Origin of the sequence: Stenotrophomonas sp. 2619 (assembly GCF_040548725.1) — a bacterium.
Taxonomy (GTDB): Bacteria; Pseudomonadota; Gammaproteobacteria; order Xanthomonadales; family Xanthomonadaceae; genus Stenotrophomonas; species Stenotrophomonas maltophilia_AP.
This window is the reverse complement of record NZ_JBEPSF010000002.1, coordinates 115343-172719: the sequence shown is the minus strand read 5'-3', so window position 1 is coordinate 172719 and position 57377 is coordinate 115343. Positions and strand designations below refer to the sequence as shown.

Annotated in this window: 48 protein-coding genes (2 of these 48 running past the window's edge); 12 read left to right on the top strand and 36 right to left on the bottom strand. The window is 66.8% G+C overall.

Annotation, left to right across the window (positions count from 1 at the left end; all coding sequences use genetic code 11):
* Together gltB and ABIA71_RS03415 are read left to right on the top strand one after the other, a co-directional pair.
* Positions 1-1493 carry the final stretch of a glutamate synthase large subunit gene (gene gltB / locus ABIA71_RS03420; protein ID WP_354283148.1) on the top strand. Its footprint begins 2962 nt before the window's first position, so 1493 of the gene's 4455 nt are visible here — the last part of the coding sequence; the start codon falls outside the window, past its left edge; it ends in the stop codon at positions 1491-1493.
* 116 nt (positions 1494-1609) lie between these two features.
* Entirely contained in the window at positions 1610-3055 is a 1446-nt protein-coding gene (locus ABIA71_RS03415; RefSeq protein ID WP_354283146.1) for a glutamate synthase small subunit GltD family protein, read from the top strand.
* A 62-nt stretch (positions 3056-3117) separates the two neighbouring features.
* On the opposite strand, the gene ABIA71_RS03410 is transcribed toward ABIA71_RS03415, so the two are convergent.
* Complete coding sequence (locus ABIA71_RS03410; protein WP_354283144.1) at positions 3118-3408, bottom strand: hypothetical protein; 291 nt, start codon at positions 3406-3408, stop codon at positions 3118-3120.
* A 188-nt stretch (positions 3409-3596) separates the two neighbouring features.
* On the opposite strand from ABIA71_RS03410, the gene ABIA71_RS03405 reads away from it, so the two are divergent.
* On the top strand, positions 3597-4469 hold the full coding sequence (locus tag ABIA71_RS03405) for a methylglyoxal synthase (RefSeq protein ID WP_354283142.1): 873 nt from the start codon (positions 3597-3599) through the stop codon (positions 4467-4469).
* Positions 4470-4639: 170 nt separating this feature from the next.
* Here the strand turns inward: ABIA71_RS03405 and ABIA71_RS03400 are convergent, their stop codons facing one another.
* From ABIA71_RS03400 to ttcA, 3 genes are all read right to left on the bottom strand, one after another.
* Entirely contained in the window at positions 4640-5428 is a 789-nt protein-coding gene (locus ABIA71_RS03400) for a M48 family metallopeptidase (RefSeq protein WP_354283140.1), read from the bottom strand.
* 348 nt (positions 5429-5776) lie between these two features.
* A complete protein-coding gene (locus ABIA71_RS03395; RefSeq protein WP_128097633.1) occupies positions 5777-6682 on the bottom strand; it encodes a recombination-associated protein RdgC in 906 nt (301 codons plus the stop codon).
* Positions 6683-6728: 46 nt separating this feature from the next.
* Positions 6729-7643 (bottom strand): tRNA 2-thiocytidine(32) synthetase TtcA, encoded by a 915-nt coding sequence (gene ttcA / locus ABIA71_RS03390; protein ID WP_354283138.1) that lies wholly within the window; start codon positions 7641-7643, stop codon positions 6729-6731.
* Positions 7644-7739: 96 nt separating this feature from the next.
* On the opposite strand from ttcA, the gene ABIA71_RS03385 reads away from it, so the two are divergent.
* The gene (locus ABIA71_RS03385; RefSeq protein ID WP_354283136.1) at positions 7740-7943 is read left to right on the top strand and encodes a YdcH family protein; all 204 of its coding nucleotides are present in this window, start codon (positions 7740-7742) and stop codon (positions 7941-7943) included.
* A 250-nt stretch (positions 7944-8193) separates the two neighbouring features.
* On the opposite strand, the gene plsB is transcribed toward ABIA71_RS03385, so the two are convergent.
* From plsB to ABIA71_RS03360, 5 genes are all read right to left on the bottom strand, one after another.
* Positions 8194-10896, bottom strand: coding sequence for a glycerol-3-phosphate 1-O-acyltransferase PlsB (plsB, locus tag ABIA71_RS03380; protein ID WP_354283134.1), 2703 nt, complete (start codon positions 10894-10896; stop codon positions 8194-8196).
* On the bottom strand, positions 10896-11873 hold the full coding sequence (locus tag ABIA71_RS03375) for a hypothetical protein (RefSeq protein ID WP_354283132.1): 978 nt from the start codon (positions 11871-11873) through the stop codon (positions 10896-10898). The genes plsB and ABIA71_RS03375 overlap by 1 nt, the downstream gene beginning before the upstream one ends.
* 241 nt (positions 11874-12114) lie before the next feature.
* Positions 12115-12942: a S1 family peptidase gene (locus ABIA71_RS03370; RefSeq protein WP_354283130.1), complete on the bottom strand. Its 828-nt coding sequence runs from the start codon at positions 12940-12942 to the stop codon at positions 12115-12117.
* Between the two features lie 213 nt (positions 12943-13155).
* Entirely contained in the window at positions 13156-13887 is a 732-nt protein-coding gene (gene pyrF, locus ABIA71_RS03365) for an orotidine-5'-phosphate decarboxylase (protein WP_354283128.1), read from the bottom strand.
* A complete protein-coding gene (locus ABIA71_RS03360) occupies positions 13884-14807 on the bottom strand; it encodes a 5'-nucleotidase, lipoprotein e(P4) family (protein ID WP_354283126.1) in 924 nt (307 codons plus the stop codon). Before ABIA71_RS03360 ends, pyrF begins: the two co-directional genes overlap by 4 nt.
* Before the next feature lie 111 nt (positions 14808-14918).
* Between ABIA71_RS03360 and ABIA71_RS03355 the strand changes: the two genes are divergently transcribed.
* Positions 14919-15587: a YceH family protein gene (locus ABIA71_RS03355; RefSeq protein ID WP_354283124.1), complete on the top strand. Its 669-nt coding sequence runs from the start codon at positions 14919-14921 to the stop codon at positions 15585-15587.
* A 72-nt stretch (positions 15588-15659) separates the two neighbouring features.
* Here ABIA71_RS03355 and ABIA71_RS03350 read toward each other — a convergent pair whose 3' ends face one another.
* The gene (locus ABIA71_RS03350; RefSeq protein ID WP_128097629.1) at positions 15660-16193 is read right to left on the bottom strand and encodes a GNAT family N-acetyltransferase; all 534 of its coding nucleotides are present in this window, start codon (positions 16191-16193) and stop codon (positions 15660-15662) included.
* A 90-nt stretch (positions 16194-16283) separates the two neighbouring features.
* Positions 16284-18260 (bottom strand): UvrD-helicase domain-containing protein, encoded by a 1977-nt coding sequence (locus ABIA71_RS03345; protein ID WP_354283122.1) that lies wholly within the window; start codon positions 18258-18260, stop codon positions 16284-16286.
* Between the two features lie 129 nt (positions 18261-18389).
* Here ABIA71_RS03345 and ABIA71_RS03340 point away from each other — a divergent pair, with 129 nt between their 5' ends.
* Entirely contained in the window at positions 18390-19001 is a 612-nt protein-coding gene (locus ABIA71_RS03340; RefSeq protein WP_354283120.1) for a thymidine kinase, read from the top strand.
* Between the two features lie 166 nt (positions 19002-19167).
* Here ABIA71_RS03340 and ABIA71_RS03335 read toward each other — a convergent pair whose 3' ends face one another.
* The 6 genes from ABIA71_RS03335 to ABIA71_RS03310 form a co-directional block, all read right to left on the bottom strand.
* Entirely contained in the window at positions 19168-20769 is a 1602-nt protein-coding gene (locus ABIA71_RS03335) for an OpgD/OpgG family glucan biosynthesis protein (protein WP_128096474.1), read from the bottom strand.
* Between the two features lie 91 nt (positions 20770-20860).
* The gene (locus ABIA71_RS03330) at positions 20861-23692 is read right to left on the bottom strand and encodes a protein kinase domain-containing protein (RefSeq protein ID WP_354283118.1); all 2832 of its coding nucleotides are present in this window, start codon (positions 23690-23692) and stop codon (positions 20861-20863) included.
* Positions 23693-23758: 66 nt separating this feature from the next.
* Positions 23759-24322 (bottom strand): ECF-type sigma factor, encoded by a 564-nt coding sequence (locus ABIA71_RS03325; protein ID WP_354283116.1) that lies wholly within the window; start codon positions 24320-24322, stop codon positions 23759-23761.
* A 65-nt stretch (positions 24323-24387) separates the two neighbouring features.
* Positions 24388-25200, bottom strand: coding sequence for a bifunctional DNA-formamidopyrimidine glycosylase/DNA-(apurinic or apyrimidinic site) lyase (mutM, locus tag ABIA71_RS03320; protein WP_354283114.1), 813 nt, complete (start codon positions 25198-25200; stop codon positions 24388-24390).
* A gap of 89 nt (positions 25201-25289) precedes the next feature.
* Positions 25290-25589, bottom strand: a complete 300-nt coding sequence (locus ABIA71_RS03315) for an EF-hand domain-containing protein (RefSeq protein WP_128096477.1) — start codon at positions 25587-25589, stop codon at positions 25290-25292.
* A gap of 72 nt (positions 25590-25661) precedes the next feature.
* Positions 25662-26864 (bottom strand): DesA family fatty acid desaturase, encoded by a 1203-nt coding sequence (locus tag ABIA71_RS03310; RefSeq protein ID WP_038691435.1) that lies wholly within the window; start codon positions 26862-26864, stop codon positions 25662-25664.
* Between the two features lie 148 nt (positions 26865-27012).
* Here ABIA71_RS03310 and ABIA71_RS03305 point away from each other — a divergent pair, with 148 nt between their 5' ends.
* Positions 27013-27843, top strand: a complete 831-nt coding sequence (locus ABIA71_RS03305) for an ABC transporter ATP-binding protein (RefSeq protein WP_354283111.1) — start codon at positions 27013-27015, stop codon at positions 27841-27843.
* A gap of 142 nt (positions 27844-27985) precedes the next feature.
* On the opposite strand, the gene ABIA71_RS03300 is transcribed toward ABIA71_RS03305, so the two are convergent.
* Both ABIA71_RS03300 and ABIA71_RS03295 read right to left on the bottom strand, forming a co-directional pair.
* Entirely contained in the window at positions 27986-29191 is a 1206-nt protein-coding gene (locus tag ABIA71_RS03300; protein ID WP_354283109.1) for a DUF4785 domain-containing protein, read from the bottom strand.
* Positions 29192-29201: 10 nt separating this feature from the next.
* Entirely contained in the window at positions 29202-30083 is an 882-nt protein-coding gene (locus ABIA71_RS03295; protein WP_354283107.1) for a lipase family protein, read from the bottom strand.
* A gap of 257 nt (positions 30084-30340) precedes the next feature.
* Here ABIA71_RS03295 and ABIA71_RS03290 point away from each other — a divergent pair, with 257 nt between their 5' ends.
* Positions 30341-31186 carry an acid phosphatase gene (locus ABIA71_RS03290; protein ID WP_354283105.1) on the top strand — a complete coding sequence of 282 codons (846 nt, stop codon included), beginning with the start codon at positions 30341-30343 and terminating at the stop codon, positions 31184-31186.
* 109 nt (positions 31187-31295) lie between these two features.
* On the opposite strand, the gene ABIA71_RS03285 is transcribed toward ABIA71_RS03290, so the two are convergent.
* Positions 31296-33563, bottom strand: a complete 2268-nt coding sequence (locus ABIA71_RS03285) for a TonB-dependent receptor (protein ID WP_354283103.1) — start codon at positions 33561-33563, stop codon at positions 31296-31298.
* A gap of 224 nt (positions 33564-33787) precedes the next feature.
* Between ABIA71_RS03285 and ABIA71_RS03280 the strand changes: the two genes are divergently transcribed.
* Together ABIA71_RS03280 and ABIA71_RS03275 are read left to right on the top strand one after the other, a co-directional pair.
* The gene (locus ABIA71_RS03280; RefSeq protein ID WP_354283101.1) at positions 33788-34813 is read left to right on the top strand and encodes a TIGR00266 family protein; all 1026 of its coding nucleotides are present in this window, start codon (positions 33788-33790) and stop codon (positions 34811-34813) included.
* Between the two features lie 117 nt (positions 34814-34930).
* Positions 34931-35923, top strand: coding sequence for a patatin-like phospholipase family protein (locus tag ABIA71_RS03275; RefSeq protein ID WP_038691445.1), 993 nt, complete (start codon positions 34931-34933; stop codon positions 35921-35923).
* Positions 35924-36017: 94 nt separating this feature from the next.
* Here the strand turns inward: ABIA71_RS03275 and ABIA71_RS03270 are convergent, their stop codons facing one another.
* The 9 genes from ABIA71_RS03270 to ABIA71_RS03230 all read right to left on the bottom strand — a co-directional run bounded on the left by ABIA71_RS03270 (position 36018) and on the right by ABIA71_RS03230 (position 48378).
* Complete coding sequence (locus tag ABIA71_RS03270) at positions 36018-36758, bottom strand: putative type VI secretion system effector (protein ID WP_354283099.1); 741 nt, start codon at positions 36756-36758, stop codon at positions 36018-36020.
* 63 nt (positions 36759-36821) lie between these two features.
* Positions 36822-37562 carry a putative type VI secretion system effector gene (locus tag ABIA71_RS03265; RefSeq protein WP_354283097.1) on the bottom strand — a complete coding sequence of 247 codons (741 nt, stop codon included), beginning with the start codon at positions 37560-37562 and terminating at the stop codon, positions 36822-36824.
* Between the two features lie 32 nt (positions 37563-37594).
* Positions 37595-38665: a DUF6708 domain-containing protein gene (locus ABIA71_RS03260; protein ID WP_354283096.1), complete on the bottom strand. Its 1071-nt coding sequence runs from the start codon at positions 38663-38665 to the stop codon at positions 37595-37597.
* Positions 38666-38674: 9 nt separating this feature from the next.
* On the bottom strand, positions 38675-39784 hold the full coding sequence (locus tag ABIA71_RS03255; protein ID WP_354283094.1) for a DUF6708 domain-containing protein: 1110 nt from the start codon (positions 39782-39784) through the stop codon (positions 38675-38677).
* A 225-nt stretch (positions 39785-40009) separates the two neighbouring features.
* Positions 40010-40759 (bottom strand): putative type VI secretion system effector, encoded by a 750-nt coding sequence (locus ABIA71_RS03250; RefSeq protein WP_354283092.1) that lies wholly within the window; start codon positions 40757-40759, stop codon positions 40010-40012.
* Positions 40749-43709: a T6SS effector BTH_I2691 family protein gene (locus ABIA71_RS03245; protein ID WP_354283090.1), complete on the bottom strand. Its 2961-nt coding sequence runs from the start codon at positions 43707-43709 to the stop codon at positions 40749-40751. Before ABIA71_RS03245 ends, ABIA71_RS03250 begins: the two co-directional genes overlap by 11 nt.
* Complete coding sequence (locus ABIA71_RS03240) at positions 43706-44635, bottom strand: DUF4123 domain-containing protein (RefSeq protein WP_354283088.1); 930 nt, start codon at positions 44633-44635, stop codon at positions 43706-43708. The genes ABIA71_RS03245 and ABIA71_RS03240 overlap by 4 nt, the downstream gene beginning before the upstream one ends.
* Positions 44625-47366: a type VI secretion system Vgr family protein gene (locus ABIA71_RS03235; RefSeq protein ID WP_354283086.1), complete on the bottom strand. Its 2742-nt coding sequence runs from the start codon at positions 47364-47366 to the stop codon at positions 44625-44627. The genes ABIA71_RS03240 and ABIA71_RS03235 overlap by 11 nt, the downstream gene beginning before the upstream one ends.
* 529 nt (positions 47367-47895) lie before the next feature.
* Positions 47896-48378 carry an Lrp/AsnC family transcriptional regulator gene (locus tag ABIA71_RS03230; RefSeq protein ID WP_038691453.1) on the bottom strand — a complete coding sequence of 161 codons (483 nt, stop codon included), beginning with the start codon at positions 48376-48378 and terminating at the stop codon, positions 47896-47898.
* A gap of 127 nt (positions 48379-48505) precedes the next feature.
* On the opposite strand from ABIA71_RS03230, the gene phhA reads away from it, so the two are divergent.
* Positions 48506-49402, top strand: coding sequence for a phenylalanine 4-monooxygenase (gene phhA, locus ABIA71_RS03225; RefSeq protein ID WP_354283427.1), 897 nt, complete (start codon positions 48506-48508; stop codon positions 49400-49402).
* Positions 49403-49547: 145 nt separating this feature from the next.
* Positions 49548-50225, top strand: coding sequence for a DMP19 family protein (locus ABIA71_RS03220; RefSeq protein ID WP_354283084.1), 678 nt, complete (start codon positions 49548-49550; stop codon positions 50223-50225).
* Between the two features lie 30 nt (positions 50226-50255).
* On the opposite strand, the gene ABIA71_RS03215 is transcribed toward ABIA71_RS03220, so the two are convergent.
* The 7 genes from ABIA71_RS03215 to ABIA71_RS03185 form a co-directional block, all read right to left on the bottom strand.
* Positions 50256-51359 carry a GDSL-type esterase/lipase family protein gene (locus ABIA71_RS03215; RefSeq protein WP_354283082.1) on the bottom strand — a complete coding sequence of 368 codons (1104 nt, stop codon included), beginning with the start codon at positions 51357-51359 and terminating at the stop codon, positions 50256-50258.
* Positions 51360-51535: 176 nt separating this feature from the next.
* Positions 51536-52291, bottom strand: coding sequence for a 2-dehydro-3-deoxy-D-gluconate 5-dehydrogenase KduD (kduD, locus tag ABIA71_RS03210; protein WP_128095343.1), 756 nt, complete (start codon positions 52289-52291; stop codon positions 51536-51538).
* Between the two features lie 66 nt (positions 52292-52357).
* Entirely contained in the window at positions 52358-53206 is an 849-nt protein-coding gene (kduI, locus tag ABIA71_RS03205) for a 5-dehydro-4-deoxy-D-glucuronate isomerase (RefSeq protein WP_354283080.1), read from the bottom strand.
* Positions 53207-53424: 218 nt separating this feature from the next.
* The gene (locus ABIA71_RS03200; protein WP_128095341.1) at positions 53425-54483 is read right to left on the bottom strand and encodes a LacI family DNA-binding transcriptional regulator; all 1059 of its coding nucleotides are present in this window, start codon (positions 54481-54483) and stop codon (positions 53425-53427) included.
* Positions 54484-54526: 43 nt separating this feature from the next.
* Positions 54527-56107, bottom strand: a complete 1581-nt coding sequence (locus tag ABIA71_RS03195) for a family 43 glycosylhydrolase (protein WP_354283078.1) — start codon at positions 56105-56107, stop codon at positions 54527-54529.
* Positions 56108-56145: 38 nt separating this feature from the next.
* A complete protein-coding gene (gene pelA, locus ABIA71_RS03190) occupies positions 56146-57303 on the bottom strand; it encodes a pectate lyase (protein ID WP_354283076.1) in 1158 nt (385 codons plus the stop codon).
* Positions 57276-57377: the 3' portion of a TRAP transporter large permease gene (locus tag ABIA71_RS03185; RefSeq protein WP_128095338.1), read on the bottom strand. 1182 nt of this gene lie beyond the right edge of the window; only the last 102 of its 1284 coding nucleotides appear in the window; its start codon lies off the right edge, out of view — the gene reads right to left on this strand; the stop codon is at positions 57276-57278. Before ABIA71_RS03185 ends, pelA begins: the two co-directional genes overlap by 28 nt.

The following is a 57377-nucleotide window of genomic DNA, read 5'->3' as shown; positions in this document are numbered from 1 at the left end:
CCCAGCTGATCTACGACCTCAAGCAGGTCAACCCGGACGCGCTGGTGTCGGTGAAGCTGGTCAGTCATGCGGGCGTGGGCACCATTGCCGCTGGCGTGGTCAAGGCCGGCGCCGACCTGATCACCGTGTCCGGCCACGACGGCGGCACCGGTGCCAGCCCGGTCAGTTCGATCCGCTATGCCGGCGTGCCGTGGGAACTGGGCGTGGCCGAGTCGCACCAGGCACTGGTGGCCAACGACCTGCGCGGGCGCACCCTGCTGCAGACCGATGGTGGCCTGAAGACCGGCCTGGACGTGATCAAGGCCGCGCTGCTGGGCGCGGACAGCTTCGGCTTCGGCACCGCGCCGATGATCGTGCTGGGCTGCAAGTACCTGCGCATCTGCCACCTCAACAACTGCGCCACCGGCGTGGCCACCCAGGACGAGCGCCTGCGCGCGCAGTACTTCACCGGCCTGCCCGAGCGCGTGGAGAACTTCTTCCGCCTGCTGGCCGAGGAAGTGCGTGGCTGGCTGTCCTACCTGGGCGTGCGCTCGCTGGACGAGATCGTGGGCCGCACCGACCTGCTGCAACAGCTGGAGGTTTCCCCGCGCCCCGGGGTCAAGGTCGACCTGTCGCGCCTGCTCAACCCGGCCACGTACGAAGGCAGCCACTGCGCCGCGCAGCGCCTGTACGAATCGCCGGACAGCCTGGCCACGCAGATGGACGGCCTGCTGGCCCCGGCCATTGCCGGCAAGCTCGGCGGCGAACACCGCTTCCTGATCCACAACACCGACCGCTCGATCGGCACCCGCCTGTCCGGTGCGATCGCCCGCGTGCACGGTAACCAGGGCATGAGCGATGCGCCGTTGACCCTGCGTTTCCGCGGCACCGCCGGGCAGAGCTTCGGGGCGTTCAACGTGGGCGGCCTGCAGCTGGAGGTTGAAGGCGAAGCCAACGACTACGTCGGCAAGGGCATGGCCGGTGGCCGGCTGGTGGTGCGCCCGCCGCGTGGCGCGCGCTTCGAGGCACGCAACACCGCGATCATCGGCAACACCTGCCTGTACGGCGCCACCGGCGGCGAGCTGTTCGCGGCCGGGCGGGCCGGCGAGCGCTTCGGCGTGCGCAACTCCGGCGCGCTGGCGGTGATCGAAGGGGCCGGTGACCACTGCTGCGAGTACATGACCGACGGCATCGTGCTGGTGCTGGGCAAGGTGGGCCTGAACTTCGGTGCCGGCTTCACCGGTGGCCTGGCCTACGTGCTGGATATCGACCGTGACTTCGTGGACCGCTACAACCACGAGCTGATCGACATCCACCGCATTTCCGCCGAAGGCTTCGAGAACCATCGCCAGCACCTGCACACGCTGATCAGCCGCCACCGCGAACTGACCGGCAGTATCTGGGCGCAGCAGATCCTCGACGAGTTCCGCGATTACGTGGGCAAGTTCTGGCTGGTCAAACCCAAGGCCGCCAGCATCGAATCGCTCACCGACTCGCTGCGCCGCGCCGCCTAAGCACGTAGTGCCGGGCTCTGCCCGGCAACCCCGAAATCGCACCACCGGGCTCTACCCGGCAACCCCCGAAATCGTAGTGCCGGCCGCTGGCCGGCAACCTCACCACAGAGCAAGCCATGAGCCGCAAGCAAGCCTTCCAGTTCCTCGACCTGCCCCGGACCATGCCGCAGCGCATTCCCGTCGAACTGCGCACGTCCGGCGACTGGGGCGAGCTGTACGGCAAGTTCGGCAAGGAAGACGCCCAGTTCCAGGCCGGCCGCTGCCTGGACTGCGGCAACCCGTACTGCAGCTGGAAGTGCCCGGTGCACAATGCCATCCCGCAGTGGCTGCAGCTGGTGCAGGAAAACCGCATCCACGAAGCAGCCACGCTCTGCCACTCCACCAACCCGCTGCCGGAAGTGTGCGGCCGGGTATGTCCGCAGGACCGCCTGTGCGAGGGCAGCTGCACGCTCGAAGAGTTCGGCGCGGTCACCATCGGCGCGGTCGAGAAGTACATCGTGGACACCGCGCTGGCCACCGGCTGGCGCCCGGACATGACCGCCGTGGAACCCACCGGCAAGCGCGTGGCGGTGATCGGTGCCGGCCCGGCCGGGCTGGCCTGTGCCGACAAGCTGGCGCATGCCGGCATCCAGGCGGTGGTGTACGACCGCTACGAACAGATCGGCGGGCTGCTGCAGTTCGGCATCCCCAGCTTCAAGCTCGACAAGGCGGTGATCAGCCGCCGCCGCAACGTGCTCGAAGGCATGGGCGTGCAGTTCCGGCTGGGCGTGGAGATCGGCCGCGACGTCAGCGTGGACCAGCTGCTGGCCGAGTACGACGCGGTGTTCGTGGGTACCGGTGCTTACCGCTACACCGACGGCGGCCTGCTCGGCCAGGACCTGAAGGGCGTGCTGCCGGCGCTGCCGTTCCTGGTGCAGAACAGCCGCATCGTCGGCGGCAGCGACGCGCATGGCCGGCCCATTGCCGGCTGGGAAGACCAGATCGCCCTGCCCGACCTGGAGGGCAAGCGCGTGGTGGTGCTGGGCGGTGGCGACACCGGCATGGACTGCGTGCGCAGCGCGGTGCGCCTGGGCGCGGCCAAGGTGACCTGCGCCTACCGCCGCGACGAAGCCAACATGCCCGGCTCGGCACGCGAAGTGGCCAACGCGCGCGAGGAAGGCGTGCGCTTCCTGTTCAACCGCCAGCCGCTGTCCATTGAAGCCGGCGCGGACGACGAGGTGATCGGGGTGATGGTAGTGGAGACCCGCCTGGACGAACCCGACGCCCAGGGCCGCCGCAACGCGGTGCCGATCGAAGGCAGCGAATCGCTGCTGGAAGCAGACGTGGTGATCATCGCCTTCGGCTTCTCGCCCAGCACCCCGGCGTGGCTGATCGAGCGCGGCGTGGAAGCCGGCCACAACGGCCGCATCATCGCAGGCGGCAAGGACCGCCTGCCGTTCCAAACCGCGCACCCGCGCCTGTTCGCCGGCGGTGACGCCGTGCGCGGTGCCGACCTGGTGGTCACCGCCGTGGCCGAAGGCCGCGATGCGGCGGCCAGCATCGCGCAGCTGCTGGCGGTGTAACGCCGCACGCTGCGCGCGTAGAGCCGGGCTCTGCCCGGCTGTCGGGCTCTGCCCGGCTGTCCCTACGCCGCGTTGGACAACGGCGCAGCCGCGCGCACCCCGGCCCGCTCGATCTCCAGGGCCAGCAACAGTTCAATCTCGTCCAGCTGGTCGCGGATGCGGCCATTGCTGACGTCATCGGCGTGATCGTTGTCGATGTGTGCGTCGAGCATGCGCGCCAGCCCGGCCAGCAGCACGTCGGCGTCGCCGCTGGCGGCATGCCGCAGCAGCCGGCCCAGCGCGCGGATACGGGCACTGCGATCGGCAGCAAGGGACTGGACCGACATGTCCTTGGGAACCGGGGAGAGAGCCATGGCGGGTTTTCCTGATTGACTGACGACCCCCACTGTCGGTTATGGCCCGCTGCCGGGCTATGCAACTAATACGAAAATGCGTGAAGACGCATGCCCGGGTTCGCAGTTCCGCAGCACGGGAAGCGACATAGAATGCCGATTGCCGCCCGCGCTCCCCGCGCCGGCCCCCTCCCTACCGGATGATCCCCATGCGCATCGGCCTGGCCGCCAACCGCCTGCACCACCACGACAAGCACGCCGCCCTGTTCCGCTGGCTGCGCGCCTGCGACGGCGGCCTGCGCGAGCTGGGCGTGGAGCTGCATGCGGTCGGGCGCACCTTCGATGCGATCCAGCGGCTGGGCTTCCTGCCCGATTTCGCCCCGCTCAAGCGCTATCCCAACGGGCGCGAAGGCGGCCTGATGAAGCTGGTGGCCGAAGTGGTCGGGATGGGCTCGCCCGAGCGCACCCTGGACGGGGCGATCTACCTGATGGACCCGGTCGACCCCTCGTCGATCTTCCCCGAGGCCACCGCGCTCAAGCGCCAGTGCGTGATCCACGGCAAGCCGTTCATCTCCACCGTGGCCACCGCGCGCGACTGGGTGGAAGTGGAGCGCGTGCACGCCGGGCTGGCCGCCGATCCGGGCGCCGACGACCTGCATGCGTTCGAACGGCAGACCCTGGCCCTGATTGCGCACGACGCCATGAAGCCGGCGATCCTGGCCTTTGCCGACGAGCACTTCGACCTGCTTTCACGCTTCGCCCACCGCGTGGGCACCGGCACCACCGGCCAGCGCCTCAACGAGCTGGCCTGGAGCCGCGGCTGGCCGCAGGACCAGGCGTGGGTGCAGCGCTACCAGAGCGGCCCGATGGGCGGTGACGCACAGATCGCCGACCGCGTGCTGGAAGGCGACTGCCAGCGCGCGATCTTCTTCGAAGACCCGCACGTGGCCCGCCAGCACGAGGCCGACATCCAGCTGCTGGAACGCGCCGTCACCACCGTGACCGACCAGGCCGTGTGCATCACCGCCCCCCGCGTGGCCGCCCGCTGGGCGCAGGCCGCCACCGCCCGCGCCACCCGGTAGGTACCGACCGTTGGTCGGTACGCCGGACATCGGTGAACCGATGGTCGGTCGATACGCCAGACACCGGCAGGTGCCGAGCGTTGGTCAGCACGAAAGATACCGGTAGTGCCGGCCGCTGGCCGGCAACGTCGCGGGCTTGGATGTCATGTGCAGCCGACCCACGGTCGGCTCTACGGGGTGGGGCCCAGCAGTTGCCGCAGCGTCGCCTTCAACCGCCGTCCTTCGGCCTGGAAGTAATCGCGCTCCTGCCGCCACGCCGGGAAACGCTGCTCCACCTCGGCCCAGAAGGCCGGCGAATGGTTGGCCTGGATCAAATGGCAGAGCTCGTGCACCAGCACGTACTCGAAGGCCGACGACCGGCCCAGCACCAGCGCCAGGTCCAGCGCCATGCTGCCGTCGGGCGCCAGCGAGCCCCATTGCGAGGACATCACCTTCAGGCGCAGCCGCGCCGGTGCACGCGGCAGGCCGGGCAGGTAGCGCGGCAGCCACTGGCCCACATCGGCGCGCGTCTGTGCTTCGTAGAATTCGCGCAGGGTGCGGCGCAGCGTGGCATCGGTACCGCGCGCCGGCCAGTGCAGGCAGGCGCCCTCGCCGTCCACGCGCATGTGCGCGAAGCGGCCGCTCTCCCAGCGCAACGGCAACAGCGCACCGCGCAACGGCAGCACGCCCGGCTCGCCGATCACCAGCGGTGGCGGCAGGTTCTGCGCCTGGTAGCTGCGCAGCTGCGTGGACAACCAGTCGCGGTGTAGCTCCAGGAAGCGTTCGCCCATCACCAGGCTGGCCCGCGGCGGCAGCGTCAGGCGCACGCCCCGCTCGTCGACACTGAGCTTGATCCGCCGCGCACGCGGATCGCGCACGCGCAGCACGTCGATCTCGGCATCTTCCAGCCGCAGTCGAACCGTGTCGCGCTGCAGGGTGGGGGCAGCCGGCGAAATAAGGCGGCGGAGGAATCCGGACATGGGTACAGCATAGCGCCGGCAGTGACCGGCGCATGACTGCGCGCTGTTCAGGCCAACGCGCAGAGCGGGGCTCTGCCCCGCTGCCTTCCCGGTCGGGCAACGTACACGTAGAGCGGGGCTCTGCCCCGCTGCCTACCCGGTCGGGCAACGTGCACGTAGAGCGGGGCTCTGCCCCGCTGCCTTCCGGGCGGGGCAACGTACACGTAGAGCGGGGCTCTGCCCCGCAGCCTTCCCGGTGCGATGCCACGTGCACGTAGAGCGGGGCTCTGCCCCGCTGCCTTCCCGGTGCGATGCCACGTGCGCGCAGCAGCGGGGCAGAGCCCCGCTCTACGCCCGGGCGCCGCTGGCTCAGTCAGCCTTGCTGAGCTTGAAGGCCTCTTCCAGCAGCAGGAACAGGCGCCGTACTTCGCCGCTCTGCAGGGCGAAACGGGCGTCCAGTTCGGCGCGGCGGCCGTCATCGTCGGCGTGTTCAAGCTGGTCCAGCGCGCCGTCCAGGAACTTCAGCTTGCGCACGATCAGGTCGTCGCCCAGCACGAAGGACAGGTTGTCCTCGAACACCAGCGCCAGCTTGGTCACCTGCTTGCCGGCATCCAGGTGCTTGTCGATCTCGTCGCAGCGCAGCTCCTGGTGCTGGCACTTGACCACCGCACCGCCCTCGGCCGGGTCCTTCATCTCGCATTCTTCGCCCAGGCTCAGCCCGGTGGGGAGTTCCTCGCCGGCAATCCAGCCGGTGAGAATCGAGCGCGGCGCCACTTCGGCGTTGAGCGGCATCGCCGGGAAGCTGCCGAGCAGGCCACGGATGTCGGACATCACGTTCTCGCCGGTCTTGCGGCTGGAACTGTCCACCGCCACGTAGCCGTGGGTCAGGTCGATCAGCGCATCGGTGCGCGAGCTCTTCACGAAGGCGCGCGGCATCAGTTCGTGCAGCAGGTCGTCCTTGAGGCGCTTGCGCTCGCGGCCGCCGGGCTTGCGCCCTTCCTTCTCCTCGATCTCCTCGAGCTTGCGCGCCAGCAGGTCGTTGACCACCGCGCCCGGCAGGATCTTGTCCTCGCCGCCCACGGTGAGCCACAGCGCATCGCCGATGCGGTGCGAGAACACGGCCTTTTCCTCGCGGCCGAACGGCGAGATGAAGCCACGCGAATTCATTTCAAGCGGACCCACCGGCTTGAGCAGCACCTGCGGCAGCAGGGTGTCTACTTCGGAAAAATCGGTGGCGGTCGGGAAGCGGAACAGCGTCAGGTTGCGAAAGAACATGGAAGTCCGAAGTAGGTCGTGAAGGGAAGGCGGGGCGTCGGGCGGCTCAGGCCGGCCCGGGCGCGCCGCCGATGTCGGGGGTGGCGTCGGCCCAGGCCGACGGCGGGGACGGCACGGCGCTGGCCGGGCGGCGGGCCAGCGCCATGAAATCAAACAGCGCCGGGTCGGCCAGCTGCGACGGCTCGACGGTGCCCAGCGCGCGGGCGATCTGGTCGATGCGGCCGGGGTGCTGCTGCTCCCACTGCTGCAGCATCTGGCCCACCTGGCGGCGTTGCAGGTTGTCCTGGCTGCCACACAGATTGCACGGAATGATCGGGAACGCGCGGGCCTGCGCATACGCGCGGATGTCGTCCTCGGCCACGTAGGCCAGCGGGCGGATCACCACGTGCTGGCCGTCGTCGCTGCGCAGCTTGGGCGGCATCGCCGACAGCTTGGCGTGGTGGAACAGGTTGAGGAAGAAGGTGGCCACGCTGTCGTCGCGATGGTGGCCCAGGGCGATCTTGCTGAAGCCGTGTTCCGCCGCGTGGCGGTACAGCGCGCCGCGCCGCAGCCGCGAGCACAGCGAACACATCGTGCGCCCTTCCGGAATGACCCGGCTGACCACCGAATAGGTGTCCTGCTCGATGATCTGGTACGCCACGCCGATCGATGCCAGGTACTGCGGCAGCACGTGCGCGGGGAAGCCCGGCTGCTTCTGGTCCAGGTTCACGGCCACCAGCTCGAAGCGCACCGGCGCCTTCTTCTGCAGCTGCAGCAGCACGTCCAGCAGGGTGTAACTGTCCTTGCCGCCGGACAGGCACACCATCACCTTGTCGCCGTCCTCGATCATGCCGAAGTCGGCAATGGCCTGGCCCACCTGGCGGCGCAGGCGCCGCGCCAGCTTGTCCTGCGCGGCGTCGGCCGCGCGCGCATCGCGGGCGCGCGGGACGGGATCGGGCAGGCAGATGACGGCGGAATTCATGGCGTCATTCTACCGGCTGGGGGGCACCCTCACAGGGACCCCGACGTGACTGCGTTCACTCCCGGGCGTCATCGCAGGTGTGTATGCTCGACAGCTGTGGATACCCTCACACCCGAGCAGATCAGCACCCGTCTTGCCGAACTCCGGCAGGAACACCGCGAGCTGGACGAACAGATCCAGCGCATGGCCGCCAACGGCGAAGACGAACTGGACGCCAAGCGCCTGAAGCGGCGCAAGCTGCAGTTGAAAGACTGCATCGCCAGGCTGGCCGACATGTTGATCCCCGACGAACCCGCGTAGAGCCGACCGTTGGTCGGCTGCGGTTGATCGGCTGCCGTGGGTTTCGGCGGCATGAACCTTGGCATGCGGCTTCGGACGGTGGTCAACGTCGGTCAACCGGTGCACGCCGTGTTGCCCTGTTCCCTACCGCTTGTGCCGCGCTTGCGCGCGGGTACCGACCAACGGTCGGTACCTACGCATTGCTGGCGAACGCCACAAGATCCGGATACGTTCGGATCTGTCCGGATGCGCCTCGGCGCATCCGCTTCCGTCAATCCGTGCTGACCGGCTCTTCCGGCTTGGCCGCTTCCGGGCTGACCCGTTCGATGGTGTGGCGCAGCTCGCGGCCCAGGATGAACTTGGCGTCCTTGGCCCATGCGTCCAGACGATCATCGAACAGCAGCTTGCTGTTCTCATCCGGCCACACCAGGCGCAGTTCGCGCAGCTTCTGGATGAAGCCGCGGAACAGGGTGCGGTCGAAGAACTCCGGCGCGGCCGGCGCATAGAGCAGGCTCAGGCGCTGGGCCGCCTGCTGGCACAGGCTTTCCAGCTCGGCCGCACCCAGCGTGCCCGGGCCGTTCTTCACCAGCACCGAGATGGCGATGTAATAACGCTCGAATGCCTGCTGCAACGAGTGGCCGATGGCACGCAGGCGGAACACCTCGTCGGTCTGCCCGGTGTTGCGCGCCAGGATGCCGCCGTCGTCGTCGTTGACGTTCTGCAGCAGCCCTTCGCGCACGAACACGTTGATGGTCTGCTCGATGCGCTGGGCGAATTCTTCCTCGGTCCACGGCAGGAACAGCTCGGCCTGCAGGAACGGGTACACCGTGCGGCCCAGCTGGACCAGGCCGGTGCGGCTCATGCGGCGGTTGTTCTGGAAGCAGCACGCCACCCACGACGACGCGGTGAACAGGTGGATGACGTTGTTGCGGAAGTAGCTGAGCAGCACCGCGGTGTCGCCGCTGACGCTGAGCACGTCGCCCAGCGGGTGCTTGATGCGGGTGAGGACGTTGATTTCCTCGGCGTGGGCGATGATCCGCTCCGGCGAGTGAGGGGTCACCGTCACCCGGTCCGAATACGGCATTTCGACCAGCAGGGTCTTGCACAGCTCGATCTGCGCGATCAGGTCGGCCTCGCCCATCGCATGCTTGGGCGTGGACAGCAGCGCCAGCGCCAGCAGGTTGATCGGGTTGACGTCGGCGGCACCGTTGATGTGCACCTGGATGCGTTCGGCCAGGTGGTCGACGGTGCCCGACAGCCACGACGGTTTCTCGTCTTCGCTGACCGGCTGCCCGTTCCAGTCCGGGGCCTGCTGGGCCAGCACGTCGTTGAGCGCGATCGGCTCGCCGAAATTGACCACCACCTGCCCGTAGTTCTGCTTGAGCACCTTGGGAATGGACCACAGCAGCTGCCAGATCGATTCCTTCTCCTTCGGCCGCCCGGACAGTTCGTCCAGATAGCTGCCGCCTTCCATCAGCTTTTCATAGCCGATGTAGACCGGCTGGAACAGCACCGGCTTGCGCGGCTGGCGCAGGAACGCGCGCAGCGTCATCGAGATCATGCCGCCCTTGGGCTGCAGCAGGCGCCCGGTGCGCGAGCGACCACCTTCGACGAAGTACTCGATCGAATAGCCACCGGCCACCAGCTGGGCCACGTATTCGCTGAGCACCGCCGAGTACAGCGCGTTGCCACGGATCGAGCGGCGGATGAAGAACGCGCCGCCTTTGCGCAGCAGCGTGCCGACCACCGGCAGGTTCAGGTTGATGCCGGCCACGATGTGCGGCGGCACGATGCCGCGGTCGTACAGCAGGTAGGACAGCAGCAGGTAGTCCATGTGGCTGCGGTGGCTGGGCACGTAGACCACTTCGTGCCCGGGCGCGGCGGCCTTGAACTTGTCCAGGTGATGGACCAGCACGCCGGCGTAGATGCGGTTCCAGACATGGCTGAGCATGAAGCTGGCCGAGCGCACCACCGGGCTGGAATAGTCCGCGGCGATTTCCCAGGCGTAGGCATGCGCCTTCTTCCAGGCATCGGCCGGCTTGGAGTTGTCACGCTTGGCCTGCGAGGCGATGGCCTCGCGCACGGTGTCCGCGTCCAGCACCTTGTCCACCAGCAGGCGGCGGGTGGACAGGTCCGGCCCGATCACCGACTCGCGGATGCGGCGGAAATGGGTGCGCAGCACGCGCTGCAGCTTGCGCACGGTGCGCTCGGGGTCCAGCCCCTCGTCGATCGTGCTGCGCAGCGAGATCGGCGGGGCGAACCGCACGATGGTGCTGCGGCCATTGAGCAGCACCGCCAGCAGGCGGCGGAAGCGGCCCACCAGCGCCCAGTTTTCCGAGAACAGCACCGCGAACCAGCCACTCTGCTTGTCCGGGGCACGGCCGACGAAGATGGACACCGGCACCAGGTGCACGTCCAGCTCATCGCGCGCGCGATGGGCCTGCAGCACCTTGGCCAGGGAATCGGAATGGGTCTTGGCGCCGCGCTGCTCGGGAATCAGCGAGTTGCTGCTGCTCCGCCGCGACAGCGCCACGTAGGCGCGCTTGCGCCCGGTGGGGTCGCCGGCGATGGGCACCAGCGGCGACGGCAGCCCGGCCTCGCGGCAGGCCTTGTCCAGGATCAGCGCGTTGGACAGGCCGTAGTCTTCCAGTACGTAGACCACCGGGCGGCCGTCGTTGTACTGGCCAGGGTGCTCAGGTTCGATCTTCAGCGACAGCCACGGCTCGACCAGGCGGCCCAGCAGGCGCGCCCACCACGGGCGGCGGCCAACCGGGGCGCGGGTGCCGGGCACGATCGCGGCCGGTACCACGCTGGCCGGGTCGACCTTGGCAGAGGAGGCAGCCGTCGCCTGGCCGGGATCGGCCGGGGCGCCGGTGGCGGCCACGCTGTCGGGCGACGCGGACGAAGCGTCCGGCGTCTTGGGCGGCTCTTCGCCGGGGAAAGGCAGGGGATTCTGGTTCGGCATCGGCTTCATTATGGCTTAGCCGGTGCAGAAGCACCGTCCTTGACCTGCGCGGCGGCCTCTGCTTTGGCCGCCTCGGCGGCGTCATGTTCAGCTTGCGCGGCCTGCGCGGCGTCGGCGGCCTGCAGCAGCGCATCGGCCTGTTCCAGCGTGCGGGCCACGTACCAGTGGCCCTCACGGCGGGTCATGCGCACCTGCGCCTCGATCTGTTCGCCTGCCAGCGGGTACTGCACCCGCACCACCGCGTCGTTGCCCAGTTCGGACACCAGCTCGCCGCGCAGACCGGTCAAGGCCGCGTCCAGCGCCAGGCCGTAGCTGGCCAACGCGGTCTTGAACGCCTTGAAGAACGGCGCCAGGCGGCGCAGCGATTCCTCCATGCCGGCCGCCTGCAGCTGCGCATCGGTGGACAGGCCGGCGGTGCGCGCGGTGGCGGTGAGCAGGGTGATGGTGGTGCGGGCGCGCTGCTTGTCGGTCAACGGCGCCGCCGCCGCCCATTTGCTCAGGGCATCCACCACCTGACTGTAGTGGGCGCGCTGCGCGTCGGTGTAGTCGCTCTGGTTGCGCAGGTACTGCACGCCGAACAGGCCCATCGAGTGCGCCGCCTGGCGCACGCCGGTGGCCTGGCCGGCAATCTGGGTGTCGAACGAGCGCTGCAGGCGCTGCGGTGCGTCCGGCCGCGACAGCGAGGCCAGCATCGGCAACAGCTGGCCGTCCAGCGGCAGCTCGGTGAGCGGCCAGCGGCTGTGTCCCTGGGCCCAGGCCGCCTGCAGGCGCGCGTACTGCGCCGGTGGTACCGAGGCGCGGGCGTAGCCGAGCAGGTCGTTGTCGGCCACATGCCGGGCCAGCTGCTGCAACGCGGCCACCGGTTCGGCGGCCGGCGCATCCGGATCGATCCGGTCCCGCTTGCAGGCACCCACCAACAGCGCCCCACACAGGACCAGGGCCATGGCCTGCCCCCGGTACTGCCACGACTTGGACGACATGGACATGAATTCGGACTCCCCGGACCGGATCGCATCTTGCGGCCTACGCCCCTGAGGCGGCAACCCACCCGCCGGCCGGACCGGGCCAACGCCCTGAAATGGAACCGAACGGGGTCCGATCCGTGGCCATCGGTGGCGATCAGGAGGCCTTCGTGCCGCAACACACGGGAGGGCGACGCGCCTGCGCCGCCCTCCCGCTGCCTCGGTACATCGGCCACAGTACCGCGCCGCGTATGTCCCGCCGGTGTCAGTCGCCCCGCCAGGTCGCGGCGATGAAGTCCTTGATGTAACCATCGGCCAGACGCGCGTAAACGCCCGGGTAGCCGGCCTGGGCGCAGCCCTGCCCCCAGCTGACCACGCCCAGCACCGTCCAGGCCCCGCGCCGCTGTACCAGCAACGGCCCGCCGGAGTCGCCCTGGCAGCTGTCGATGCCCTCTTCCCCGGCGCAGATGACCGTGCCCGCCTGCAGCCCGGAATAGGCCTGCTGGCAGGTGCGGAACGGCACGAACGGCGTTTTGACGGTCTGCAGCACGGTGGGGGAGGCGGCGTCGCCCTCCAGCCCGGTATCGCCCCAGCCGATCACATCGAACCGGCGCCCGGCCCGCAGGTACCCGGCATCACTGCCCTCCAGCATCTGCGCCGGGGTAACACCGGCCAGGGGTTCGCGCAGCTGGATCAGGGCAACATCGTTGACCAGGGTGCGGCTGTTGAACGCCGGATGCACATGGATGGCGCGGATGTTGGACGGCCGTTCGCGGGCCGTGGCATCCAGCGTCGTGGCGCCGCCCAGCACCGCATACCCGGCGGGCTGGGCACGCTCGACGCAATGGGCGGCGGTGAGCACCCAGGACGGGGAGATCAGCGTGCCGCCGCACCAGTGCCGGGTGTGGTCGGAGTCGCCGTAGTCCAGCCGCTGCAGGCTGACCATGAACGGGTACTGCCCGGGCAGTGCGTCCTCGCCGCCGATGATCAGCGGCCGCGCGGGCGCGCCACCGGGCAGCGCGGGTGCCGCGTGTGCGGCGAGGGACAGGCCAAGGAAACCGGCGGCCAGGGCCAGTCGGGGGAAAGCATGCATGCGGCACCTCCATTGCAGGGATGGGAACGGGCCGGGCGTAGGTGCACCGGCAGGATCGATTCCATCGCAGGGAGGGGACGCGGAACTGGTGTGCCCGGCTCAGTTCACCGGCGTTGCGGTGTTTCCTGATGCGGGGGCGCGGCGTCCGGGAAGGCCGGCGGTAGCCCACCCGCCGTGCGGGGTCGCGACGGCGGGTCAGGCAGTCCTGTGGGCTCAGGCGCTGCGGGCGCGCCAGGCTGAGGCGATTTCGCGCTGGATCGCCTCGGCGGCGGCACGCGGGTCGCCGGCCAGGCGGATCGGACGGCCCACCACGATGGCATCGGCGCCGTCGGCGAACGCCTGGGCCACGCCCACGGTGCGCTTCTGGTCGTCGCCCACCGGGCCGCCGGGGCGGATGCCCGGGCACACGATGGAGAAGCCGGCCCCGGTGGCGGCGCGGATCGGCCCGGCTTCCTGGCCGGAGGCGATTACGCCGTCGATGCCGGCGGCCTGGGCGGCCAGCGCGCGCTCGACCACCACGTCCACCGGTTCGCGGTCGATGCCCATGCCGCGCAGGTCTTCATGACCCATCGAGGTGAGCACGGTGACCGCGAGCAGGCGCATGTCGCTGCCATTGGCGGCCGCACAGGCTTCCATCATGGCCGGGTGCCAGCCGTGGATGGTGGCGTAGCTCACCGGCCACTGCGACAGGCGTTTGATCACCGCGGCGGCGGTGGCCGGAATGTCGAAGAACTTCAGGTCGACGAACACGCGCTTGTCGCGCGCGGCCAGCGCATCGAGCACCTCGAAGTAGTCGCCGGAGGCGAGCAGTTCCATGCCGATCTTGTAGAACGACACGCTGTCGCCCAGCCGGTCCACCCACGCCAGTGCTTCGTCGCGGCCCGGCACATCGAGCGCGAAGATCAGGCGCTCGTCGTCGCGCAGCGGCAGCGGGGCGCGGCTCACGGCGCGTAGTCCAGCGCGGCGCGCTTGGCGTCGTGGCGGGCCTGGCGCGATTGGCTGTAATCGTTGTTGAACTGCGCCGGCTCGAAGCCGCCGTAGGTCGGGTTGGGCAGCATCCACCAGCGCTCGCCGAACCAGTCGTGGTACTGCTGCAGCAGTGCGTCGCGACCGTCGTTGGTGTTGGCGGTAACTTCCACGAAGTCGCCCAGCTGGTCGCCGAACTGCATCAGCACGCGGTACTTCTGGCCAGCCAGGCGACGGCGGCAGTTCTTCTCGCTGCCGGCCTGCTCGCAGCCTTCCACCACGGTGCCCAGGCCCAGGAACACGCTGTCGTCGGCCACCGGCAGGCCTTCGGCGCGCAGGTTGGCCAAGGTGGCCTCCTTGAGGTGCACGGCGCGGTTGGAGATGTACAGCAGGGTCACGCCCTTGGCATTGGCGGCCTTGGCGAAATCGACCACGCCGGGAATCGCCTTGGCCTTCTTTTCGGCCACCCACTGGTCCCAGGTCATCTCGTCGTATTCCTTGCCGTCGCGCACCAGGCGCGCCTGGTAGGGCGAGTTGTCCAGCACGGTTTCATCCACGTCCAGCACCACGGCCGGCTTCAGGCCCTTGGCGGCGTTGCCGCGTTCCTCGGACACCAGGGCGTCCCAGTTGGGTTCCTTCAGCGCCTTGTCCAGGTGGTCGGCAGCGGCGCGGTAGGTCTGCTCGGTGATGGCCCGGTATTCCTGCGCGCGCTGCATCCACAGCACCGCGTTGAGATTGTCGTTGGCGGCCACGGCGGCATCGCCGGTGGCGGCCGGGGCGCTCGCGGCGGCAGCGGCGGCCGGCGGGGCGGCATCGGCCGGGGTTTCGGTGCGCTTGCAGGCACTCAGTGCCAGCACGGCACAGGCAAGCACGGACAGGGAAACAGCACTACGACGCATGGCATTCACCGGCAACAGATTCGCGCCAGTTTACCGGCTTGTCCGGCGGCATTCATGCGGCAGGCAGGGCTCGGCTATGCTGCACGCCCCTGAAACACCCCGGAGCGCGCCATGACCGACGACACCCAGACCCCCGCCCTGCCCGTGCTGAGCGCGGCCCAGGCCCGCGCGCTGGGCTGCCTGATCGAGAAGGAGGCGACCACCCCGGACGCCTACCCGCTGACCGTCAACGCCGCCCAGGTGGCCGCCAACCAGAAGACCGCGCGCGAGCCGGTGATGGCGCTGTCGGCCGGCGATGTGCACCACGCGCTGCGCCAGCTGGAAAGCATGGGCCTGGCCCGCCAGCAGTTCTCCTCGCGGGCCGAACGCTACGAGCACCGCGCCGGCAGCGCGCTGGACCTGACCCGGCAACAGCTGGCCATCGTGGGCCTGTTGCTGCTGCGCGGCCCGCAGACGGTGAACGAGCTGCTGACCCGCAGCGAGCGCCTGTTCCAGTTCCAGGACGCCGAGGAAGTGCGCCACCACATCGAGCGCATGATCCAGCGCGGGCTGGCGGTGCAGCTGCCGCGCGCCAGTGGCCAGCGCGAGGACCGCTACATGCACCTGCTGGGCGGCCCGGTGGACGTGCAGGCGTTGGCGGAGAGCTACAAGGGGTCTTCGTCGAGCGGTGGCGGTGGTGGCGGCAGCCCGGCGCTGGAAGCGCGCGTGCAGCAGCTGGAGGCCACCGTGGCCGAATTGCAGGAACAGTTGGCGACGTTGCGCGCGCAGTTGGGGGGCTGACGGGCAGCCGACCAACGGTCGGCTCTACCGGCGGCGTGTGCGTGGATCGAGCGCTGCGCCCGGTCGCCGGTGTCAGGGCGCCGGGGCGCCCGGGGTGGCGAACAGCAGCACTACGTCCCCACCATGCGGTGGGGGCAGCAGCAGGTCGCCGCGGTCTTCCATGCCCAGCTTGCGCAGCAGCGCGGCCGAACGCAGGTTGTCCGGCGAGACGATGCCGTACAGGTCGGTGTACCCCAGCACGTCGCGCGCGTAGTGCATCACCCCGCGCGCGGCCTCGAACGCGTACCCGTTGCCCTCGTACTGGGCCAGCAACGCGTAGCCGATGTCCGGCGCCGGCAATCCATCGCGGCGCACCAGCCCGGCGTTGCCCAGCCACGCCCCGTCGCTGCGGCGGATGATCGCGTACATGCCAAAGCCATTGAGGGTGTAACTGCCCAGCACGCGCTCGGCGGTGTAGTCGCGCGCCTGCGCCAGGGTGCGCACGCCACGGTCGGCGATGTTGCGGATGAAGCCCGGCTCGTTGAGCAGGGCCAGCATGTCGGCGGCATCGTGATCGGGGTCGATCAGGCGCAGGTGCAGGCGGTCGGTCTGGATCACGGCGGACATGCGGGTACCGGTGGAAGGCGATACGCCGATTGTGCAATGCGCGTCCCGAACGCGGTAGAGCCGACCAACGGTCGGCTCTACCGGGGTGGGTCAGTCGAACAGTGCCTGGATCGCGGCCAGGCCGGCGTTGGCGCGTTCTTTCTTGCGCGCGGCGTCGGCGACCGGATCGGCGCCGTCGCGCTGCATTTCCTCGGCCGGGATCTCATCGAAGAACCGGCTGGGCTTGAGCCGCACGTGCTCGCCGAACTTGCGGGTGAGCTTGCTGTAGCTCATCCACAGCTGCACCTTGGCGCGGGTGATGCCCACGTACAGCAGGCGCCGCTCTTCCTGCAGGTTGCCTTCGTCCAGGCTGACCTGGTGCGGCAGCACGCCGTCCTCGCAGCCGATGATGAACACGTACGGGAATTCCAGGCCCTTGGAGGCGTGCATGGTCATCATCCGCACCTGGTTGCCGCCGTCGTCCTTGTCGTTGCGCGACAACAGCGCCAGCTGCGCGGCCAGGTCGGCAGTGGAGGCCCCGCGCGGGCCGCCTTCGAACCACTGCGCCAGCTCTTCCAGGTTGCCCAGGCGGCGCTGGTAGACCGATTCTTCCTTGCACGCGCTGCGCAGTTCGGACACCAGCCCGGATTCCTTCACCAGCTTGCGCACCAGGTCGCCGGAGCTGAGCTTGGGCATCTCCGCACGCAGGTCGCGCAGGATGTCGGTGAAGCGGCTCAGGCCGTTGGCCGCGCGCGGTGGCAGCTGCGACAACGCGCCAATGGCCTCGGCCGCGTGCGCCATCGGCAGCTCTTTCTCCGAGGCAAGTTCAGCCAGCTTGGCCAGCGTCCCGGCGCCCACTTCGCGCTTGGGCGACTGCACCGCACGCATGAACGCCGTATCGTCGTCGGGGTTCACCAGCAGGCGCAGCCACGACAGCGTGTCCTTGACCTCCTGGCGCTCCAGGAACGCGGTACCGCCGGTGATGTGGTACGGCGCGCGCACCAGCTGCAGCGCTTTTTCCAGCGGCCGCGACTGGAAATTGCCGCGGAACAGGATGCAGAAATCGCTCCACGGAATTTTCTTCGAGGTCGCCAGGAAGGAGATCTCGGCGGCCACTTTTTCCGCTTCATGCTCGCTGTTTCGGCACTCCCACACGCGGATGCGCTCGCCGTCGGCCTGGTCGCTCCACAGCTTCTTCAGGTGTTCGTGCGGGTTGTTGGCGATCAGCGCATTGGCCGCGCGCAGCACGCGGTTGGAGCAGCGGTAGTTCTGCTCCAGCTTGATGATTTCCAGCGCCGGGTAGTCGCGCGCCATCTGCTGCAGGTTTTCCGGGTTGGCGCCGCGCCAGGCGTAGATCGACTGGTCATCGTCGCCCACGCAGGTGAAGTTGCCCTTGCTGCCGGCCAGCTGCTTGAGCAGCCGGTACTGCGCATCGTTGGTGTCCTGGCATTCGTCCACCAGCAGGTAGCCGATGCGCTCGCGCCAGGCCACGGCAATCTCGGGGTTTTCTTCCAGCACCTGCACCGGCAGCCGGATCAGGTCGTCGAAGTCGACCGCGTTGAACGCGGTCAGGCGCAGCTGGTAGCGCTCATAGACGCTGGCTGCTTCCTTCTCGCGGGTGCTGCGTGCCGCCGCCATCGCCTGTTCGGGCGAGAGGCCGGCGTTCTTGGCGCGCGAGATCAGGTTCTTCACGTCCTCGATGTCGTCGGGCTTGGCGCCGTACATCAGGTCCTTGACCTGCGAGGTGGCATCGTCCGCATCGAAGATCGAGAAGCCGCGCTTGAGCCCCACCGCCGCGTGTTCGATCTGCAGGAATTTCAGCCCCAGCGCGTGGAAGGTGCAGATGGTGACGTCCTCGGCATCCCCGCCGTGCAGGCGCTTGGCCACGCGCTCGCGCATTTCCTTGGCCGACTTGTTGGTGAAGGTGATCGCCGCGATGCGCCGCGCGGGGTAGCGCTTGGTCGCGATCAGCTGGGCGATCTTCTCCACGATCACGCGCGTCTTGCCGCTGCCGGCGCCCGCGAGCACCAGTAGAGGACCTTCGCAGTGCAGCACTGCGGCGCTTTGGGGGGGATTGAGACCGTGCATGCCATCTCCGGGGGAGGTGCATTGTACCGGGCCGCCCGGCCGGGTCGGAGGGCCAGGCGACGGCGGACAACAGCGTCGCCTGGCCCGGCGGGCGGCGACGCGGGCCGGCCGGGCGTCTAGAATTGGCCGATGGCCAAGCTCTATTTCTATTATTCGGCGATGAACGCCGGCAAGACCACCACGCTGCTGCAGTCGGCGCACAACTACCGGGAACGGGGCATGCGCGTGGCCATCCTGACCCCTCGCCTGGACGACCGCGCCGGGCGCGGCGTGGTCGCCTCGCGGATCGGCCTGAAGGCCGACGGCGTGGCCTTCGACCGCGATACCGACCTGCAGCGGCTGATTGCGCAGGATCTGGAGGCCCACGGCACGCTCGGCTGTGTGCTGGTGGACGAGGCGCAGTTCCTGAGCCGCAGCCAGGTCTGGCAGCTCAGCGAGGTGGTGGACCAGCTGCGCATTCCGGTGCTCTGCTACGGGCTGCGCACCGATTTCCGCGGCGAGCTGTTTGAAGGCAGCCAGTACCTGCTGGCCTGGGCCGACGAGATGCAGGAGATCAAGACGATCTGCCACAGCGGCAAGAAGGCCACCATGACCGTGCGCGTGGACGAGCACGGCCACGCGGTGCAGGACGGCCCGCAGGTGGAAATCGGCGGCAACGAGCGCTACGTGTCGGTGAGCCGGGCCGAGTTCAAGAAGATCACGCGGGGCGAAGGGAAAATCGAGCCTGCCCAGGCGGTTTGAACCCGCATTCGCGTGTTCACCCCACGATGTGCGACGCAAACCGGGGCCCCGCCTCACCATCATCCTTATCCCCGCGCCTGTCGGCGCGCCCCCTTGAACAACAAGGGGGCTTGTCCCGCCCGTAGGACGTCAGCCCGGGTAATGCGGGTAGGCGGCTGCCAGCCCCTCAGTACAGCGTGCGCTCCGGCGCGCCCTTCGGCGGCGGGCTGTACTGGTACAGCCAGGTTTCGGTCAGCGTCTTGCCGCCACTGCGCAGGTACAGGCGGATGTCGATCTGGTCGGTGGAATCGTCCGGCGGGACCAGGTCGAACATGGCGCGGTAGCCCTTGATCTCGCGCAGCGGGCGCGCCGAGACGATCTCCACGCGGCCGCGGCTGGCCTGGACCACCGCTTCCACCTCGCCCTTGTCGATCAGCGCGGCCAGCTCGCCGCCTTCGAAATCCACCGCGAAGCGCCACGAGAAATACGCCCGCTTCTTGCCGATCACCCCGCCCAACCCGGTGCGGCTGTCCACGCAATGCGCCAGCGGCGTGCGGGCCGGCGGCTGCGCGCCCCAGTACAGGCGGTAGCCCAGCAGCAGTTCCTGGCCCGGCTGTGGCTTGGCCTCCGGGTTCCAGAACGCCACGATGTTGTCGAAGGTTTCATCCACGGTGGGGATCTCGACCAGCTGCACCGAGCCCTTGCCCCACTGCCCCTTCGGTTCCACCCACAGGCACGGGCGCTTCTCGTAGAACACCCCGTCGTCCTGGTAATGGTCGAAGTTGCGGTCACGCTGCAGCAGGCCGAAGCCGCGCGGGTTGTTGTCCACGAACATGTTGAAGCGCAGGTTGTGCGGGTTGCACAGCGGGCGCCAGATCCACTCGCCGCTGCCGGTCCACATCGACAGGCCATCGGTGTCGTGGATTTCCGGGCGCCAGTCCCAGGCCATGCGGCGGTCGTTTTCGCCCACCTGGTACATGCTGGTGCACGGGGCGATGCCCAGCCGTTCGATGGCCTTGCGCGGGTACAGGGCGCAGTCGATGTCCATCAGCAGGGTGTCGCCGTTGGTGATAGCAAACCGGTATGCGCCGGCCACGCTGGGCGAATCCAGCAGCGCATACACCACCAGGGTGTTGGAATCGGCGGCCGGCTGTTCCAGGTAGTAGGCGATGAAGTCCGGGAACTCCTCGGGCTTGCCCATGCCGGTGTCGATGGCCAGGCCACGCGCCGACTGGCCGTACTGGCCTTCCTTGCCCACGGCGCGGAAGTAGCTGGCGCCCAGGAACGCGGCGAAATCGCGGTTGGTGTCCTGGCGGGTATTGAGCCGGAAGCCGGCAAAGCCCAGGTCGGCCGGCAGGTGGCTGCCCTTCAACCCGCTCTTGCCGTAATCGAACGCGGCCGGGTCGTAGGCCAGTTCCTGCGCCTTGCCATCCACCACGTCGTACATGCGCACCGGGGAATGGAAATACAGGCCCAGGTGGAAGAACTTGGCCTGGTACTTGCCGGGCTTGTCGGCCCACAGCGCATGGTCCTGGCGGTAGCTGATGGACTGGTACTGGTCCCAGTCCAGCGCTTCCAGCGGCCCGGGCAACGTGCGCTTGTGGGTCTGGTAGGCGGCCTGCGACAGCGCGCGCGCCTGGCCCTTGAGGGTGGCGAAATCGAACGGCTGCGGCTGGCCGAGCCGGCGCAGGCCCACCTGGCTGCCCTGCGCGGCGCAGGCCGGCAGCGCCGGGAAGCCGATCGCGGCCAAGGCCAGGGAGGCATTGCGGATGAAGTCGCGACGTTGCATGCAGGCAGCACTGGCAGGAAAGGGCCGGCCATCATAGGCAGGCGAACGTTAATTCGCCGAGGTGGCGCGTGCGGGGCGTTCAGCCAGCCGGTCAGCGGGTGGTGGCCAGCGTGGCGGTGGCGCAGGTCTGCAGCGCCTGGTCGATGTCGCGCAGCGCGGCGCCGCCCTGCGGCCACTGCAACCGCGCCTCGGCCTGCAGCCGCAGCAGCGCCTCGCGGCTGCGCAGCGGCGCCTGCGCGCAGTGCAGCGCGGCCAGGCTGGTGCGCGCCTGCCAGCGCACGGCGGTGCTGGCGGGGTCCGGCGCCCGGCTGTCGGCCACCGCCAACAGCGCGCGCTCGGCCTCCACGTCCTGTCCCATGCGGGCCAGGTTGCGACCCCAGGCCAGCTGCAGGGCCTGGTGCCCGGCCATCGCCTCGGCGCCGCCCTGCCGGTGGCGCAGCATCAACTGCGCCAGTTGGTCGCCGGCCTGGCGGGGGTCGCCGTAGGCACTGGTGATCTCGGCCATCCGGAGGTCGGCCAGCTGCACCGACGGATCCTGGTCGCCGCGTTGCGCGGCCTGCCATTGGCGGCCTTCATGCAGGGCGGCCAACGCGGCCTGCCAGCGCCCGGCCTGCGCCAGGGCGGTGCCGTAGTCGTACAGGCCCTGCGGCAACACTCCCACGCAGTCCGGTTGCCGCCAGATCGCCACGGCACGTTCGAAATCGACCACCGCGTCACTACTGTCGCCGCGCTCCAAGGCCAGCAGGCCCAGCGCGTGCCAGCTCAGGCCGGTGTCGCGGTGCTGCTCGCCCAGCGCCAGCCGGGTCAGGCGGTGGACCTGCTGCAGGGTCGCGTCCGCCTGGCGCAGGTCACCGCGCTGCAGGGCCAGCACGCCGCGCAGGCGCCGGATCGACAGAGTCTCCGGATGGTCGGGGCCGTACAGGCTGACCGCATCGGCCCAGGCGATGTGCAGGGTCTGCTCGGCGGTATCCAGGTCGCCCTGCGCGGCGAGGGTTTCGCCGAGGTGGCGGCGCAGGACGATCAGCTGCGGTTGGCGCTCACCGGCGCGCATCTGCAGCAGCTGCAGCGCCTGCTGGTAACCGGCCAGGGCCGCCTGCGGGCGGCCGTCGTCACTGTCCAGCGCAGCCAGGTCGGACAGGCTCTCGGCGGTGCCGGCGGTGTCGTGCAGCACGTCGCGGCGCAGCGCCAGCGCCAGCGCGAAGGCCGCGCGCGCTTCATCGCGGAAGCCCAACAGCTGCTGGCAGCGGCCGAGCTGAGCGTGGTACTCGGCCACCAGGCCGGGCAGCGCGCTGCGCTGTTGCGCGGCCAGCGACTGCATCGGGGTCATGTGTGCCACGCACTCGCGCGAGCGACCCAGCATGCGCAGCGCGCGTCCGCGCTGGGTCACCGCTTCCAGCTGCAACGGTGGCGGCACGTTGCCTGCCTGTTCCAGCAGGGCGCGCTGGCGGTCCAGCGTCTGCAGCGCAAGCTGATAGTCCCCCATGCCGATCCGCAGGCGTCCGATCACCCCCTGCAGATCGGCCAGCGACAACGGTTGATCGGCCAGTTCGGCCTCGCCGCGCTGCTGCCCGGTGGCCAGCAGCTGGCGCACGTCGAAGCTGCCATGGCGCACGCTGGCGGCGCGGTCGAACAGGCCCACGGTGAATTCCTGCATGGCCTGGGCACGGGCGATTTCGCGGCGTGCCTGCTGCATCTGCCACAACGCCACCACGGCCAGGCCGGCCAGCGCCACGGCCCCCAGCGAGCCCACCGCCACGCCCCAGCGGTGGCGGCCGATGTACTTGCGCAGGCGGTACAGCGTGCGCTGCGGCCGCGCGTGGATGGGGCGGCCTTCCAGGAAGCGGCGCAGGTCCTGCGCCAGCGCTTCGGCCGAGGCGTAGCGCTGTGCCGGTTCCTTCTGCAGGGCCTTGAGCAGGATCGTGTCCAGGTCGCCGCGCAGGCGCCGGGCCAGCCGCCGGTCGGCCAGCGTGGCCGGGCTCCCGGCACTGCCGCGCAGCACCACCGCCGAGGCGCGCGGCGCGGTCACCTCCAGGATCGCGCGTTCCCATTCGGCGTCGCTGTGCCGGCGCAACCGGTAGGGCTTGCGCCCGGTGATCACTTCAAACAGCACCACGCCCAGCGAGTACACATCGGTGAGCGTGGTGACCGGTTCGCCCCGCACCTGTTCGGGGGCGGCGTAGTGGAGGGTGAACGCGCGCGCCTCGGTGGCCGGGTGCGGCGCGTTGTCGCGCGCCTCCCGGTCGTCGAGCAGCTTGGCGATGCCGAAGTCGAGCAGCTTCACCTCGCCATGGGCGGTGACCAGGATGTTGGAGGGCTTCAGGTCGCGGTGCACGATCAGGTTGGCGTGCGCGTGGGTGACCACCGCGCACACCTGCAACATCAGCTGCAGGCGGCGTTCCAGCGGTAGCTGCAACTGCTGGCAGTAGTCGGTGATCGGCTGGCCTTCCACGTACGCCAGCGCCAGGTAGGGCTGGCCCTGCAGGTCCACGCCGGCATCGAGCAGTTCGGCCAGGTTGGGATGCTGCAGCCGCGCCAGGATCTCGCGCTCACGGCTGAAGCGCTGGCGCAGGCCGGGGTCGGCATAGCCGCTGCGCAGCAGCTTGAGCGCCACCTGGCGCTGGTACAGGCCATCGGCACGTTCGGCCAGCCAGACCTCGCCCATGCCGCCCTCGCCCAGCGCGCGCAGCAGCCGGTAGGGGCCGATCAGGGTGCCGGCACGGCTGTCCGACGGGGCGGCGGTCCACAACGGCTGGGCCATGAACTCGTGGCTGGCGCGCTCGTGTTCCAGCAGGCGCTCCAGGTCGTCGGCCAGCGTCGGATCGGCCAGGCGCAGCTGCGCCAGCCGCTGCGCACGCGGCCCGTCGGCCAATTCCAGCAGTTGGTCCAGCAGCGAAGACACCTGCCGCCAGCGCGACGCTTCCATCGATCTGCTCCCCGAACGATGTACCACCGCCCGCGCCGCCACGCGGGACCGTCATTGCCCGCCGTGTCAGTCGTCGCGCACCGAGGCCAGCAGGAACATGCGCGCCTTCTGCCAGTCGCGGCGGATGCTGCGTTCCGAGCGCTGGCACAGGTCGGCGATCTCCTGTTCGGACAGCCCGGCGAAATAGCGCAGCTCCACCACCTTGGCCAGGTGGCTGTCCACGGCCTGCAGCCGGGCCAGCGCTACATCCAGCGCCAGCAGGTCTTCATCCAGGCGCACGCCGCTGCTGCTGTTCTCGGGCAGGTCGACCCGCTTGAGGTCGCCGCCACGCTTGCGGGCCAGCCGGTTGCGCGCGTAATCCACGACCACGCTGCGCATGGCCGAGGCGGCATAGGCGAAGAAATGCGCGCGGTCTTCGAAACGGGCCGCACCGCGTGCGCCGAGCAATTTCAGGTAGGACTCGTGGACCAGTGAGGTGGCATCGAGCGTGCGCCCCTGCTGGCCGGCCAACTGGCGCCGGGCCATGCTGTGCAGCTCCTGGTAGAGCAGGGTCAGCACCCGGTCCAGGGCGGCGCGGTCGCCCGCGCGGGCTGAGTCCAGCCATACGGTGATATCCGGTGCCTCGTCCATCGCACACCCCCGCCGGTGACGTTGGGCGGACTATACCGCCGCCAGGGCGACGGGCGTGCGAGGGTTCAGCGCTGGCAGTGGCCGCACCAGACGCTGGCGCGCTGGCCGATGGTGGCGTGCCGCAGCGGCCGCCCGCACTGCCGGCAGGGCTGGCCTTCACGGCCGTAGACCAGCAGTTCCTGCTCGAAATAGCCCGGGGCGCCGTCGGGGTTGATGAAATCACGCAGGGTGGTGCCGCCGCGGGTGATGGCGTGCCCCAGGATCTGCTTCACCGCCGTGGCCAGCCGCTGGTAGCGCCCGCGCGAGATCTTCCCGGCCTCGCGCAGCGGGTTGATGCCGGCCATGAACAGGCTTTCGGCGGCATAGATGTTGCCCACGCCGACCACGATGCCCTGGTCCATCAGGAAGGTCTTCACCGACGCGCTGCGGCCCCGGCTGCGCTGGAACAGGTAGTCGCCATCGAAGGCATCGTCGAGTGGCTCCGGGCCCAGCCCGGCCAGCAGCGCATGGGTTTCCCCGGCCGGCTGCCACAGCAGGCTGCCGAACCGGCGCGGGTCGTTGAAGCGCAGCAGCCGGCCGTTGTCCAGGCTGATGTCCACGTGGTCGTGCGCGCGCACGGGGGTATCACCGGGTAGCACGCGCAGGCTGCCGGACATGCCCAGGTGCAGCACCGCGCTGCCGATGGCGGTATCCAGCAGCAGGTACTTCGCGCGGCGGCGCACGCCGTCGATGGCCTGCCCGGGCAGCAGCGCGCTGATCTCCTCGGGAATCGGCCAGCGCAGGTCGGGCCGGCGCAGGATCACGCCATGCACGCGGCGACCTTCCAGGTGCGGGGCCAGGCCGCGGCGGGTGGTTTCTACTTCGGGCAGTTCAGGCATGGTGCAATTCTACCGGCGTCCCACGGTGGTAGAGCGGGGCTCTGCCCCGCTACCTGTCCGTCTCCCCGCGGCATGTCCGAACGTCAGGCTCACCGCGGCGGCGCGGCCAGTTCCTTCGCGCTCAGGTAGCCATCGCCATTGGCGTCCTGCTTGTGGAAGCGCTGCACCAGGGTCTGCCGCTGCTGTTCGCGGGTGATCGGGGCGCCCTTGCCGCCGGGCAGTTCATCGGCGCTGAGCACGCCGTCGCCGTTGCGGTCCATGCGCTCGAAGGCATACAGCATCCACTGCACGTATTCCTCGACGCTGACCCGGCCATCGCCGTCGGTATCCATGCGCTGCAGGTAGCTGCCGGTGTCGGCCACCTGCGCCTGCGCCATGCCCGCGGCCATCAGCAGGGCCACGCAGGAAAAACGCCGCACAAGGCGGCGTTTTTCACGGTTGTTCACGCCGGGGCGCACCGGTCAGTGCGCCGTCAGCGCGTAGCCCTTCAGGCGGGCGGCGTAGGCCTGCAGCGCAGCGATGCCGCTGGCTTCGGCCTCGTGGCACCACGCCTGCAGCAGCTTCAGGCGCTCGGCGGCGTCGTTGCCCCGCGCTTCCAGCAGGGCTGCCAGACGCGCGCGGTGTTCGACCAGCACGCGGATGCGCGGGCGCTGTTCCACCCAGGTGCTGAGCTGGGCGCGGCAGTCCGGCTTGAGCCAGCGGCCATCGTTGACCAGCCCGCGACGCATGCGGCGCGGCAGCAGCTTGCGCAGCTTGGCACCGGCCATGGCCGCCTCTTCGCGCAGGGCCGGCACGAACACGTTGCGCTGGTAGTCGGTCATGGCCTGGAAGCGGTGCGACAGCAGCGCCTTGAGGGTTTCCGCATCCGGCACGGCGATGTTCGGGCGCACGTCCATGGACGGCGCCACGCGCAGCACCTTGGCCAGGCGCAGGGCCTGCAGGCCCCGGATGGCGGCCCAGCCGATGTCGAATTCCCAGCGGCGCATCGAGAAGCGGGCCGAGCTGGGGAAGGCGTGGTGGTTGTTGTGCAGCTCTTCACCGCCGATCCAGAACGCCCAGGGGGTCAGGTTGGTGGAGGTGTCGGCCGATTCAAAGTTGCGATAGCCCCACCAGTGGCCCAGGCCGTTGACCACGCCGGCCGCCCAGAACGGGATCCACGCCATCTGGATCGCCCACAGGGCAACGCCCGGCAGGCCGAACAGCAGGCTGTTGATGGCCAGCAGCGCGACCGGGCCGAGGTTGGCATGCGGGGTATAGAGCTTGCGCTCGATCCAGTCGTCCGGCGCGCCACGCCCGTACTGCTCGATGTCCGCACGCATCGCGCGGGCTTCGCGGTACAGCTCCACGCCCCGCCAGAACACCATGCCGATGCCCTTGGTGACCGGGCTGTGCGGGTCTTCGTCGGTTTCCACCTTGGCGTGGTGCTTGCGGTGGATGGCCACCCACTCCTTGGTGATCATGGAGGTGGTGAGCCAGGTCCAGAAGCGGAAGAAGTGCGCGATGACCGGGTGGAAATCCACGCCACGGTGCGCCTGGCTGCGATGCAGGTACAGGGTGACGGCGAAGATGGTCAGCTGGGTGAACACCAGCAGCACCAGCGCCATGCCCCACCAGCCGAGGCCGACGACACCGCCGGTCAGGAAGTTGAGGAGCGTATCGAGCATCGCAGGACTCCAGGCCGCGGGCGGCCAGCAAGGGAACAGGTACACCTTCGGACATGATGGGGCCTGCAGTTGCAAACTTCATCCGTCTGGTGCGATTTTTGCGCAGTCATTCAGTTGTTTTCCTCCTTCGTTAGCATGCCCCGCATTCATGACAGTCGCAGCCTCCCCGGCGCCCCTGGCCGCCAACATCCCCCTGATCGAGCTGGACCGCGCCTGTGTGATCCGCGGCCAGGTCCGGGTTCTGCACGATCTCAGCCTGCGCATCGCCCAGGGCCAGCACACCGCGCTGCTGGGCCCCAACGGCTGCGGCAAGTCGTCCTTCATCAAGCTGATCACCCGCGAGCTGTACCCGCTGGCGCATGCCGACGGCAGCGTGGCGGTACGGGTGCTGGGGCAGAACCGCTGGCAGGTGGACCGGCTGCGCTCGCAGCTGGGCATCGTCACCGGCGATCTGAGCAGCAACCTGGCCGACATGCCCGGGCTGACCGTGGAGGAAGCGGTGCTGTCGGGCTTCTTCGCCAGCTTCGTGGTTCCAGCCTTCCGCGAAGTCACCGATGACATGCGCCAGCGCGTGCGTGAAACCCTGGCCCTGACCGGCGCGCTGCCGCTGCTGCCGCGGGGCTATGCCGAGCTGTCGGCCGGTGAAACCCGGCGCGTGCTGATCGCCCGGGCGCTGGTCAACCGTCCGCAGGCGCTGCTGCTGGACGAGCCGTCCACCGGGCTGGACCTGATCGCACGCGAGCACCTGATCGCCACCATGCGCCGGCTGGCCGCCGAGGGCATCACCCTGGTGCTGGTGACCCATCACATCGAGGAGGTCATCCCGGAGATCGCGCGGGTGGTGCTGCTGCGCGGCGGCCGGATCGTCGCCGATGGACGCCGCGACGACCTGCTGCGCGACGGCCCGCTGTCGGAGGTGTTCGGTGGCCCGATCCAGGTGGTGGAGCATGAGGGTCGGCTGAGCGCGTTTGCCGGATAGGTGACGCAGCCACCCATGGGGTGGCTCTACCTTGACGACAGCATGCACGGTTGCAGGCAGGTGCGCCCGATGAAAGGCAGCCACCCGTGGGGTGGCTCTACCGGCGGGCGACGGAGGGTGTCGCCCCCGTCGCCCGCGGCGCCTAGAACTTCAACGCCACCGCGCGTGACTCGATCGGGGCCATCCGGCCCTGGTCCTGCAATTGCAGGTCGCGCAGTTCGAATGGCGCCGCATACCCGCGCGGCAGCGCCACGCTGGCGAAGGGCAGCGCGATGGCGCCATCGCCGGCATGGTCGAACCACGCCGCGCTGTGCGCCTGCGCCACCGGCCGCAGCTGGCCGTCCGGGCCGGTGGCGTACAGCGTGCCGCGCGCCTCGTAGCGACCGGGCGCGCCCACCTGCAGCGGCAACATCACCGTGCGGCGGGCGAGGTCCACCTCGGCCTGGCCGGTGAAGCGGGCAGTGGGCTGGGCCACCGCGAAGGCGACCTTGCCATCGCGCTGTACGCCGTTGGCGCTGACGAAGGCCTGCAGTTCCCACAGCCCCTGCACCGGGCCGAGGTCGTGCGGGATCGTCACGCGCGCGCGCAGACCGTCCTTGCCAGCCACCAGCGGCACCGGCCAGCTGCGCCCGTCCGGGGCCACCAGCAACGCCTCGCCACCGGCCGCCAGGGTACGCCCGCCCGTGGTTGCACCGCCCAGCGTGGCCGTGCCGCGGTCATCCACCAGGCGCGCGCTCAGCTCCACGCTGCCCCCGGCCAGTACCTGCTGTCGGCTGGCCTGCAACTTCAGCGCCACCGTGCTGTTCGGTTCAAGCACCTGCACCACGTAACGGCCCTGCGCCTGGGTGCTCTGCAGGCGATAGGTACCCACCGCGGCGCTGCGCCCGGTGCGCACCATCGCGCTGCCCTGCCCCACCGACATGCCGGCCGCACGCAGCTGCTGGTCATCCACGACCTTGTCCACCGCCAGCGTGCCGGCTGGGTCGCGCACCTGCCACTGCTGTGGGGACAGCGCGCGGGCGCCGGGTGCCGGGCTGACCTGGATCACCGCGTCCGGTGCGGTCAACGGCAGGTCCAGGCCGCGTTGCAGGGAGGCCGCGTCCACCAGTTCCCAGTAGCTGCGGCTGGTGGCCACGAAGGGCGCCGGCGCGGACAACGTAGCGCTGGGATCCAGTGCCCAGGCAAAGCTCACCGGGGCCCGCTCGATGCCATCGGCTTGCAGCGGCGCGCTCTCCACGCGCGGCGCCAGCTGGTCGCTGCTGCGAGCCAGCAACGGCTGTGCGGCGTGCAACGGCAGTGCCACCAGGGCAGCGGCCACGGCGACCGCGATCGTCAGTCTTGAAGTCATGGCGTGCTCCTCACAGGGTCAGGTCGTTGCGCAGGATCGTGCCCAGGCCGAAGCACTCGCGGCGGCTCTGGTTGTGGCTCAGCGGCTCGGCGCCCTGGGTGCGCGCCTTGTCGGTGAACCACAGGGTGCCGGCGGCCTTCTGGCTGCTGCACTCCAGGAACCCGTCCGAGCAGCTGTTCAACCAGTTCTGGGTGAACTCCAGGCCCACGTTCTGTGCGTAGCCCCCGCAGTAGCTGTTGCTGTCCCACACGGCCGACTCCACGTCCGACCCGACCATCGCGCGGAACGGCCTGGGCAGGGCCGGGCGCCCGGCGGTGCCGTACAGGTTCTGCGCGTTGTAGGTGGCCATGTGGCCCACCTGCTGCTGGCGCACGGCATCGCTCTTGTAACCCAGCAGCCAACCCACCGACGTTTCAAACGTGTTGCCGTTGAGCGCGGCATCGGCCAGCGGCGTACCGGCCGACGATGGCGCCAGTGCGGTGACCTTGCTGATGGTCTGGATGATCTTCGGGTAGCGGCTGTCGTAGGTGGGGTTGGACAGGATCCAGCGCACCACGTTGCCGCCGTTGGAATGGGTGATCACCACCAGCTTGGTGATGCCCTTGCTGTTGATGAAGGTGGTCAGCTGCCCGGCGAGGCAGCCGGCCGCCTCGGGCTTCCACATGTATTGTTCGAAATCGCAGTTGATGACCGTGTAGTTGCTGTTGTTGGGCAGCCCCTGGCGCACGGTGTCGATGATGCCCGGCTGCCAGTAATCCGTACGCGCATCGGTCTGCTTGCCGGTGCCGTGCACGAACGCCACGCCCACCACATCGGCCGCGTGCGTGGTGCCGCACGCCAGCATCAAGCCCAGGGCGAGTCCACCGCCCGTCCATCCCGCGTTGCTTCGCATCCGTTTGCTCCCTTGCAGGTGATCCCCCTGATGACCGGCGCTACCGCGTTGCCATGCAGTGCATCTATCCATAGAGATATGACCAGTGATGGCGCCTGCGCCGAAGCTATGTCGCGGGCCGGCCGAATTCCGTGAACCAGTAGCGGGTTTCCATCATCCATCTGCCGGGCATGCCGGATCTGGCCGCATGACCAACGGCCACTGTCGAGGCCGGGTGAAGCTGCGATCATGCGGCCTCCCCTTTGCGAGACCTGCCGATGTCGTCGTCTGCCGCCCCCGTCCTGCGCCCCCTGCTGACCGCTGCCGTGCTGGTGGCCCTGGCCGGCTGTACGACCACCGGCGCACCGCGCACCACGGCGGTGGAAGCCTCGGTGACGACCAAGGCGGTCGGCTACCTGCAGGCCGACGCGGTGCCCGCCAGCCTGGCGCTGGTGCCGGCGCCGCCGGCCGCCGGGTCGGCAGGCTTCGCGCTGGACGAACAGGTCAGCCGTGAGGCGCGTGCGCTGCGTGGCAGCCCGCGCTTTGCCCAGGCCCACACCGATGCCGAGCTCGGCTTCCCGGCCGGTGCCAACCAGTTCTCCTGCGCCATCGACATGGACGTGGACGCGGTGAAGACGCCCGCGCTGTACCGCCTGCTGGAGCGCAGCCGGATCGATGCCAGTGCGGCCACCCGCACCGCCAAGAAGCACTACCAGCGCGCGCGCCCGTTCATGGTCAACGGCGAACCCACCTGCACGCCCGACGATGAAGAAGGCCTGCGCGGCAACGGGTCGTACCCGTCCGGCCACACCTCCATCGGCTGGGCGTGGGCCTTGATCCTGTCGGAGATCGCGCCCGACCGTGCCGATGCGATCCAGCTGCGGGGCCGCAACTACGGCGAGAGCCGCCTGGTGTGCAACGTGCACTGGCAGAGCGACATCCTGGAAGGCCGCTTCATGGGTGCGGCGGCGGTGGCACGCCTGCATGACAATGCCGCGTTCACCAAGGACCTGCTGGCTGCACGCAAGGAGATCGTTGCCGCGCGCAAGGCCGGGCTGCATTCCAGCCGCGACTGCGCGGCCGAGGAAGCGGTGTTGAAGGTGCGGCCAGAAAGCGCGTTGTAGTTGGGCAGCCGACCAACGGTCGGCTCCACCGGCACAACAGAAAACGGCGCGGATTTCTCCGCGCCGTTTTTATTTGCCGTGCGTACCCACCAACGGTGGGTACCTACCCTCAGAACTTCGCGGTGAACTCCAGGCCGAACGTGCGCGGCTCATTGAGGAAGCCGGTGAGGTTGTTGAAGTCGATCGCCCCCACCACGCGCACCTGGTCGGTCAGGTTGCGGCCGTACACGGCCACGTCGTACTGGCCGTAATCCCAGTTGTAGCCCAGGCGCAGGCCGCCTTCCAGCGACGAGCGGCTGCGGAATTCCGGCGACTCGTACAGGAAGAAGTTGACCGGGCTGCGGTAGGCCCAGTCGGTGTAGACATACAGCTCGCTGGCGTCGTTGATGGGGAAACCGGCGCGCAGGGTCAGGTTGTGGATCCACTTCGGCGCCTGCGGCAGCGAATTGCCGTTGACCAGTGCGTAGGTGGCGCCGTCGATGACCGTGGTCGGGTCGGTGATGGTGCAGCCGCCACCGCAGATCGCCACCGCCAGATCGCGGTCCTTGATCTCGGTGTCGTTGTAGCTGCTGCCCAGGGTGAGCAGCACGTGGTCGGTGAGGTAGGCCTCGAAGTCGAGTTCCACGCCCTGGCCCAGGGTCTTGTCGGCATTGAGCAGGGTGGCGGTATTGTTGCTGCCGCCCACCGCGATCAGCTGCTGGCCATCCACGTTGTAGCGGAACACGTTGAAGCCCAGGCGCGCACGGCGGTCGAACAGGTCGGCCTTGATGCCGGCCTCATACGAGATCACCTTCTCCGAGTCCGCCTGGGAGACGCCACCGAAGGCCAAGCGGCCCTGGATCGACGGCGCGCGGAAGCCCTTGGCCACGCGTGCATAGGCGTTGAGGTTGTCGGTGATCTGGTAGACGCCGCTCAGGTCCCAGCTGACGTCGTTGACGTCGGTGTTGGCCAGGTACGGGCCGCTGACCGGGGTACCGAACGGCACCGCCTGCAGCACGCTGGCGCTGAAGTCCTTCTTGTCCTGCGTGTAACGCACGCCACCGCGCAGCTTGAAGCGCTCGGTCACGTCGAAATCGCCGGACACGAACGCCGCCCAGGCCTTGTTGCGCTGGCTCTGCACGGCATGGCCGTTCTGCGGATTGCCCGGGGTCAGCGAGTCGTAGTTGAAGCTGTCGATGGTGACGTCTTCATCGAAGTAGAACAGCCCCGCCTGCCAGTCGAAGCGGCCCCATTCGTTGGATTCGATGCGGAATTCCTGGGTCCACTGGCGGTGGTGCGGCAGGCCATCGGCCGACTCGGAGGCGAACGGGATGTTGCCCGGGCCGTAGTTGCCCGCGCCCAGGAAGCTGGCGCCGTAACCACCGTCGATGTCGCCGTGGTTGAGCGATTCGGCGGTTTCATAGCCGGTGATGGAGTGCAGCGTCACCCGGCCCAGGTCCCACTTCAGGCGCGCGCTGGCGCCCCAGGTTTCCAGTTCGGAGAAATTCTGGCCATCGGTGGAGACCTCGTCGCGGTCGAAGTTCTCGACCAGCTGGTTGGTGCCCGGCTTGAGGATGTTGGCGCGGAACAGGCGCGCGGTGCCGTTGAGCTTGCGCTTGTGCACGTTGAACAGCGCTTCGAGATCATCGCCTTCGTACAGGAACTGCACGCGGGCGGCGGCTTCGTCATAGCCTTCAAAGCCCTGCGCCGGTGCATTGGCGCGGGTGTTGGTGACCCAATCATCGCGGCGCTGGTACAGCGCCGACACGCGTGCCGACCAGCGGTCGGTCAGCGGGCCGCCGTAGGCGCCCTGCGTGTTCCAGGTGTTGTAGCTGCCATAGGCCACCTTGACGTACCCATCGGCGTCCTGCGACGGGCGTGCCGAATCGAACTTGACCACGCCAGCCGGGGTGTTGCGGCCGAACAGGGTGCCCTGCGGGCCGCGCAGCACTTCCACGCCGGCCAGGTCGAACAGCGGGAAGCCCTTCAGCAGCGGGCTTTCCTGCACCACGTCGTCATAGACCAGCGACACCGGCTGCGAAGCATTGAGATCGAAGTCGGTATTGCCCAGGCCGCGGATGTAGAAGCGCGGGAAGGCACGCCCGTAGGACGATTCGATGTTCAGGCTGGGCACGCGCGCGGACAGGAAACGGATGTCGTCGCCGGCCGAACCGAGCACGTCGAGCTTCTCGCCCTGGATGGCCGAGATCGACACCGGGACGTCCTTGGCGTTTTCCACACGGCGCTGGGCCGTCACCTGCAGGGTGTCGAGGGCGACCGGATCCTTGGTGGCGGGGGCGTCCTGGGCTGCGGCCGTCAATGGCAGCAGGGCGGCAAGGGCGATGACGAGCGGGTGCACGGACGGAAACCGGCCGTGGGCAGTGCGGTTCGGGAACATGGCGTTTTAGGCTGTGTTGGGAGGGGTGGTGGACCGGCGCTACCAGACAATTGTTGCAGTACAGCAACAGCGTCGCAAATTCCGGTCATTCATTACCAAGATCCGGCCACCCGGATGTGAAGGCAGATCGCGGTTTCCGACGCCGGTCACGACTTCCGGCCCACTCGGGCCCACGCCGGGCCGCTCTAGACTGGCCCCCTCCTCCGTCTGCCAGGCACACCGTCATGACCCAGTGGTATTTCCATACGTCCGGCCAGGCCGACCGCACCGGTCCCCTCGACGATGCCGCCGCCCGCCAGTACGCCCACCTCAACCCGCGCGCACTGGTCTGGTGCGAGGGCATGAGCGGCTGGATGGCGATCAGCGAGGTGCCCGAACTGCTGGCCGGCAGCGTCGCCCCGCAAGGCGCGCCGCCGCCGCTGCCCGGCCCGGGCGGCCGCAGCCAGCGCGCCGACGACATCGACTTCCGCATCGTCGGCCATGAAATGCAGTTCGTGGAGATCGAGCTGGACCCAGGCGAAAGCGCCATCGCCGAGGCCGGCGCGCTGATGTTCAAGGACGCCGCGGTGCAGATGGACACCGTGTTCGGCGACGGCTCGCACAGCGGCCAGGGCGGCGGCTTCATGGACAAGCTGATGAGCGCCGGCAAGCGCGTGCTCACCGGTGAAAGCCTGTTCGCCACGCTGTACACGCATACCGGCCACGGCAAGGCCAAGGTCGCCTTCGCCGCGCCCTACCCCGGCACCGTGCTGCCGATGAAGCTGGACCAGCACGGCGGCCGCCTGATCTGCCAGAAGGACAGCTTCCTGGCCGGCGCGCGCGGCGTGCAGATCGGCGTGCAGTTCCAGCGCAAGATCATGACCGGCCTGTTCGGCGGCGAGGGCTTCATCATGCAGAAGCTGGAAGGCGACGGCTGGGTGTTCGTGCACGCCGGCGGCTGCGTGGTGGAGCGCGAACTGGCCGCCGGCGAGCGGCTGGACGTGGACACCGGCTGCATCGTGGCCTACCACGCCAGCGTGGACATGGACGTGCGCCGCGTAGCCGGCATCAAGAGCATGGTCTTCGGCGGCGAAGGCGTGTTCCTGGCCACCCTGACCGGCCCGGGCAAGGTGTGGCTGCAGTCGCTGCCGTTCTCGCGACTGGCCGGGCGCATGTGGATGGCCGCGCCCCAAGCCGGCGGGCAGAGCCGTGGCGAGGGTTCGGTGCTGGGCGGCATCGGCCGGATCCTGGACGGCGACAACCGGTTCTGAGGGGGCCGACCCGTGGCCGGCAACCCGATATAAACCGGCGCCCTGTCATTGCCGGCCAACAGCCGGCAGTACCGGTATGCTGACGCCCTCGATGCCCATTCACTTTCTGCCACGCCGATGAAATCACTGCACCGTATTCGCCTGACGCTGTCTGTTGCCGCTCTCGGCCTGCTCGCCGGCTGCGGCGGTGACCCCGTGCGCCCGACCCCGCCGCCGGTCGCCACCCCGGTGGTGCAGGCCAAGCCGGTCAAGATCGGCATCGCCCTGGGCGGCGGCGCGGCCAAGGGCTTTGCGCATATCGGCGTGATCAAGATGCTGGAAGCCAACGGCTTCGAGCCGGTGGTGGTGTCCGGCACCAGCGCCGGCAGCGTGGTCGGCGCGTTGTACGCCAGCGGCATGGACGCGTTCCAGATGCAGTCCAAGGCCGTGGCGCTGGATGAAGCCAGCATCCGCGACGTGCGCCTGTTCTCCGGCGGCCTGGTACAGGGCCAGAAGCTGCAGGACTACGTGAACGCGCAGGTGGGCAACCGCCCCGCCGAAAAACTGCAGAAGCCGTTCGCGGCCGTGGCCACCAACCTGGACACCGGCGACCGCGCCGTGTTCGTGCGCGGCAACGTGGGCCAGGCGGTGCGCGCCTCCAGCAGCATCCCCGGCGTGTTCGAGCCGGTGAAGATCGGCAAGAACAGCTTCGTCGACGGCGGCGTGGTCAGCCCGGTGCCGGTGGACGCCGCGCGCCAACTGGGCGCCGACTTCGTCATCGCCGTGGACATCTCCAGCAAGGCCAGCGGCAAGTCGCCGACCGGCATGCTGGGCATCGTCAACCAGTCCATCTCGATCATGGGCCAGCGCCTGGGCGAGCAGGAGCTGGCGCGCGCGGACATCATCATCCGCCCCAAGGTGCTGGAGATCGGCGCGGCCGATTTCAGCCAGCGTGGCTACGCGATCCTGGAAGGCGAGAAAGCGGCAATGGCGGCGATGCCGCAGATCCGCGCGAAGGTGCAGCAGCTGCAGCGGGCGCGTGCGGCCGCGGTAGCGCCGCCGCCGCCGAAGCCCAAGTGCGATGAACCGTCGCGCGTGGGCCGGCTGATGGGGCGCAAGGAAAAGTGCTGATCAAGGTTCTGTAGCGCCGGGCTCTGCCCGGCTGCTCCTGGCTCCGGCAGGGGAAGCGGACTCATAAGCATCGCTTCGGTCAGCCTCGCATACGTCAGTATCTGAAATACGTGTCGCCCAATTGAGGCGGGTCACCAGGTTGGCGACGGGCCGCGACGTCGTTGCGCAGATTGACCCATTTGACGTCGGGCCAGCCGAGTGCGGAGAAGATCGCCTCTGCCGTACGGATGAACTTCTTGAAGCGTCGTCCGATTCGATAGCCAATGAAGATTACTATCGATACGTTCATGAGGTAGAAAGTGGCTAAAGGCTTCAACGTACCTGCGAAACCGTCATCAAGGGCGTAGATTCCCGCACAGAAGGCTGCAATCACGACGGTGGCATACGGGACGCCCACCCAAAGCGAATAGCGAAGCACCCGAGCCCAATGGGCAGAACCACCGGCGCTGACGTGTGGGCAGAGCGCGATTATGCGCTTCCCTTCATCGAGAACTGCCAGCGCGAAGAAGGACCCGTCGCTGCGACGGGTGCCAACCAGCTTGAGGGTATCGCCCTCACTGAAGGGCCAAGCCGCCAGAACCGCGGTTACACCCACGCCGTTCAACTCGAATGTGACCTTCGCTGCGGTCTCGATCATTTCATCCGAGGAGAACGTCGCCATCCCGGCCGCTAGGCCGCTCAGTCCCATTGCGGCTGCCAGAACGCCGGTCGCCGCCATTTTTTCTCGATCGCCTGGGTTATCCAGAACGTTGAGTGTGATGGACGTGGACGAAACGTTGGATATTGCGCCCGAGAGGATCTCGAGCGTAATGCGTGGCTGTTGAGTCGTTGTCATTGCTCTCTTTTAACCAAGGACCGCTACGCGCCCCGCAGCGTGGGGTCGCTGGCACTGCAATCATTAGTACCTGAAGAATCGATCACCTAGCTCAACCGGGTCTCCCGGCAGCCTTTTGTCTCGCGAGGTGCGCCTTAGATTTATCTGCTTGGCATCGGGCCAGCCGAGAGCGGAAAACACTTTATCGGCCATTCTGACGAAAGGCCGGAACCTATTTCCAATCCTCAAACCGATGATGAATAGAATCACGCCGACTGCCGCGCTTCCGGCAGCCATAACCCCCACGAAGGCACCCCAGTCATCTCCAAGCGCCATAAATGCACCCAAGGTGACAAATAGCAGGAAAGCGCAGATGGTGAATCCAGAAGAAGTGAGCGCACTAATCCTAAGGACTGATAGAAGGTGTGCCCTTGATCCGGCCGATACGTGGGGGTAAAGAGCTATCAGGCGCTGGCTCGGGGAGAGAACCGCATACGCGATGAACTCGCCCGCCAGACTTTCGCCCACAACTTCGACGTCATCTCCTTCTCTAAAGGGAAACGACCACAGCAGCGCCCTTACCGACTGACCATTGACGACAAAGTTGGTCTCGACGACAGGCTCGTGCCATTCATCGGTCGACATCAAAGCCATCCCGGCGGCGATGCCGCTCAGGCCCGAAGCACTGGCAAGCACGCTGGTTGCAGCCATACCAATCTCATCGGAACCGCCGAAGAATATGGCCGCAGTCGCACCTTTCGTTTTCGGAGAACTGAGGCGGCCCTTTATAACCCTGATTGAATCAAAATCATCTTTCACAAGCATCCAACTTTCATATCCGTGTCACCCAAACAAGGCTAGGGTCCTGATGAGCCACTGTTCTCGTCGACGATCTTGAGCGCCGATGCTCTGAGCTTCGTGGCCATCTCCGGGCCATAGTCATCTGCGGTAGTCAGCTTCGGCACCGGCGCACCGGGCAGTCCGGCACGGCGAATGATCCTGGGCCACCATGTAGGCCAACACAGAAGCAGCGAGAGCCAATGGCAGATGCTGTGCAGCAGCAGCAGGGGCGACAAGAGCAGCGCGAATGTGAGCAAAAGCCCCTTATCGCCTGTGCGCCATGACGGGCCAAGGAAACTCAATGTGGAGCGGACCGAATCCCACGGCCAGGGGAATGTAGATCTCAGACGCGCGGGACGAGGCACAGCGTTCGGCCCTTCCTCCATGTACAGCCGAATGTACTCCCACAGTGCCTCAGCACTGGCGCGATCTGGGAGGGTCCCACCAATCAGACAATAGTCGTCAAAACCAGAGCCGCTGTAGCCGGCTGGCCATACCATTGCGAGTGTCCCACCGGCCGGAGAAGCAGCATCGCCACCAGATGCTTCGGCAATGGTGGCATCCCAAGGCAGCGTCACGAGCCCACCTGCATAAGTTGGCCTGTTGATGTGGACCTGACGAGTAACCCTATTGAACCTGGCAATTATTCTGCGCTGGACAAATATCTCCAGACGGAGCCACCGCCAACATATTCTAAAAAACAACACATTGGCCGATGCCCACATAAATATTATTATTGATATGAAGATATAGCCATCGGCCCGCATCGGGTTGCCAAGAGCACCAAATCCGGAGACAAGGCTCTTAGCTCCTGGGACGACGGCGCCTATGAGAAAATAGTATTGGAGCACAACCATCACACCAAGGAACAGGAACGTAACCAATCCGCGCTTGTCTTCCTGCCAAGCACCCTGAACGTCAATGAAGTTCTCGCCTACACTAAAAAGCGCGAACCCGTCATCTGGCTGAACTTCAGATCTTTGTCTGATGTTCGGGTAATCCGCGCCCTCCCGTTGGACCGTATGAACCGACGAGGCAACGTCTTCAGACGTCTTCGACTTCCAGTACAGCATCTCAAGAAGATACATTTTGGCCGGTCACTTGGAATCAACGCCAGCAGAATCTACTGCGTTATGCGGATTGGCATGGCTGCCTGGTTTCTCGACAACCGTGATGACTGATGCCCTCAGTTTCCCTGCGGCCTCCACCCCGAAATCCTCTGCAACGGTCAGTCTGGGAACAGGAGCGTCAGGCAATCCTGCACTCCTAATGGTCTTGGGCCACCACGTAGGCCAGCAAAGAAGCAGAGAAAGCCAATGGCAGAGACTGTGAAGTAGCAGCAGCGGCGACAAGATAAGCGCAAAGGTGAGTACGAGTCCCTTATCGCCTGTGCGCCATGACGGGACAAGGAAGCTCAATGTGGAGCGGACCGAATCCCACGGCCATGGGAATAGAGGTCTCAGGCGCGCGGGACGAGGAGCAGCGCTCGGCCCCTGCTCCATGTAGCGCCGAATGTACTCCCACAACGCCTCCGCTTGCTGTCGATTTTCAACTGCACCGCCAACGATACAAAGATCGTCAAAACCCGCGCCGCTATAGTGGGATGGCCATGCAAGAAGCAACGTGCCTCCTTCATTCTTTGAACTTCCCTCGCCCCCCGCCATATCAGCGATCGTGGCCTCCCAAGGAAAGGTGACAACCCCCCCGGCGTAAGTCGGCCTGTTCAGATGCACTTGTTTGGTGATCCTGTTAAAGCGCACAACGATTCTTCTTTGGACAAATATCTCAAGACGAAGCCATCGCCACGCGAATCGAAAGAACACCACGTTCGCAACAACCCACATCAGAATGAAAAGGGGAATGAATATATAGCCCTCTGCCGTCAGCGGCCTCCCCAATGGATCAAGGCCGGATATCAAGTCCTTGATTCCGGGAACTACATTCCCGAACAGTGCCATGTACTGCAGTAGGTACATGATGCCTATAAATGCAAACGTGATGATTCCACGCCTGTCTTCCTGCCAAGCACCTTGCACATCGATGTATCGCTCGCCGTACGAGAAAAGGGCCGCGCCAGGATCCGCAATTGCACCCACGGACGAATCAGTTCTCAGATGATCGTCAGCAGTCACTGATTCCATCCTACGCGGTGTATTTTCGCTGCAGGACAGCTTTGATTTCCAACTCAACATCTCAAGCAGATACATTGTTATTTCAAGCCCATTTGAATTTTGCTCTCATGAGCTCCGTCCAAAAAATAAATTCATCGGCTCCGGGCGACCATCTTTAACTACGCCCAAGCAACGCCTGTCTCAAGGTCGGCCTTGGAGGTAAGGCCGACGACCTGCGTAGAGATGAGGCAGCTTCAGCGAGCAGGTCGTTCGCGGTCGTACCGGTCAAGCCTGGAGCACCTTCCGCCGCCGACAGTTCGCCTAATACCTGAAATAGCTATCGCCGAGTGCGGGAGGGTCATCGGATCTCTTCGCACCCTTACCTGGCGCCCTAAGATCGATATTCTTCACATCCGCCCACTCCAGCGCCGTAAAGACGCCTTCTGCCATTCTCGTGAAAGGATCCAGCCTCCGGCCGAGCCTGTAGCCAACCCAACAGAACATGGAAATGCTAGCCAACGCCGCCCAGGGAAAGACCTTGTAAAGTGCCGAGAGGCTCTCATCAAGGGCAAGAAATCCAAGCAATGCCGCAACACCCCCCAAAAGCGTGGCGGGCACTCCAATAAGCAGCGATAGACGCGCCACTTTCCTCCAATGCGCAGCATGGCCAGCACTAAGATGCGGGTAAAGAACGATAATTCGATCAGCCTCATGGAGCACAGCCAGTGCAATGAAATGACCATCACCCGCGTCTCGTCCAACAGCTGCAAGCTGATCGCCCTCTTTGAACGGCCAGTTCCAGAGCAAAGCTTCCACACTGAATTCGTTGAGTTCGAAAGACGCCAGAGTTGCAGGTTCATCCATGTCCTCAACTTCATTCATCGCCATGGCCGCTGCCGGACCGCTGAGACCCATCGCGGCGAGTAGCGCACCCGTGGCAGCAATTCCCTCACGGTCACGTTGACGCAGCAGCGTACTCACTACGATATTCTTTGTTTGGATGTTACCCAGCGTTCCGCGAATGACACGGAGGTTACCCGTTGGATTCTCCACGATAGACTCAATTTTCATGATTCACTTTAGCGGTAACCCGTCCCATTGCAGCAATAAATGACTCTTCTTGCTTATCCACGTTATTGAATTTTCCACCGCCCGAGCCAAATCCAAACAAACCTGGGATCTGGCCTTTACCAAACGCATTTTTTTTGCACCATATCTCCAGCTCATTTGGACTCAGCGCCCAGATTAGCCCTTGGATGGCCGCAATCACTAATGCAACTTCCCAGCCGCCAAGTCTAAGGACCCACACCCCGACGCGCTTCATCGCATGAGATGCAAGTAGTGCCTCGCCCTCCCTTGCCGCAGCTGCGGAGAGGCCTGCCCTTAGGCCGTACAGGGAGATAGTTAACGCGTTATTCCCCGTCAAACGTTGAACTAGCGGGGCGGAGTAAGCCAGTGCGGTCAGGAATTGCGCTCCTCCGACAGAAGCTCCGGCCATTGCCTTTGTAAACAACGCAACTGATTGACTGTACCTTTCGTCTCTAGCACTTGTAACAAAGTCACCCAAGTCATAGTAAGCACCTATGAAGCTGCCCCCACCGCCCAGGAAGCCACCAACCACCTTCATTCGGCCAACGGTGCGGCTAGCATTCCCGAACAGCTCCTTGCTCACCACCTCGTGCACACTGGTGTAAACCGCAACAAGCGCCATTCCTGAGGCAAGAAGACTGGCATAGTCCTTCGCCTGTTTGTCAGCCTTGTTAGCGAGGTTTGCGAAGTTGACTATTTCAAGGATGCCCGTCAAGGAGGTGAGTCGGACCGCGTTCCTGCTGCTTTCCGACGCTCTCTTCCAGCAATCGCGCATCAAGGCAGTACCCTGATGCCGCTCGACATCCCGCAACGCGTACATCATGGGAGAGCCTGCGGTGCTGCGTTTCAATCGGTGGTGCGTTACTCGGTCAAGGAAGTAGCGCTTGGCCTCCACACCGGAACTGGCCTCCTTCGTGATCAGATCCGATGCTTCTTCCGCGCTCATCAGTGCGCGCGTGTAGAACACGAACCGGACAAGCGCGTTGCCTGCCTTGTCCTGGATCCCATTGAGAGGGAAGCTGTTCAACATAACGGCACCGGCAGTGGTGACGAAGCGGTCTACGCCGCTGTCGCGGAGCACCCTGTTGGCGGCTGTGGACGGTACGACCTGCTTCTGAACTGCCTCGAATTTCTTGTAGTAGCCAAGGAACGACTTCAGATAAGCGCTACCTTTGGCAAAGGCAGCCCAGCCGACTCCGGCCGTGGTCAGCAGCGTCTCCTTGACGGTGCTGGCATGAGACAGGACCTGTTCGAGTTCGGTGCGGGCGTCATCTTGATTCTGCGCCACGACGCGCCAGAGCAGGCAGTTTCGTTCCGTGGGCTTCAGGTTCGACGCCAATTCGGAAAGGAAGGCTCTGCCCTCCACGCTGATGGCGATCCCTTCAATGGCATCCGTTACAACTTCTTCAAACTGGACACCGCAAGTGGGCGACGCGCCATCATAGTCTTCAAGCGTGGCCAGGAAGAGTTCGCTGCCGAGCCACGCATGAAGTGACCTGGTCCGGGGCCGCAGGTGTTCAAATGCCTTCTCTACGAAGGCCTCCATGTTTTTCTTGAAGCTCTTGAAGAGAGGTTCATCGATAAGTGGCCAGTACTTCTCTTCCCACTGCTCTTTCGCCTGCTTCTGGTACGCGGGAAGCAGAACCGTCGCCACATGCTCGGCGAGCTTCGTCTTTTGCTCTTCTGTCGCACGAGAGCCGTTGATCATGCCCAACCGCGCGTACTCGCGATTGGTCGCTTCATCGGTTCCATCCATGATGGCGCGACTGGTTTTCTCGTAGTTGTCTGCGAGCACCACAGCGTTCAGCTGCAACAGCGTGGATATCTGCTCGATATGATCCACTGCATTGATTTCGAACGCCCGCTCTTCCTTGTACCGTTCGATGCCACCGATAACGTCGTGGCAGTATCCATTGAGTTCGTGCGCGATACCGATTGCGTCCCACAGTCCGAGCAACATCGGGGTATAGACCTTTCGATCATTGCCCTTGCGCCCGTTGCTGCTCATGGCACACATGAGCTGGTAGCGCTCCTCCCAAGGATCCTTCTTTCCTGTGCCGGATCGTGCTCCTCGAAGGCTCCACGGGTAGCGAGTGGCATGCACTGACAGCACGCCTTCTTTGAACGTTCCATCCGCCGAGCTCAACGGCTGTGGCTTGCCAAAGTGTGGCAGTTCGCCGGGGTCACCCCCCGAGCTCCCCCGATCCTGATATTCCATGACGGACTGAAACACCGAGGCATCACCAATCGGAGCATGATCGCCAGCCTCCTCTGCCGTCTGGATCCATTTGGCCGGCTGGATGGGCTGCATGCGCTCTGCGCGTAGCGCCCCGTCCCGGGCATATCGCTCCAGGGTGGCCGGGGTCCAGGTGTGCTGCGAATATGCCAGCCAGACAGTGCCGCACGTCTCCGGCCGCTGGATGGTTATGAACTCCTTACGAAGGTGATTGTGACCGCTGCGAGTGCAGGTCGGCAGTCCGCCACCATCGATCGCACGCGCTGCAGCCGCAGATGCCTGAGGCCACAACGTACCGTTTTCTGCCACAGCATAGGCTTCCCAGTAATTGCCCCCGTATGGCCCGCTCTGTTCGTAGTAGACATAGAGCATGCCTTTCCGTGCAGTGCGCAGCGCGTACTTGTAGCCTCCCTCGACAAGATCATTGCTACCGAGGCGCGCTGTAGAGAGTGGCGTCACATTGGCGGCGGAACAGGTGACAGGCACTACAGTGTAACGAACAGGAAGAATGGCTAGACCGGTGCTGCGGCAAGCTTCGCATGCATCCGTTTTCCGCGATGTACTGTCCGGGAAAACTGCGTTGATGGCGGGTAGATCATTGATCACCTCACCTTTATAGACGTCGCCCGGCACAGACTTGTACTGATCGTCGGCCGCGACGCCGCGCGGTGGCGTCGCCTTGGGGTCACTTGTCATACGACTTGGCCGACATTGTTTTGGTCTCCGGACATGCATCTGATTTCTTCGCGCACTCTTTGCCATGTCGCCGCGTCGATTCGACTTGCGACGTCCCTGTAGCTTCCGCCAACCTTCACTGCCGCCAGCATTTTCTTGCCGACGTGATGCAGCGGAAATTTGCGTCCGAGTTCCAGCGCGTGATGTGCGAAGAGATCCAGGTCTGGGCCCTGCATTCCAGCATCACTTGCGGTTTGCACTGAATGCTGATGCTCCATGAAGTGCTTTCTTCCTATTCTTCTGTCCTGACCGATTGCACGGATCCAGGCTTGGTTGATCGAACCAATGCCTGCAACTCGCTGCCATTCGATTTGCGCGTTTGAGTGCGCGTGCGCATCGGGTGGGCGTAGTACCGACAGTTCACTCCATCTATCGATGTATGCCCATTGGTCTACTTCACTGAAAAGCTTTGCCCGGTACTCGTCTGACAGCGCCTCCCAGAGGAGATCCACCACCATGGGGTCGTAGTAGCGCAGCCAGCGTCTGTTGGAGTGGGAGGCAGGGCATGGCACGATAGCTTGTCTCTCAAGGTGATGACGCAGTTCCTCAGCCGTTTTCGACGTCCAGATCCAAGCGCAGTTTCGCTGAGTGCATCCCCTGACCAGGGCGTTGTACTGTCTATCGTTCACTGCCATCTCCACCGCGATCGCGGACAGCGTCGCGGGCAGTCCCTCACTAAGGGCAATCGGCAGTAAGTAGGGCCGCAGCGTCTCCGGGAGTAGGGGGATTCGAAGTGGGATGAGTTCGATTCCAGCGCTGGTAGTCAGAGCTCGAAAGCGCTGATCTTCGTCCGACTCCATCTCCGCCGGTTGCATCAGCAAGTAGCAGAACCCAGGTGCACAATGAGCAAGGGTGTGGAGTTCCTCACAGAGACGCTCAGCCAACATCGACGCCCCCCTCATAGCGACGCTGAGCGAGCATAAGCTGGGATTCACAGCCCTTGAGTAGCCCTTGCTGCGGCGTGGTTTCGGTTATGACGTTCATTGCCGTGGTCCACTCCCGCTGCGTGCCCTTGAATTCCACCTTTCCCGGCGCGCCCAGCTCGATGTTGTCGCCTTCGATCCGGATGTAAGCCCCGGCCGCCGTCGCAAGCAGGTGCTTGCTCGGCGCCGAGAGCTGCACATCGGCCTGGGTACTGGTGATCTTCACGTTGGTCTTGGCTGCCAGGATCGCCTGGTTCTTGTGCGCGCGAGCACTGACCTTGCCCTGCGCGGCGTGCAGCGCAATGCCCCGTTCCTGGTTCGGACTTTCGGGTTTCGGCTCGGCGCCGGCGGTGTACAGCACCAGCCCGCCGGCTACCGCCGTCGTGATCGAGCCCTGGCTCAGCCAGTTCAGCGCCACGCCCGAGGCCAGCGTGGTGTGCGTACCACTCACCCAGACCTGATCAGCCGGGGTCAGGCTCATCACACCGGCGACGCCGCTGCCCATCAGCACCGGCTTGTCCCAACCCGGGGCATCGCCGTCGCCGCCGCTGATGCTGCCCGCCGCGCTGCCGCTCTGGGTGGCGTGCAGGCTTTCCTGCATTTTTTCCAGCGCGTCGTGGGCCTGCAGCGTGGTCGGTTCTTCGGGCAGTTGCGCCTGCTGGTTCACGGCCGATTCGTTGAGCGATTGCAGAAGCTCGGCACTTTCCTGCAGTTGGGTCAGTGCCTGGTTGGCGGCCAGCTGGGGTTCGCCCGGCTCGGTGCTGAGCAGCAACCCTTGCCCTGCGCGAAGCGACCCGAAGGCCTGCGTGGACAGCTCCGCACCGAAGCCGCGCTCGGTTTCGCGCACGTTGTCTTCGCCGCCCTTCAGGTGACCCAGGGTGAGCGTAGTGGCGTGTTGGGTGGTGGACAGCTGCGCGCGGCCCTGGCCCGGCGTGTCATCCAGCCTCATCTGCTGGTAACCGCCCTGCCCGCCCTGGCTGTCGGCCAGCGCTTGGCTTTTGAAGCCGGTGTAGACCGCGGCATGTTCATTGCCGTCGAACCAGGCGGGCGCATTGCCGGTGGCATTGGCGCCGCCGCTGGCGACCTGGTTGTGGGCGGCATCGGTCTGGCCGCGACCGTTGTAGACCGCGCCGACCACGACCGGGCGGTCGATGTCGCCTTCAAGGAACGCTACCAACACTTCCTGACCACGACGGGGTAGCACCACGCCGCCCCAGTTGTCGCCGGCCCACGGGGTCATCACCCGCACCCAGGTCCAGGCTCCACCATTGGCCGGGGCGTTGTCGTCACCGCCGGGATGGGCCAAGCCGGTGCTGGAGCTGCCGCCGCGCTGCCACGGGAACTGCACTTTGATCCGGTGGTCGCGATCAGACTGCAGCGGCTCGCCGTCGCTGACCACGATGGCGCTGAGCGTGCCGGTGATCGAGGGGCGCGGATGCAGGCGGGTGCCGTGGCCGTCTTCGGTCTGCGGGCGGTACACCACGTCGGCCGGAATGGCGACGAAGCGGTTGTCGTAGAAGGTGGTGGTGAGGTCGGCCGATGCATTCGCAACGGACAAGCCACTCAACGCGCCAGGCAGGCTGAGCGGCGCCTGCGCGGCCGGCCCCAGCTGCTGCTCCAGTGCGTCGAACACATCAGCCTCGAAATTGTTGCGCGCCTGATGCTGCACCGACAGGCACAGGAACGCGGTGCCCGCGTCCACACCCGGATGCTGGCCCAGTTGGAACTGTGCACCTGGCATCAACTGTCGCCACTTGCCCTGCCCTTCAATCGTATGCGCGCGAACACGCAACGCATCCAGGTGCTGCTGCGCGCGGCGCTGGCCACGGGCGTTGTCCTGCCAGCCATACGGGCCGCAGGTGTCGGCGTCCTCGCCGATGCCCTCATAGGGCGTCAGGGCTTCGGCACTGGCGTGCCGCAGTTCAAGACTGCGATGGTCCCACGTAGTGCGGGTCACCTTCGCAGTACACCAACGTTTCGACACCGACCACTGCTGCACGCTGTCAGAACGTTCGGCCGCATCCCCGCGATGGAAGCGAATCGACCCCAGCTGCGCGGCCGCATGCTGATGGTCGGCCAGCACCAATGTATGCGCACCCAACGACGCACTGGTCGGCTCGCCGGCGTGTTCGAACCAGTAATAGATGCCCTCTTCGGCCAGCAGGCGCTGCACGAAGGCCAGGTCGGTTTCCTGGTACTGCGTGGTCAGGCTGCGCCTGGCGTAGAGGCTGCGGTTGGTCAGGTCCCAGCGCCATGCCGGGAGAAGACTGCTGTAGTCCGCAAATACGTTCTCGACGATGTCGACCACGCTTGCGTCATGGAATACGTAGCTGTCCACGCGCTGGCCCAGGAACGCCAGCCAGGGCTGCAGGCGCAGGCGATAGCGCGCCAGGCCGCCGTTGCTACCGATGCGTTCGACAGCCGTGATGCGTCCATGGAAGGGGCGCAGGATGCTAGTGGCCAGCTCCAGCTGCAACAGCGCCGGTTGGCCGATCAGCTCATCCAGTGGGAGCCCGGCCTCCAGCGACAGTGCGGTGATGGACCATTGAAACCCCGCGCCATCGATCTGCTCGAGGCCATCGAATCTTTCGGCCACCAATACGCCAGCGCCCAGCGCCGTGTGCAGGCGCAGGAACCGGCGGGCGTCACCTGCCCGCAGAGCCGCCACCAAGGCGGCCGTCTTTGAACTGTCCATGTTCACATCCCTGTTGATTCGCCGATAGCCTTCGCATTCAACGGCTCAGTGGCCGGTCTAATGCTGGGGTCTGTCTTGCGCGTGGCACCGCCGGCGAAATGGTCCGCCGTGGCTCCGCCACGTTCATCCAAGTACAGATTCAACCACGAATCCGCTGGCGTATGTTGTGAACCGTTTCCCACTGCTCCGTGGCGTGGCGCTCCGGCACCCTTTTCCATCCGTCATCTCCCCAACGCACGCGGGCATGGTGCGTTGCGCGGCGTTGGGGGTTACAGAGGCAATTGCGTCAGCGGGAAAAGGTACGAGGTCGCGAATACAGCGCACGCAACGGCAGGACGCCTGTTTATCGGAGCAGGATTAAACGCATTTCAATGTTGAGCATTGCGACGCAGTGCACAGTCGACCAACGGCCGACTCTACCGCGTTGGGGTGGTCGCGCAGCCGACCAACGGTCGGCTCTACCGTGTTGGAATGGTCGTGTGGGCGAGCAACGGTGGGTTCCACCACGTGATCGCTGATGCGATCCGCATTATTCCAGTTGCGACAACGGCAGCGCGCGGAAATCCTTCACCGTGCGCAGCACGAAGCTGGAATTGACGTCGGCCACGCCGGCGGCGTTGAGCAGTTTGTCCAGCAGGAAACTGGAGAAGTGCTCCAGGTCGCGCACGTAGATGTGCAGCAGGTAGTCCATGTCGCCGGTGAGGGCGTGGCAGGCGACCACTTCGTCCCACTCCACCACGCTGTCGGCGAACACGCCGATGGCGTGCTGGTCGTGCTTTTCCAGTTGCACGCGGACGAAGGCCTGCAGGCCCAGGCCGATGCGCCGGGGTTCCAGCCGCGCGCCGTAGCCGGCGATCACGCCTTCGTTCTCCAGGCGCTGCACGCGGCGCAGGCAGGCCGACGGGGACAGGTTCACCCGGGCGGCCAGTTCGGCGTTGGTGGCACGGCCGTGCTGCTGGATTTCAGCCAACAGGCGCAGATCCGTGCGGTCGAACTGGGGTTCTCCGGCCATTGCTGCTCCGCAACATGAGGTGGACGCAACGATATTGCGCCAGTTGGGCATATCCGCGCAACTTTGCAAACCTCTTGCGCGGCCCCTGCCCTAGCATCGTCATATGACTTCCCAGGAGACCACCACGATGGAAACCGCCACCGCCCCGCGCCGCGTCGAACGCCAGCAGACCGACAAGGGTTACGTGCCGGTGTATACCACCGCGATCGTGGAACAGCCCTGGGACACCTACACCGCCGACGACCACGCCACCTGGAGCACGCTGTACCAGCGCCAGCGTGCGCTGCTGGAAGGGCGTGCCAGCAAGGAGTTCCTGCACGCGCAGGACGAGATGGGCATGAGCGCGCACATGATTCCGCGCTTCGACCAGCTCAACGAGGTGCTGGGCGCCGCGACCGGCTGGACGCTGGTGGGCGTGGAAGGGCTGCTGCCGGAGCTGGATTTCTTCGACCACCTGGCCAATCGCCGCTTCCCGGTGACCTGGTGGATCCGCCGGCCCGACCAGATCGACTACATCGCCGAACCGGACATGTTCCATGACCTGTTCGGGCACGTGCCGCTGCTGATGAACCCGGTGTTTGCCGACTACATGGCCGCCTACGGCCGCGGTGGCGTCAAGGCGCATGCGATCGGCCCCGAAGCGCTGCAGCACCTCACCCGCCTGTACTGGTACACGGTGGAGTTCGGCCTGATCAACACCGACGAAGGCCTGCGCATCTACGGCGCCGGCATCGTGTCGTCCAAGGGCGAATCGCTGTACTCGTTGGAGTCGGCCGCGCCCAACCGCATCGGCTTCGACCTGGAGCGGATCATGCGGACCCGCTACCGCATCGACACCTTCCAGAAGACGTACTTTGTCATCGACAGTTTCGAGCAGTTGATGGAGGCGACAGCGCCGGACTTCACCCCGATCTACGCAGCGCTGGAAGCCAAGGAGCATCTGCCGGCCGGTGACGTGCAGGACGGCGACACGGTGTTCCAGAAAGGCACTGGCGAAGGCTGGGAAGACGGCGGCGACGTCTGATCGGTAGCGCCGACCGTTGGTCGGCTGCCGTTCGCGCAGCGTCGCGGCGGGCGCCGTGGAGATGGAGCAGCCGACCAACGGTCGGCTCTACCCGTTGATGGACTTGGTGTGCGGCCAGGGTCTGCTATGGTCTTCGGCCCTGCTCATGCCGCTCGCCTACGCCATGCCGCTGTCCGCCTTCCGCATCCAGTCCATCCACTTCGACGCCACCCACGTGCACCTGCAACTGGCCAACGGCGCGCAGGTGGGTGAATTCCTCACGCGCAATCCGCGGCTGGAGAAAGCGTCGGCGAAGAATCGTGCGCAGTGGGTATTGACCGACGATGGCCTCGGCGCGAACTGGCCGGCGCTGTGGCCAGCGTCGGCTAGCGGCATGGTCAACGTGCTGGACCTGCTCTGGGATGCGCGCTACGAAGGGGCGATGCAGCGTCTGCATGCCCTGGACTGGACGCTGGACGCGCTGTCGGCGCAGGACCAGCAGCTGGTGGCGCTGTGGCGGATGGAAGCGGACATCAACAACGGTGGCTTCATGCAGTTCCTGTGCAACTGGGGCGACCCCACCTGCCAGCTTGCACTGCACGGGCTGCGTGCCATCGGTGCGGACCAGACGCATGCGGCGCTGGCCGGCATGCGTGGGCTGCTGGATCGCGTTGAAGATGATCCGGCGGTGACCGAGTTGAGCGATCTGTACGAGGCCATGACGCCCGACGAGCAGGACGCGCTGGAGCAGTTTGAAGAGGCGTACTACGCGCGCCCCGAGGACCTGGCCAGGCTCGGCCTGCTGCACTTCGGGCCGGAACCGGGTGAGGGCCACGCGCAGTAGGCAGGGCCAGTGCCGACCAACGGTCGGTACCTACCGCGGATATGCGAGCAGCACCACCAGGTCATCGTCGCCCACCTGCTGCAGCGCGTGCAGGCTGCCAGTGCGTGTCAGCAGCGCGTCTCCCGCCGCCACGTCATGCTGTTTGCCGTCCAGCACGTAGCTGCCGCGCCCGCTGACGATGTAGTAGATCTCATCCTTGTGCTGCGGATGCAGGCCGATGCCGGCGCCCTTGTGCAGCACGCGCTTGCGCAGCACGAACGGCAGGTCGGTGTCGTTGGCGAAGAACGGGTAAGCGGTGGTGGGGCCGGCGCCTCCATGTGGGCCCGGCTGGGTGATCGCGATGTCGCGCTCGTGCACCACGCGCGAGGGTTTCGACGCGTCCACGCCCTGCCCTGCATTGCGTACCTCACAATCGATATCGCGTTTGAGCGCGGGTTTCAGCGTGGGCTGCAACGCAACCCAGTCGCGCACGACCAGGCACGCGACAGCGTTCGCACCGGCGGTGCTGAAATGGGTGCCGTCGGCCTTGTTCTGTTCGGGCACGAACAGGAAGTACGGTCGCGCGCCCTGCTCGCCCAACGCGCGGATCCAGCGCGTGGAGCTGTCGTTGAGGTCGATCAGTGCCACCTGCTCGCGCGTGGCCAGCTGCTTCATCGCCTGGGTGTAGAGCGCGTGGGTGTCCAGCAGTGATCCAAAGTCGTACAGCAGCCGCGCCACCGGGGTGATCAGCACCGGCGTGGCGCCTTTGTCGCGGGCCAGCTGCACATAGCGCAGCAGGAACTGCGGGTACGTAACGGCAGGATCGGTGTAGCGCGTGGGGTCTTCGAACTTGGCATCGTTGTGGCCGAACTGGATCAGCAGCACGTCGTCGCGCTGGAGCTCCGCCGCAATCGCGTCCAGGCGTTTCTCATCGATGAAGCTGCGCGTGCTGCGGCCGCCCTTGGCGTGGTTGCGGACCTGCCACACGGTGGGATCGAGATAGCTCTGCAGTGACTGGGCCCAGCCAGCCTGTGGCGCGCGTTCCGGGCCGTACTCGGCCGCGGTCGAGTCACCGGCGATGAAGATGCGGTGCGGGGCGCACAGCGCGCCGGGGGCCGCGAGCAGCAGCGACAGGGACAGCAGCAAACGCAACATGGTCATGCTCCTGGGTGGAGAGCTGCCGGCCAGCGGCCGGCACTACCGGCGTGCATCTGGGGGAACGCCCCTTGGGTCAGGGGCAACCGCGAAGCGGTGGGGGCTGGAGGTAACAATTGCCTGGGGCCCACGATCTGCAGCGCAGATCGTGGGTGCGCCAGCGGGGCGCGACGGTGTTACCGGGCGAGCCAGCCGCCATCAACCGGCAGCACGGCGCCGTTGACGTAATCCGAAGCGCTGGACGCCAGGAACACGGCCGTGCCGCCCAGGTCTTCCGGGGTGCCCCAGCGCGCGGCCGGGATGCGGTCGAGGATGGACTTGTTGCGGTCCTCGTCGGCGCGCAGCGCGGCGGTGTTGTCGGTGGCCATGTAGCCCGGGGCGATCGCGTTGACGTTGATGCCCTTGCTGGCCCACTCGTTGGCCAGCAACCGGGTGATGCCGGCGATGCCGCTCTTGCTGGCCGTGTACGACGGCACGCGGATGCCGCCCTGGAAGGACAGCATCGAGGCGATGTTGATGATCTTGCCGCGGCCCTGGGCGATGAAATGGCGGCCGGCGGCCTGCGAGATGAAGAACGCGGACTTGATGTTGACGTTCATCACGTCGTCCCAGTCCTGCTCGCTGAAGTCCACCGCGTCTGCCCGACGGATCAGGCCGGCGTTGTTGACCAGGATATCCAGGCCACCGAGGCCTTCGATGGTTTCGCGGATGACCCGCTCGACCGGCTCGATGCTGATCAGGTTGGCTTCGATGGCCAGGCAGCGTCGGCCCAGCGCGGTGATGGCGGCGATGGTCTCGGTGGGCGGCTGGATGCCGGCCACGGCGACGTCGGCACCGGCCTGCGCCAGTGCCACGGCGATACCCTGCCCCAGGCCGGTGTTGCCACCGGTGACCAGGGCGACCTTGCCTTCCAGACTGAACGGATTAGCCATTGCGTATGCGGTCCTTTTCCAATGCGGCACAGACGCCGCCCGCGCGATGCGGGCGGCGTGCGGGGGTCACTTGAGCTGGCAGATGTCCAGCACGTGCATGTCGGTGTAATCCAGGTTCTCGCCGCCCATCGCCCAGATGAAGGCGTAGTTGCTGGTGCCGGCGCCCATGTGGATCGACCACGGCGGGGACACCACCGCCTCGTTGTTCTGGATGACGATGTGGCGCTGCGCGTCGGGCTCGCCCATGAAGTGGTACACGCGGTCGTTCTGGCCCAGGTCGAAGTAGAAATAGACTTCGCTGCGGCGGTCGTGCAGGTGCGGCGGCATGGTGTTCCAGACGCTGCCCGGCTTGAGCACGGTCAGGCCCAGCAGCAGCTGCGAGGACTGGCAGGTGGCCGGCACGATGTACTGGTAGATGGTGCGTTCGTTGCTGGTTTCCAGCGCGCCGCGATCCAGCGCCACGGCGTCCTTGATCGACAGCTGCTTGGTCTCAAAGCGCGCGTGCGCCGGCGTGGACGCCAGGTAGAACTGCGCCGGGGTGGCGGCGTCGTCGGAGGCGAACACCACGTCCACGCTGCCCATGGCCACGTACAGGCCGTCCTTCGGGCCGAGCTGGAACACGGTGCCGTCCACGGTGACGGTGCCGCTGCCGGCGCCGACGTTGATGATGCCCAGTTCGCGACGCTCCAGGAACGGATGGCCGGCGGCCGACGCCGGCTCGGTCTGCGTGGGCAGCGACAGCGGACCGTTGACCGGGGCCGCACCGCCGAGCACGAAGCGCTCGTAGTGGGTGTACTTCAGCGTCACCGCATCGGCGTTGAACAGGCCGTCGAGCAGGTACAGCTCGCGCAGGTCGTCATTGCTGGCGCCCTTGATGGCGTCGGGATGGGTGGCGTAGTGGGTCTTGCAGTACATGGCGTCTCCAGAGCAGGGGTGGGGCAGCAGGTCGGCCCCGGCGCGATTTGGTCAAAGTGTAGCGAGTTGGTAAACCGGTGTCATTTTGCGTTGCACGATATCGCCGGGCAGCCCGGGGCGGGGTCAGGACGAAAGGCGGCACCACGCGGGAAGCGTCACGACCGTGGAAGCGTCACGACCAACGGTGGGGCCCCTGCCGAGGCTTGCCCCTCCGGGTCTCAATCCTCGGGCGGTTGGCAGGAGTCGCGCACGATCAGGTGCGGGCGCACGCTGGCGATCTGCAGCGCGGCCTGGCCGTCGGGCTGGATCAGCATGGCCGCGGCGGTACGCCCGGTGTCGCGGGTGTGGCGGCGCACCGAGGTCAGCGACGGCCACAAACGCGAGGCCAGCGGGCTGTCGTCGTAGCCGATGATCGACAGCTGGCGCGGGATGTTGATGCCGGCGCGCAGGGCGACCTTGTAGATGCCGGCCGCCATTTCATCGTTGCCGGTGAAGATGGCGGTAGGGCGCTGCTTGCCCAGCAGCAGCTTTTCGGCGGCGGCCACGCCCGATTCAAAGGTGTAGCCGGCCTCGACGATGCGCGCCGGGGGCAGCTCGATGCCGCGCTTGGCCAGCGCATCGATGAAGCCGGCCGTGCGTTCGTGCGCCGAGCGGTAGGCGCTCGGGCCGGTGACCAGGGCGATGTCGCGGTGGCCCAGCGAGAGCAGGTAGTCGGCCGCTTCGGCGGCGCCGTCGCGGTCGTGGGTGACCACCATCTGCGAGGTGTCGTCCAGTGGCAGCGAGGCGATGCGGGTGAAGCGGACGCCGATCTCATCGAGCATGTCCACCAGCGCCTGGTCTTCGGACGCACGCGGCACCAGGATCACGCCGTGCAGTTTCTGCTGCTGCACGAAGCGACGCACGCCTTCGATGTAGCCGGGGCTGCGCGAGTCGCAGGGGTGCACCACCAGTTCGAAACTGGAGCCACGCAGCGCGTCCAGCGCGCCGTACTGCATGTCCACGATGTACTGCGCGGTGGGGTTGTCGTACACCATGCCGATCAGGAACGAGCGCCGGAACGCCAGGCCACGCGCCAGTGGATCTGGCGTGTAGCCCACCTCGCGCATCAGCGCTTCCACCTTGTCGCGGGTGTCTTTGCGCACCAGCGGCGAGTTGTTGATGATGCGCGAGACGGTCTTCTTGGACACCCCGGACAGGCGCGCGATGTCGTTGATCGTGGCGGCCTTGCCTTTGGTCAATCCGTGCGGCGACGGATCGGTTTTGCTGCGCAATGACATGTCGTTCAAACCGGGGATGAGTCAGGGGATTCTAGCGGGCAGCTCAATCGAGGGCGCGGTAGCGGAAGTTGCGGAACTCCACCTTGCCCTGGCCGGCGGCGTACAGGGCCGGCTTCAGGGCCAGGAACTTGCCCGCCACATTGTGATGGTAGCCGGAGACTTCCATCTGAACCGGGTACTTCTGCCAGGTTTTGCCATCGGTGCTGGAATGGAAGGTGACGATGTGGCGGTTGTTGGTGACCCGCAGCCACAGCGTGCCCCCCTGGGTGCTCGGCGCCAGCCGGGTGGGGCGCTCCTCGCCGTAGCGGTGCATGATGAACTTCTCGCCGTTGCTGCCCACCCCCACGTACAGGCGGTCGCTGTAGTAGAGCAGGGCACCGCCCACCGCGCCCGGGGCGACGTGCATCTCGACCTCGAACTGGTAGGCCGTGTCGCCGGCGATGGCGGTCAGCGGCGAGCTGTCGCGGGGGGTCTCGCCCTTGCCCTGCAGCACCAGGCCCTTGCCCGTGAAGTCCAGCCGCGCGTACTCGTCCTGGGCCGGGTTGAAGAACGACCACTGCGGGCCAAGGCGCGTGCCGCGGAAGTCATCCGACAGCGCCATGCCGTGCTGGCCCACCGAGGTGCCCGAGGGCTTGGCCAGCGGCTGGCCGAGGTCGCCGCCCTTGGCCACGAACCAGCCATCGGCGGTCCATTCGATCGGCTCCAGCAGGGCCTGGCGGCCCAGCGTCCAGTACCCGTTCTCGTAGCCGTGGTACATCATCCACCAGCGCCCGTCGGTGCCCTCGATGACGGTGGCATGGCCGCGCGACCACCACGGCTCGGCGGCCGACCGGGTGCGCATGATCGGGTTGTTGGGCGCGTTCACCCACGGACCGTGGATCGAGCGCGAGCGGGCGGTGATCACCATGTGCCCGGTGGGCGGGCCGGCGGTGCCGCCCACGGCGGTGGTCATGTAGTACCAGCCATCGCGGAAATTGATCTTCGGGCCTTCCTGCGCGTAGGCCTCCACGTCCCAGCTTTCCGGGTATTTCCAGCCGTCGTATACGTGCCTGGGCGTGCCGACCACGCTCAACCCGTCGTCGGCCAGCTGCACGTAGTCGCCGCCGCTGAGGAACAGGTAGCGCTTGCCGTCTTCGCCCACCGCGTGGCCCGGGTCGATGTACGCCCCCAGGCCGATGTCGATCGGCTCGCTCCAAGGGCCCTTGATGCTGTCGGCCCAGACCACGAAGTTGCTGCGGGTTTCGCCGGTGCGGGCGGGGAAATAGATGTAGTAGCGGCTGCCGTGCTTGACGATGTCCGGCGCCCAGATCGCCCCCACGTTCCGGGTGATGGCATGGCCCAGTGGCTGCCAGTTGACCAGGTCGCGCGAGTGCCAGATCGGCAGGCCGGGGTAGGCATCGAACGAGGACAGGGTGAGGTAGTAATCCTGCCCATCCTTGAGCACCGAGGGGTCCGGCCGGTCACCGGCGAACACCGGGTTGAGGAAGGTGCCATTGCCGAGGTCGGCCTGGCGCTGGTTCTCGATCCCGCGCTTCCAGGCGGTGGAAGGCTCGGCGGCGTGGCCGGCGCCCGCCAGCAGCAGGCAGGCGGTGGCGAAGCTGGCCAGGGTTGTCCTCAAACGCATCGTGTGTCTCCCTTGAACGTAGCGTGGGTCGGCCGCGCTCAGCGCGCCCCGGTCCCGGCAGTGCGCTGTTGCCAGCGCGGGTAGTCGGTGGTGATCAGGGCCTGTGGCCAGGTGCCGTACCAGTGGTAGCCGGTGCGGCGCTCGCGCGGAATCGCGTCGAAACGCGCCACCCGTTCGCCCTCGCGGTTGGCCAGCAGCACCGAACTGTCGTGCAGGTCGTGGAAGCGCCCCCACAGCAGCGGCGCGCCGGCATCGGCGACCAGGCGGCGGTCGACGGTGGTGCGATGGAACTGGAACTGCGCCGGGTCCGTCTCGAAGGTCTCCAGCCGCCAGCCGGTCAACGCATGCGCCTGGAACCACGCCATGGCGGCGTTGACCGAGGCGACCACCGCCGGCGACGGATCCGGGATCGACATCAGGTAGCGCACCACGCCCACACTCTCGTCGGTGACCAGGGCCGGCAGTTCGAATTTCCGGCCCTGTGCGGGCTGCAGGGTGGTGCGGTCGTACTGCCCGGCCCAGATCGTGGGCACGCCGTCCTGGCGCACCTGCAGGCGCAGCAGGCAGGCATCGCCGGCGGCCACGGCGGCCTGCACGCGGGCCCGCTGCCCGGCACTGATGAAGCCGAACAGCGGCTCGCGCAGCACCCGCCGCAGCGTGGTCAGCACCCCGCTGGTGACGTCGTCGGCGAAGGTGATGTGGCCGTGGTATGCGGTGCGCGATGGCACCGAATGCGGCCAGCCGCCACAGCTGTCGATCTGCTCGGCAAGGATGAAGTCCAGCCCGCGCACGGCCGCGTCGCGATAGCGTACGTCCCCGCTGCGCGCGAACGCTTCGCCCAGGTAGGCCACCTGGGTGTAGACGTTGCGGTTGTCGAAGCTGCCCCCGGGCGTGGCCTGGTCGGCCAGCGCCTGCGCACGGGCGGTGTCGTCGAGAATCCGCTGCGGGTCCTGGTTGACCGCCCAGCCACCGCCGCGCCGCTGCAGAAGGACCAGGTTGTCGGCGATCTGCCGGTACTGGTCCGGGCGGTAGCGCGGGTAGGTGGTGCCGTGCCCGCTCTGCCAGTGGTTGATGCCGTCCTGGAAGCCGCGCAGCGTGATCTCCGGGCCCTGCGCCAGCGCGGCGCAGGGCAGGGCGATCCACAGCAGGACCGCGAGCCGCCGCACGCTTACGCGCGCAGCAGGGCGGGCAGCCACAGCGACAGTTCCGGGAAGAAGGTGACGATCAGCAGCACGCCGAGTGCGGCGAACCAGAACGGCCAGATCGAGCG

Coding starts and splice junctions, on each gene's coding strand:
- ABIA71_RS03415 (WP_354283146.1), top strand. CDS start 1,610: ATGAGCCGCAAGCAAGCCTTCCAGTTCCTCGACCTGCCCCGGACCATG.
- ABIA71_RS03410 (WP_354283144.1), bottom strand. CDS start 3,408: ATGGCTCTCTCCCCGGTTCCCAAGGACATGTCGGTCCAGTCCCTTGCT.
- ABIA71_RS03405 (WP_354283142.1), top strand. CDS start 3,597: ATGCGCATCGGCCTGGCCGCCAACCGCCTGCACCACCACGACAAGCAC.
- ABIA71_RS03400 (WP_354283140.1), bottom strand. CDS start 5,428: ATGTCCGGATTCCTCCGCCGCCTTATTTCGCCGGCTGCCCCCACCCTG.
- ABIA71_RS03395 (WP_128097633.1), bottom strand. CDS start 6,682: ATGTTCTTTCGCAACCTGACGCTGTTCCGCTTCCCGACCGCCACCGAT.
- ttcA (WP_354283138.1), bottom strand. CDS start 7,643: ATGAATTCCGCCGTCATCTGCCTGCCCGATCCCGTCCCGCGCGCCCGC.
- plsB (WP_354283134.1), bottom strand. CDS start 10,896: ATGAAGCCGATGCCGAACCAGAATCCCCTGCCTTTCCCCGGCGAAGAG.
- ABIA71_RS03375 (WP_354283132.1), bottom strand. CDS start 11,873: ATGTCCATGTCGTCCAAGTCGTGGCAGTACCGGGGGCAGGCCATGGCC.
- ABIA71_RS03370 (WP_354283130.1), bottom strand. CDS start 12,942: ATGCATGCTTTCCCCCGACTGGCCCTGGCCGCCGGTTTCCTTGGCCTG.
- ABIA71_RS03360 (WP_354283126.1), bottom strand. CDS start 14,807: ATGCGTCGTAGTGCTGTTTCCCTGTCCGTGCTTGCCTGTGCCGTGCTG.
- ABIA71_RS03355 (WP_354283124.1), top strand. CDS start 14,919: ATGACCGACGACACCCAGACCCCCGCCCTGCCCGTGCTGAGCGCGGCC.
- ABIA71_RS03350 (WP_128097629.1), bottom strand. CDS start 16,193: ATGTCCGCCGTGATCCAGACCGACCGCCTGCACCTGCGCCTGATCGAC.
- ABIA71_RS03345 (WP_354283122.1), bottom strand. CDS start 18,260: ATGCACGGTCTCAATCCCCCCCAAAGCGCCGCAGTGCTGCACTGCGAA.
- ABIA71_RS03340 (WP_354283120.1), top strand. CDS start 18,390: ATGGCCAAGCTCTATTTCTATTATTCGGCGATGAACGCCGGCAAGACC.
- ABIA71_RS03335 (WP_128096474.1), bottom strand. CDS start 20,769: ATGCAACGTCGCGACTTCATCCGCAATGCCTCCCTGGCCTTGGCCGCG.
- ABIA71_RS03330 (WP_354283118.1), bottom strand. CDS start 23,692: ATGGAAGCGTCGCGCTGGCGGCAGGTGTCTTCGCTGCTGGACCAACTG.
- ABIA71_RS03325 (WP_354283116.1), bottom strand. CDS start 24,322: ATGGACGAGGCACCGGATATCACCGTATGGCTGGACTCAGCCCGCGCG.
- mutM (WP_354283114.1), bottom strand. CDS start 25,200: ATGCCTGAACTGCCCGAAGTAGAAACCACCCGCCGCGGCCTGGCCCCG.
- ABIA71_RS03315 (WP_128096477.1), bottom strand. CDS start 25,589: ATGGCCGCGGGCATGGCGCAGGCGCAGGTGGCCGACACCGGCAGCTAC.
- ABIA71_RS03310 (WP_038691435.1), bottom strand. CDS start 26,864: ATGCTCGATACGCTCCTCAACTTCCTGACCGGCGGTGTCGTCGGCCTC.
- ABIA71_RS03305 (WP_354283111.1), top strand. CDS start 27,013: ATGACAGTCGCAGCCTCCCCGGCGCCCCTGGCCGCCAACATCCCCCTG.
- ABIA71_RS03300 (WP_354283109.1), bottom strand. CDS start 29,191: ATGACTTCAAGACTGACGATCGCGGTCGCCGTGGCCGCTGCCCTGGTG.
- ABIA71_RS03295 (WP_354283107.1), bottom strand. CDS start 30,083: ATGCGAAGCAACGCGGGATGGACGGGCGGTGGACTCGCCCTGGGCTTG.
- ABIA71_RS03290 (WP_354283105.1), top strand. CDS start 30,341: ATGTCGTCGTCTGCCGCCCCCGTCCTGCGCCCCCTGCTGACCGCTGCC.
- ABIA71_RS03285 (WP_354283103.1), bottom strand. CDS start 33,563: ATGTTCCCGAACCGCACTGCCCACGGCCGGTTTCCGTCCGTGCACCCG.
- ABIA71_RS03280 (WP_354283101.1), top strand. CDS start 33,788: ATGACCCAGTGGTATTTCCATACGTCCGGCCAGGCCGACCGCACCGGT.
- ABIA71_RS03275 (WP_038691445.1), top strand. CDS start 34,931: ATGAAATCACTGCACCGTATTCGCCTGACGCTGTCTGTTGCCGCTCTC.
- ABIA71_RS03270 (WP_354283099.1), bottom strand. CDS start 36,758: ATGACAACGACTCAACAGCCACGCATTACGCTCGAGATCCTCTCGGGC.
- ABIA71_RS03265 (WP_354283097.1), bottom strand. CDS start 37,562: ATGCTTGTGAAAGATGATTTTGATTCAATCAGGGTTATAAAGGGCCGC.
- ABIA71_RS03260 (WP_354283096.1), bottom strand. CDS start 38,665: ATGTATCTTCTTGAGATGCTGTACTGGAAGTCGAAGACGTCTGAAGAC.
- ABIA71_RS03255 (WP_354283094.1), bottom strand. CDS start 39,784: ATGTATCTGCTTGAGATGTTGAGTTGGAAATCAAAGCTGTCCTGCAGC.
- ABIA71_RS03250 (WP_354283092.1), bottom strand. CDS start 40,759: ATGAAAATTGAGTCTATCGTGGAGAATCCAACGGGTAACCTCCGTGTC.
- ABIA71_RS03245 (WP_354283090.1), bottom strand. CDS start 43,709: ATGACAAGTGACCCCAAGGCGACGCCACCGCGCGGCGTCGCGGCCGAC.
- ABIA71_RS03240 (WP_354283088.1), bottom strand. CDS start 44,635: ATGTTGGCTGAGCGTCTCTGTGAGGAACTCCACACCCTTGCTCATTGT.
- ABIA71_RS03235 (WP_354283086.1), bottom strand. CDS start 47,366: ATGGACAGTTCAAAGACGGCCGCCTTGGTGGCGGCTCTGCGGGCAGGT.
- ABIA71_RS03230 (WP_038691453.1), bottom strand. CDS start 48,378: ATGGCCGGAGAACCCCAGTTCGACCGCACGGATCTGCGCCTGTTGGCT.
- phhA (WP_354283427.1), top strand. CDS start 48,506: ATGGAAACCGCCACCGCCCCGCGCCGCGTCGAACGCCAGCAGACCGAC.
- ABIA71_RS03220 (WP_354283084.1), top strand. CDS start 49,548: ATGCCGCTCGCCTACGCCATGCCGCTGTCCGCCTTCCGCATCCAGTCC.
- ABIA71_RS03215 (WP_354283082.1), bottom strand. CDS start 51,359: ATGTTGCGTTTGCTGCTGTCCCTGTCGCTGCTGCTCGCGGCCCCCGGC.
- kduD (WP_128095343.1), bottom strand. CDS start 52,291: ATGGCTAATCCGTTCAGTCTGGAAGGCAAGGTCGCCCTGGTCACCGGT.
- kduI (WP_354283080.1), bottom strand. CDS start 53,206: ATGTACTGCAAGACCCACTACGCCACCCATCCCGACGCCATCAAGGGC.
- ABIA71_RS03200 (WP_128095341.1), bottom strand. CDS start 54,483: ATGTCATTGCGCAGCAAAACCGATCCGTCGCCGCACGGATTGACCAAA.
- ABIA71_RS03195 (WP_354283078.1), bottom strand. CDS start 56,107: ATGCGTTTGAGGACAACCCTGGCCAGCTTCGCCACCGCCTGCCTGCTG.